Raw genomic sequence first — 44822 nt, 5'->3', positions numbered from 1 at the left:
CGGGTTCTCGGGGGTGAAGCCGCCGTCGATGACGCCGATGATGACGCCTTCACCGGCGTGCTCACCGCCGCCGAACTCGGTCTCCCAGGAGCCGGCGGAACCTTCGAGTCCAAGGAATTCGGCTGAATTGTCCAACTGGGGCTCGCGCAACCGGTCGGGGACGATCGCGGCGACGCGCTCGTCGCGCGCGAGTTCCCTCGCCTCCGCGGCGGTCAGCTCGACCGCCGCGCCGTTGAAGGCGGTGTCGTATTCGGCGGCCGGTTCGACGCCGGGGACGGCGTCGAGGACGTCGTCGCGGACTTCGGCGAGGTGGTCGCGGTAGTCCTGGACCGCGGCCGAGCCGAAGTCGATGCTCTCGTCTTCGTCCGGGGTGGTGGCCGCGAGCCCTGGAACGTCGCCGTCGTAGACGGCGACCGGTTCGTCGGCGAACTGGACGATGTAGCGGCCGTCCTTGAAGGAGGACGGGGGCACCGAGAGTGCCGGGTCACCGGAGGCCACGGGGATGAAGGCGGTGAGGGCCGTGGCGGCCACGGCCGTGACGCCGAGCGCCGCGATGACGCGCCGCCGAGGACCGGCGGCGCGCCGTGTTCGTGCGGATATCACGGGGGACTTCCTTTCGTGCGGAGGTGGGTTCGCCGCGATTGAACGGCGAGGTGGCGGTCCGCCGCCGGGTTGGTGCCGGCGCCCTGGGAGGAAGACGCGCACGGCGGCGGACACGACTGGGTCGCGACTAGGAGGACTCGCGAGGAGATATGAGTGCGGCCGCCCCGACCGACGGCCGCCCGCCTGCCCGGGCCCGCGCGGGCGACTGCGGCTGGTTCATCAGCCGCCCGCGTCCACAGGGACTGGTGAGCGCGGGACTACGGGTGGACTTGGCGCGGAACGCATGCCAGAGGTTTCCTCTCATGCCGGGAGCCATCCCGATCGGAAGTACTTAAAGCTTCAACCTAGAAGACGATGAATGTCAATCCAAGATGACCCGTATCACGAAAAATCATCACACTACCGGCAAGTAACCCAAATCCAGCGTTTCAGCCTGAAATCGACAACAGCCATATCCGGCCCAAGTCAGGCTCAGTCGAAGCGCCGAGGCCTGCCTCCGCGCGCTGAATCCCTCAGTGGCGCAGCGCGGGCACTCCGGCGGCGACCGCGCCGCCGAGAGGCGTTTCATGCTTCGCAGGAACGGCGGTCGGGCGGCGGAGGGCTCGTCGAGGTGCCGCCTCGCGACGCCGAATCGCTTGCGGTGCAGTCCACTGGATGAAACCGGACCGGCCCGACGGTCGAGAGTGCCCTCCGGTCAGCAGGCAGGTCGACCTACCTCCGGCTACTCTCGACCAGAGTCTTCAAATCTCAGAATATTTGCAGAGACACGCCCAGAATCTTTGTATTGACGGAGCCAGAATCTTGGTACCCTTTTTGATATGAGGAGCAAATACGTGCCGCGTATCGCAGACCAGATCATCGAAGAGATCATGCGGGACTTCCCGGCCCTGCTCGTCGTGGGACCTCGCGCCTGCGGCAAGACCACCACAGCCCGTCGTTTCGCGAAGAGCGTGATCCAGCTGGACCACGAACCGGAAGGCGACGTCGTCCGAGCCGATCCTGACGGAGCGCTGAACGAGCCCCGGCCAGTGCTGCTGGACGAATGGCAGGCGGTTCCTCAGATATTCGGAGCGATCAAGCGGTCGGTGGATCGACGCCCCGGCCCAGGTGCCTACCTCATCACCGGTTCGGTCCGCTCTGATCTCGAGGCAATCGGCTGGCCTCTGACCGGAAGAGCGATCCGGATAGAGATGTACGGGCTCATCCAAAGGGAGATCGAAGGTGCGACCGATCTCGAGCCGCTCTTCGACCGATTGCGCACTGAACCGATGCGCTCCCTGCATCGAACCAGCACCGACCTGGTCCTGAACGACTACCTCGACCTCGCGCTCCGCGGCGGGTTCCCGGACGCGGTTCTCGCCTCTTCCGAGACATCCAGGCGCCGCTGGCTGCGCGCCTACGTCGACCAGGTCGCGACCCGCGACGCCGACTTGATCGATGGTGCCCACGACCCGCTCAAACTCCGCCGATACCTGGAGGTCCTGTGCCTCAGCACGGCAGGAGTCCCCACCGCCAAGAGCCTCTATGATGCCGCCGACGTCAACAGCCGGACCGCGCAGGCATACGATCGCCTGCTGGGCAACCTGCTGCTGGTTGACTCGGTCCCCGCCTGGTGGACCAATCGACTCAAGCGACTCGCCAAGGCTCCCAAGCGGTACATCATCGATCCCGGTGTTGCGGGAGCCATCCTCGGCGTCGACCGGGCCGGGCTGCGCCGAGATGGCGACCTGCTGGGAAGAATGCTCGATACTTTCGTGGCGAGCCAGCTCCGAGCCGAAGCCCGTCTGAGCGAATCAGAGCCGACGCTCTACCACCTGCGAACCAACGACCAGTCCCGCGAGGTCGACTTGCTCGCCGAGTACCGCGACGGCTCGGTGTACGGCTTCGAGATCAAGTCCGCAGGCGGCGTGTCGGCCAAGGACGCCCGGCACCTGGCGTGGTTGCGCGATGAGCTCGGCGGCAAGTTCCTCGGCGGGGCAGTACTCCACACCGGGCCGCGCTCCTATCGGCTGGGCGACCGCCTCGTCGCGGCACCGATTGCGGCCCTTTGGACTCGGCCGAGGGTGAACGGCACCGAAGCCGCAGGATAGGAGGACTCTCGTGAGCACCTACGAAGACTACGAGTTCCTGGCCCTGGACCGGGCAATTACCGCGGAGCTACTTCCGTCTCCATCGGCCGAGCATTTGGCCGATGCCCAGTCCGACTATTATGCCGACGATTCCGAGTCCAAGAGATTGGGCTTCAGCACTCGAAATTTCGTTTTGCATGGCAAAGACAAAGAATACGAAGAATGCCGCAACGGGCACGCACGCGAAAACTGTTCCCCAGAAACGGTTAACGAAAACTGAAGCCAGGCCGAATATCAAACCCGCACCGACTCCGATTATGAGAGTCAAAACAATCCTATCCATTCAGGGGTTGAGGATGGGTTGCTCGAGGAGGGCAGCGCGGAGGGCGTCTGCGGCACTGTGGCCCCAGGCGCGGACGGTCGCGATATAGGTGTGGATGGTGGCCCAGCGCTGCGCGGTCCGCAGGCTCTGCCAGCATCCCGAGATCTTCATTTTCGTTTTCGTATGTCGCAGTGAGCGTTCGGCCCGGTTGTTGGTCGGTTCGACCCCAGTGGCGAAGTGCCTGGTGAACAGCAGGACCTGGCCGCGTTTCTCGTCCAAGCGCCTGGCGAGGCGGCGGGCGTCGGAGTCACCGAGATGATCAGTGAGCGCCCGACCCAAAGCGGCTTGATGGGCGTAGTCGACCTCGATCCGGGCCAGTACCTGCGCATCAAGCGATGTCTTTCCCTCGGCCCGAGCGGCTTTGACGGCGCTGATCGCGTCTCGGAGCACACTCTGGTGCTGGGCCGCCCACGCCCCGACCTCGGAGTGCTCGCCACAGGCCTCGACCACCGACTGCAGCTTCCGCAGCAAGTGCGCGCAGCACAACCGGACCCGGTCGGGGCCTGTCTGCGAGTAGTAGGCCGCGTAGTCATCGCGGACCAGGATGCCGCCGAAGCCCTGCAGCACACCGAGGCCCTTGAGCGCTTCGAGCGACCTGGAGGCCGTCACGGCATACCAGCAGGTCCCATCAGGTGCGGTGAACGTCCACAACCAGGCGGTCTTGCCCGCGACCGAGATCGGGGTCTCGTCGGCGAAGAGTACCGGAGCGTCGATGAGGCGGCGTTTGCCCAAGTGGGTCGGCAACGGGCGTATAGCGGGCGGGTCTCCTCCGGAGCCAAACAAGGAACCCTGCTGGTTCTGCGTTGATGCAGGTCAGCAGGGCTCTGATATTGGTGGCCAGGGCCGGGGTCGAACCGGCGACCTTCCGCTTTTCAGGCGGACGCTCGTACCAACTGAGCTACCTGGCCATGCGTGAGCGCTCTGAACACTTTACAGCACCGGAGGAGGGTCCTCGACACGGTATTGGGGTCAGGGGTGATCCGCGTCTTGATAGCGCTTTCCAACCAGCGGTGACGCCCGTCTCCACACACGGGTACGGTACATGGCACGCAACCCCGAGGAGGATTCCGTGACCCGACTCGCCGCCACGCCCCCGATGGGCTGGAACTCATGGGACGTGTTCGGCACCTCGGTGACCGAGGCCGAGACACGGGCCAACGCCGAGTTCATAGCCGAGCACATGGCCGACCACGGCTGGGAATACGTCGTCGTCGACATCCAGTGGTACGAGCCGAACACCCGCGCGGGCGGCTACAACTCAGGTGCCAGACTCTGCCTCGACGAGTACGGGGTCCCCCAGCCCGCGGCGAACCGCTTCCCCTCCGCGGCCAACGGGGCCGGCTTCAAGCCCCTGGCCGACTACGTCCACTCGCTCGGCCTGAAGTTCGGCGTCCACATCCTGCGCGGCGTCCCCCGCCAGGCCGTCGCGGCCGACACTCCGATCAAGGGCACCGAGTACTCGGCCTCGCAGATCCCCGACCGCGAGCGCGTCTCCTCGTGGATCGACGACAACTGGGGCATCGACCACTCCCACCCGGGCGGACAGGCCTACTACGACTCGCTGGTCCGGCAGTTCGCCGACTGGGGCGTCGACTTCATCAAGGCCGACGACATGATCGCCCCCTACTACGAGGACGAGGTCGCCGCGTTCTGGAACGCGGTGCAGAAGGCCGGGCGCGACATCGTCCTGAGCCTCTCTCCGGGCATGAACCTCTCGGTGGCGCACGCCGACCACCTCAAGGCGCACTCGCACCTGTGGCGGATCTCGGCGGACCTGTGGGACCGGTGGCGCGATGTCGACACCCAGTTCGACCTGCTGCGCGACTGGGCTCCGCATTCGGGGCCGGGGCACTGGCCGGACGCCGACATGCTCCCGCTGGGGCGCATGGGCATCCGCGCCGAGGTGGGCGGGCCGCGGGAGTCGCTGCTGACGCCGGACGAGCAGCGCACCATGCTGACGCTGTGGTGCGTGGCGCGCTCGCCGCTCATGGTCGGCGCCGACCTGCCGAACTCGAGCGCCGAGACGATCGCGCTGCTGACCAACGAGGAGGTGCTCGCCGCGCAGCGCAGCGAGGTCGCTTCCAAAGAGGTGTGGCGGGAGGGCAAGAACGTGGCGTGGGCGTCGGCCGACGGCTCCCATGTGGCGGTGTTCAACCGCGGAGGTGAGACGGCCGAGTTCGGCCTGACGTGGGGAGACCTGGGCGTGGCGAGGCCGAAGACGCTGCGGGACTGCTGGTCTCGGACCGACGTGGAAGTCGGCCCGGAGCTGCGGGCCAAACTCCCGGCGCACGGCTCGGCGCTCTACCGCCTGACCTGATCGCACTTACTCCGAGCGCCCCGGACCGCCGTGCGGCGGTCCGGGGCGCTGTTCGCTACTCGACGACGTCCGGTTCGGTCATCCACTGGACGAGTTGGATCACGACGCCGTTCGGGTCGGCGACCTGGAAGTAGCGCTCGCCCCACTCCTCGGTCTCGATCGGCGTGGTCATCTGCACGCCTTCTTTCAAGAGGCGTTCGTACTCGGCGTCGATGTCGTCGACTGCGAAGACCACCAGCAGGCCGTCGGCGCGGCCTTTGGCGCTCTCGGGTTTGAACGTGGCCAGACCGGTGCGCAGGAACACGACGTTGAAGCCCGCGTCCGGGCGGGAAAGTGAGACGAAACCGTCGGCGGACATGTCCTCGCTGAAGCCGTAGTGGCGCTTCAGGAACTCAGCCGAGGCGGTGGGGTCGGCCACGTTGAGCGAGATGGCGGAGGAGGTGATCTTCATGTTGCGGGCCCCTTGGTTTCGTCGTACGCAGTGCACTGTATGTAGTACATTATATATTGTACGATGTACGGCGTACGATCCGACCGGCTAGAATCAGGACGTGACTTCCGGGACATCCGACGCTCCGAGACCGACCCTCCTCGAACTGCTCTGGAGGCAGGCGCCGACCCGCGCCCGGAGGGGGCCCCGCAAAGGCCTCACCGTCGACGCCGTCGTCAACGCCGCCATAGCGGTAGCCGACGCCGACGGGCTCGAAGCGGTCACCATGCGCCGCGTCGCCGAACCCCTCGGCGTCGCCACGATGACGCTCTACACCTACGTGCCCGGCAAGTCCGAACTGATCGTGCTCATGCTCGACGCCCTCTACGGCGCCATCGAACGCACCGAGCCCGCGGGCCGGGACTGGCGCGAGCGGCTCGCGACCGTCGCCCGCGACAACTTCGCGATGTACCGCGCCCACCCCTGGGCGGCCGCCGCGGCCCAGAACAGGCCGCCCCTCGGACCCGGCCAGTGCGCCAAGTACGAGTACGAACTGCGCACGATGGACGGCACCGGCCTGACCGACGCCCAGAAGGACGACGCCCTCGCCTTCCTCCTCGCCTTCGTGCGCAACGCCGCCGCCGAAGCCGAACGGGAGGCCAGCGCGATGAGCGAGAAGGAGTGGTGGGAGGCCAGCGGGCCCCTGCTGGCGAAGGTCCTCGACCCCGAGCGGTTCCCCACCGCCGCGCGGGTCGGGCAGGCGGCCCTCGGCGCGGCCTTCGACCCCGAGCACGCCTTCGAGTTCGGACTCGATCGCGCCCTCGACGGGCTCGCCGCCCTCATCGGACGGTGAGCCGCTCAGAGCTTCAGCGGCGGGTTCAGGGTGTCGGTCCTCCACTTGCGGCGCGTCGCGACCACCGTGCTCGCCAGCGCCAGTGACGCGAGCAGGTAGGCGCCGAGCACGGCGACCGCCCGCGTCAGGTGCGCGGTCTCGCCGCCGGTGATCGTCACGCGGAGGGCGTCGACCACGTAGGTCATCGGCAGCCACGGGTGGATCGCCTGGAAGAACGCGGGCGTGGTCTCCACCGGGTACAGGCCGCCTGCGCTGGTCAGTTGGAGCATGAGCAGCACGACGATCAGGAGGCTCCCGGCCGCTCCGGCGGCGAGCTTGAACAGGTGCGCCATCGCCGAGAACGCCAGGATCGCCAGGACGCACAGCGCGATCGTCGCCGTCACGTGCTCCGGGTCGAGCCCGAGGGCGACGTCGAGGACGAGGTAGAGGACGAGCGCGCCGGCGACGCCGAGGATCGCGCCGGGCATCCATCCGCCGATCGCGATGAGCGGGGAGCTCAGTGGCCCGGCGAGGGCGCGCGGGTTGGCGGGGCGCAGCAGGAGGTAGGCGACGATGCCGAAGACCCACAGGGCGATCGCGATGGACAGCGGCGCCAGGCCGCGTCCGTAGTTGTCGGCGGGGTTGAGGTTGTTCTCGTCGATGGCGACGGGGCTGCCGTAGACCTCGGCGTTGTCGGCGTTGTCGGTCGGGTCGGTCGGGGGGATTCGGGCTACGGCGCTCGCGAGGCCCTCGCCAAGGCCGGCGGCGCCGTCGTGGAGTTCGCCGAGCCCGTCGGCGAGTTCGCCCGCGCCGGTTTCGGCGCTGGAGGCGCTGGTCGCGACCTCTCGGGCTCCGGTGGCGACGTCGGAGGCACCGGTCTGGAGCGTCGCGAGGTCTTCGGAGGCGTTTTCGAGGGTGTCGGTGGAGGTGGCCTGGACTGAGCCGTTGGCGGTCTGGACGTCGGTGTTGACCTCGTCGGCGCGGTCGAGGTGCTCTTTGAGGGCGGTGCAGGCGGCGGGTTCGCCTTCGTCGTCTTCGCACAGGGCGGTGTAGGCGTCGTCGAGGCCGGTGGCGGCGTCGTTGACGAGGTTGGATCCGGCCGCGGAGCCGGCCTGGATCTGGTCCCAGTTCTCGGCGAGGCCGTCGACGACGGGTTGGGCGACGCCGATGACCTGGTCGACGCCGCTGGAGACCTGGTCGGCGGCGTCCGAGACGTCGTGGGCGTCGTCGGAGAGGTCCGATAGTCCTGAGTGGAGTGTCACGAGGCCGGTCTGGGTGTCGCCGATGCCGTCGGCGAGGTCGACAGCGCCGGTCTCGGCGTCGGCCAGGCCGACGCCGAGTTCGGCGAGGTCGCCGAAGAGGGTCTTGGCGAAGGTGACGTAGACGGCGGTGTCGATCTGGTTCTGCAGTTCGCGTTCGACCGTGGAGGCCATGACGCCGGCGACGTGGCCGTTGGCGTCGTTGAGGTCGACCTTGACCTCGGCCTGGTCGGGGTCGGTGCCGGCGAGGCTGGCGAGCTTGGTCGAGAAGTCCTCGGGGACGGTGATGACCATGTAGTAGTCGCCGTCTTCGAGTCCGTGGCGGGCGGCCGCGGCGTCGGTGAAGCGCCAGTCGAAGATCCGGTCGCCCTTCAGCTGGTCGACGAGCTGCTCGCCGCCGTTGACGTCGGTGCTCTCACCGTTCCGTTCGATGGTCGCGCCGGTGTCCGCGTTGACGACGGCGACGGGCATCTCGTCGAGTGAGCCATACGGGTCCCAGGCGAACCAGAGGTAGAGGCCGCCGTAGACCAGCGGGATGAGGATCATCGCTGCGAGGGCGGCGACGCGGACCGAACGGCCGCGGAAGCGGCGCAGTTCGGCGAGCGCGAGTTTGAACGGGCTCAAATCAGGCCTCCGATTCGGTTGCCCCCACGGCGAAGCCTGCGAGCCGTATGCCCGGCTCTGAGTTCCACGACGGCGTCGGCGGGTGCGTCGTGGCTGGTGCAGGCGGCGATGACGAGTTGGCCGGCGTCGGCGACGGTGCGGAGGGTCTCGAAGACGCGTTCGCCCCCGGTGTAGTTGAGGCCGGTGTCGGCGTCGTCGACGACGATCGCGGGGGTGCGGGAGGCGGCGGCGCAGGCGATGGCGAAGCGGACCTGCTCGATGCGGGGCAGGAATCCGAAAGTGTCGCCGGTGTCGACGGTGACGGCGAGGCGGTCGAGCCAGGCGTGGATGTTCGCGCGCGTCGCGGTCCGGCCGGAGACGGTCACCGTCTCCTTGATGCATTCGGCGACGGTGTGGTACTCGTCGAAGCCGATCGCCGGGGGCGCCTCTGCGACGGTGAAGCGGCGGCGGATCTCCCGGAGCCTCGTCTGGCCTTCGACGGTGAGGGCGCCGCCGGTGAGCGCGAAGCGCCCGGCGAGGGCGAGCAGGAGCGAGGTGCGGCCGTCGCCGCCGTCGCCGGTTACGGCGACGACCTGGCCGAGTTCGGCGCTGACGGAGATCTCGGAGAACACCGGGCCCTGATGGCCGGCGGCCGAGATGCGGTCGGCGACGAGGAACGCCGGCGCGGCGGATTCGGCGCGGCCGAGGAAGACGGTGCGGTCGACCGCCGGTACGTCGTCGTAGCCGCCGGGGATGTAGATCGGCGGCTCGTGCTCGTCAGGCCTCTCGTTCATGCGGACCATCCTCACAGGTCGCCTCGCCCCTTCTGGGCGGATTTCCCGGTTTTCGAACCGACGAGGGATCACTCGTGAGCGACATGTGGCGCCTCCGGGGCGCGCGCGCTGTGACCGGCGGTGCAACGCGAAGGCCCTACAGTTGAAGGCATGTCAGATGAGCAAGCTGTCCGGCAGCCGGTCGCGGCCCGCCGCGACCACCCGCGAACCCACCACGGCGACACCGTCAACGACGACTTCGCCTGGCTCAAGAACCCCGAGGACCCCGAGGTCCTCGCCTACCTGCGCGCCGAGAACGCCCACACCGAGGCGCGGACCGCACACCTGGAGGGCCTGCGCAAGACGATCTTCGGCGAGATCAAAGACCGCACCCAGGAGACCGACCTGTCGGTGCCCGTCCGCAACAAGGGCTGGTGGTACTACGGGCGCACCCAGGAGGGCAAGCAGTACGGCATCCGGTGCCGCCTCGCCGCCGAGAGCGACGTCCCGCCGAGCGTCGAGCCCGGCGTGCCGGTGGCCGGCGAGGAGGTCCTGGTCGACGGCAACGAGCTCGCCGAAGGCCACGACTTCTTCGCCCTCGGCACCTGCGACGTCTCCCCCGACGGGAACCTCCTCGCGTTCGGCGTCAACTACACCGGCGACGAGCGGTTCACGCTGCGCTTCAAGGACCTGCGCACCGGCGAGGTCTTCGCCGACGAGATCGAGGGCGTCTTCTACGGCGGCGCCTGGTCGTCCGACGGCTCGGCGTTCTTCTACACCAAGGTCGACGACGCCTGGCGTCCCTACCAGGTGTGGCGCCACGTCCTCGGCGAGAGCGACGACGTCCTCGTCTACCAGGAGGACGACGAGCGGTTCTGGACCGGCATCGAGCTGACCCGCTCCGAGAAGTACCTCATGATCGTGTGCGGATCGAAGATCACCAGCGAGACCCGCTACCTCGACGCCGCCGACCCCACCGGGGAGTTCGCCCTCTTCGGCGGCGGACGCGAGCAGGGCGTCGAAACGCAGGTCGAACACCAGGGCGACCGGTTCCTCGTGCTGCACAACAAGGGCGCCGAGAACTTCACACTCGGATGGACGCCGGTCGAGGACACCTCGCAGTTCAACGAGATCCTCCCCCACGACCCGGCCGTCAGGCTGGAGGCGGTCGACGCGTTCGCCGACCACGCCGTCGTCTCCATGCGCCGGGCCGGCCTGTCGCAGGTGGCCATCCTGGACGAGCAGGGGCGGCTCACCGAGGTCGCCTTCGACGAGCCGCTGTACGCCGTCGGCCTGGGCGAGAACCCCGACTACGCCTCCCGGGCCCTGCGCCTGGGCTACACGTCGATGGTGACCCCCGCGTCGGTTTACGACTACGACATCGACGCCGCGGCCCTGCACCTGCGCAAGCGCACCCCGGTCCTCGGCGGCTTCGACCCGGCCGACTACCGGCAGTACCGGGAGTGGGCCACCGCCGCCGACGGCACCAAGGTGCCGATCTCGATCGTCGCCCGCGCCGATGTCGAGCCCGACGGGACGGCGCCGTGCCTGCTGTACGGCTACGGCTCCTACGAGCACTCCATCGACCCGTACTTCTCCATCGCGCGCCTCAGCCTGCTCGACCGGGGCGTCGTCTTCGCGATCGCGCACGTGCGCGGCGGCGGCGAGATGGGCCGCCGATGGTACGAGGAGGGCAAGCTCCTCCACAAGAAGAACACGTTCACCGACTTCGTCGACGCCGCGGGCCACATGCTCGAATCCGGCTGGGCCGCACCCGACCGGATCGTCGCGCGCGGCGGCTCGGCCGGCGGCCTGCTCATGGGCGCCGTGGCCAACCTCGCGCCCGAGCGCTTCGCCGGGGTCCTCGCCGACGTCCCGTTCGTGGACGCGCTCAACACGATCCTCGACCCGACGATGCCGCTCACCGTCATCGAATGGGAGGAGTGGGGCAACCCGCTTGAATCGGCCGAGGTGTACGAGTACATGAAGTCGTACTCGCCCTATGAGAACGTCACCGACGTCCGCTACCCGTCGATCCTGGCGGTGACCAGCCTCAACGACACCCGGGTCGGCTTCCACGAACCCGCCAAGTGGGTCGCGCGGCTGCGCGAGCGGAGCCCGGAGTCGGACGTGATGCTCAAGACCGAGATGGAGGCCGGCCACGGCGGCCGCTCGGGCCGCTACGACGCCTGGGAGGAAGAGGCGTTCAACCTGGCCTGGGTGCTCGACCGCCTGGGCGCAGCCGACAAGTAGCGACCGGTCCCCGCGCGGCGGTCAGCCCTCGTAGGGCTCGTCATCCTCGACCGGCACCTCCATGGCCTGCTCGGCGGCGTCGGCGTCGTTCGCCTCCTCGGGAACGGCGCCCTCGCCGCCGCCGGGAGCGTAGGTCTCCGGGTCCTGTTCAGCGTCGTCGTCCTCTGCCGAATCGGCCAGATCGAACTCTGATGCCTCGTCGTAGTCGTCGGCCCGTTCCTGCTGATACTCCATGGCTACTACGGTAGAGGCCGAGGCGCCGCGCGACGAGTGAACCACCAGGTAGCCTGGTTGATGCCTTCACATGCTCGTGGGCAATACTTCATCTTGACGCAATACTTCGATGAGGTCATCAGACAGCGGCGTCTGAGTCACGGCCCCCGGTCGGGGAGCAATCAACGACGTTTCAAAGGAGCAGGCAGCATGCCTATCGCAACACCTGAGGTTTACAACGAGATGCTCGACCGGGCGAAGAAGCATTCCTTCGCCTACCCGGCCATCAACGTCACCTCGACCCAGACGCTGAACGCCGCCCTGGCCGCCTTCGCCGAGGCCGAGTCCGACGGCATCGTCCAGGTCTCCACCGGAGGCGCCCAGTACCTCTCGGGCCCGACCGTCAAGAACATGGTCACCGGCGCCACCGCTCTCGCGGCCGCCGCCCACGAGATCGCCAAGAACTACCCGGTGAACATCGCGCTGCACACCGACCACTGCCCGAAGGACAACCTCGACAAGTTCGTCCGCCCGCTGCTGGCCATCAGCGAGGAGCGCGTCGCCCGCGGCGAGAACCCGCTGTTCCAGTCGCACATGTGGGACGGCTCCGCGGTGCCGCTGAAGGAGAACCTGGAGATCGCCCAGGAGCTGCTGGAGCGCACCGCCAAGGCCAAGATCGTCCTCGAGGTCGAGATCGGCGTCGTCGGCGGCGAGGAGGACGGCGTCTCCGCCGCGATCGACGACAAGCTGTACACCACCGTCGCCGACGCCCGCGCCACCGTCGAGGCCCTCGGCTCCGGTGAGAAGGGCCGCTACATGTCCGCGCTGACCTTCGGCAACGTCCACGGCGTCTACAAGCCCGGCAACGTTCGCCTGCGCCCGGAGATCCTCAAGGAGATCCAGGACGAGATCGGCAAGGAACTCGGCAAGGACAAGCCGTTCGACCTGGTCTTCCACGGCGGTTCGGGCTCGACCGAGCAGGAGATCAGCGACGCGGTCGACCACGGCGTGATCAAGATGAACATCGACACCGACACGCAGTACGCGTTCACCCGCCCGGTCGTCGACCACATGTTCCGCAACTACGACGGCGTGCTCAAGGTCGAGGGCGAGGTCGGCGACAAGAAGGCCTACGACCCGCGCGCCTACGGCAAGCTCGCCGAGGCCGGCATGGCGAAGCGCATCGTCGAGGCCTGCCAGCAGCTGCGCAGCGTCGGCAACAAGATCAAGTAAGCAACCGCCGCAAGGCGAACTGAGGGGCCCGGCCGCTACGCGGCCGGGCCCCTCAGTTCGATTCAGGGCCGGAACGGATTGATCAGGGTGACTCCGGTGCCCTCGAAATCCTTCATGTTGTCAGTAGCGAGCACTGCCCCGTGCAGCCGACAGATCGCGGCGATCATGCCGTCTGCCGCATCCATCGGTCTGCCTGCCTTTTCTCGCGATGCGACGATCATGGCGAATTCGGCACTCGCCGCGAGATCGAAATCCAGAATGCGATCTTCAAACGCCGCCACTACGCCTTGCTCGAGGTACTCGTGAAGCGCGGCGCGTTTGCGTCCCTGCGGAAGCCTCGCGACACCGAATCGCAATTCGGCGATGGCCACCGCAGTAGTGAAGCTCTCCCGTTGCGGAACCTGGTCGAGCCAGCGGACTACGGCCGGCTCGGGTTTGGGTCTGGACGCGTTCGACAGGACATTGGTGTCGAGGACGATCATTCTGGCAGATCCCACTCCGAGAAATCGGCGGCCCTCGCCGGCGAGTTTCGCGATGGGAGCTCGATGCCGTCAAGTCCGCCGTAATCCGCTACGAGCGTACGGAAAAGGTCGCCGAGCGACATGTCGTCTCTGGAGCGCCGCTCCTCGGAGTGCTTGGCTTCGGCGAATATCGCGCGCGCCTCAGCCTCCATCGAGCGGTCATGCTCGGCAGCGCGTACCTTGAGCCAGCGGTACAGCTCAGGGTCGATGCCGCGGATGGACATCGCTCGGGTATCTGCCATCATTACCACCCCCTGAGAATATCGATGCTAGCACTCAAACCGTGGCAGGGCACGCTGGAATCCGGTTCGGGCATCCCATGAGGCGGCGCCGACAACGCTCACTGTTTCGGCTGCATCGGCCGGCGTTGCTCCACGGCAGCCGGGTTCAGGCCTCGTCCCAAGGGGCGGGTGGCCTTCAGCCCGCCGCCCCGTCATCACTCGGGTATTACCTCTTGAACCAGACCGTTGAACCGCCCGGGAGGTCGCGGTTCTCCAGCGGGCTGCTCGCCAGGAGGACCTCGCCCTCATATGCGGCCACGGAGACCGGCTCGTCGCTGAAGTTCACCACGCACACCATCGAGCCGTTGTCGAACGCGAAGGCGTCGTCCCCCGGATCGTCCAGCCAAGTCAGGGCGGTCGCCTTGTGCTGCTTGCGGATCGCGATGGCCTTGCGGTAGAACTCCAGCGTCGATCCTTCGGCGCCGTCCTCGGCCTCGACCGACTTCTCTGCCCAGCCCTCCGGCTGCGGCAGCCAGCCTTCGACGTCGCCGAAGCCCAGGCTCGGGCCCGTGGCCTCCCACGGGATCGGCACCCGGCAGCCGTCGCGGCCGATCTGCTCGCCGCCGGTGCGGAAGAACGTCGGGTCCTCGCGGACCTCCTCGGGCAGGTCCAAGACCTCGTTCAGGCCGAGCTCCTCGCCCTGGTAGACGTAGACGACGCCGGGAAGCGAGAACAGCAGCTGCGTCGCCGCCTTCGCCCGCGCCAGACCCTTCTCACCGTCGCCGTAGCGGGTGACGTGCCGCTGCACGTCATGGTTCGAAAGCACCCACGTGCACGGCGCCCCGACGCCGGCGTTTCCGGCGATCTCGGCGTCGATGGCCTTGCGGAAGTCCGCCGCCTGGAACGGCGCCAGCAGCAAGTCGAAGTTGAACGCCTGGTGCAGCTCGCCGGGCCGCAAGTACAGCGCGCGGCGCGCGGCCGAGTCGACCCAGGCCTCGGCGACGAGGATCCGGTCGCCCTCGTACTCCTCGACGATCGGGCGCCAGGTGCGGTAGATGTCGTGGACGCCGTCCTGGTCGAAGAACGGGGCGCGGGTCGTTCCGATCATCTCGATCGAGCCGTCGGCGCCCGAGTCCGGCAGCCCTTCGGCCTTGACCATGCCGTGGGCGACGTCGATGCGGAAGCCGTCGACGCCGCGGTCGAGCCAGAAGCGCAGGATCGAGGCGAACTCGGCGTGGACCTCCGGGTTGTCCCAGTTCAGGTCGGGCTGCGAGGAGTCGAACAGGTGCAGGTACCACTGCTCGCCGTCGGGCGTCCTCGTCCACGCCGGTCCGCCGAAGATCGACTGCCAGTTGTTCGGCGGGGTCTGTGGCCTGGCCGGGTCGACGTCCCGGAAGTGGTAGCGCGCCCGCTCGGCGCTGCCCGGTCCGGCCGCGAGCGCTGCCCTGAACCACTCGTGCTCCGAGGACGAGTGGTTGGGGACCAGGTCGACGATGAGGCGGATGCCCGCCTCGTGTGAGGCCTCCAGCATCGCGTCGAAGTCCTCGAGTGTGCCGAAGCGCGGGTCGATCGCGCGGTAGTCGGCGACGTCGTAGCCCGCGTCCTTCTGAGGCGAGGCGTAGAACGGCGAGATCCAGATCGCGTCGACGCCGAGCTCGGCGAGGTAGGGGATCCGCGAGCGGATGCCCGCCAGATCGCCCATCCCGTCGCCGTTCGCGTCGGCGAAGGAGCGCGGGTACACCTGGTAGATGACCGCGTCGCGCCACCAGTTGTCGCTCATGAGTGATCCTCTCCTACTGGGGTGCGGCACCGGTGGAGCCGCGTACGACGAGTTCGGGCCGGAACAGGTATTCCGACGACGGCGTGAGCTGCCCGGCGATCTCGTCGAGCAGCGCCCGGGCGGCGGCGGTGGCGATGTCGCGCACCGGCTGCCGCACGGTCGTGAGCGGTGGGTTGGTGTGGGCGATGAGCGGCGAGTCGTCGTAGCCGACGACCGAGAAGTCCCGCGGAACCTGCATGCCGCGCTCCCCGGCGGCGCGGACGGCCCCGAGGGCCATCATGTCGGAACCGCAGACGAGGGCGGTGGCGCCGCGGTCGATGAGGCGGGCGGCGGCCGCGTGGCCGCCTTCCTCGCCGAAGAGGGTGAGTTCGATCAGTTCGGGCCCGACGTGCTGCATGGCCGCGCGGTAGCCGAGGATCTTGCGCTGGACGGGCCAGTAGCGGTCGGAGCCGGAGACGAGGCCGATACGGGTGTGGCCGAGGCCGGCGAGGTGTTCGACGGCGATCCGGGCCGCGACGATGTCGTCGCAGGAGAAGGAGGCCGCCTCGACGCCTTCGGGGTGCCCGGTCACGAACGTCACCGGAAGCCGCTTCTCCTTCAGCTCCTGGTACCGCTCGGTGCCGGCGGTGGTGTCGGCGTTGAGGCCGCAGACGAAGATGATGCCGGCGACGCCGCGCTCGCGCAGCATCTCGACGTACTCGTCCTCGGAGACCCCGCCGGGAGTCTGGGCGCACAGCACGGGCGTGTAGCCGGAGCCGGCGAGGACGTTGGAGATCGTCTGCGCGTACACCGGGAAGATGGGGTTCTCCAGTTCGGGCACGACCAGGCCTATGAGCCCGATGGCGTGCTTGCGAAGGGCCTGCGGCCGTTCGTAGCCCAGAACGTCGAGGGCGGTGAGGACGGCTTGCCGGGTCTGAGCCCCGACGCCGGGCTTGTCATTGAGCACCCGAGACACCGTCGCCTCACTGACCCCGGCCTGTCCGGCGACGTCGGAGAGTCGAAGCCGCATGATGACAGCTTAGCCGATTTGAAAGTCGACAACAATCTGATTGCAAGAGTTTCCCACCTCTGGAACCTCTTGCAAATCACCGATGACCAGGGACTGGTCAGCGGGAGCGGCGCACGGTCCGGGTGCGGGCGGCGCCGATGCCGCGGGCGAGCGCATCGAGCCGGGCCCGCCACGACGGCTGGGCCCCGCAAACCGCTCGACACGGCTGCGGGCCTGCGCAATTCTGGGGCGATGGAATCGAACGACATCTGGGACGCCGAAACGGCCCGCAGCTACGACACCCCCGGCGAGGGCATGTTCGCACCGGAGGTCCTCGGCCCGACCATCGACCGGCTCGCCGGGCTCGCCGAAGGCGGCCGCGCCCTCGAATTCGCGATCGGCACCGGCCGCGTGGGCGTGCCTCTCGCCGAGCGCGGCGTGCCGGTGACCGGGATCGAGCTGTCCCCCGACATGATCGCGCAGCTCCGCACCAAAGTAGACGAATCAGCGCTCCCGGTGCTCGAAGGCGACATGGCCACCGCCCGGGCACCCGGCGGGTTCCACCTGGCCTATCTGGTGTTCAACACCATCGCGAACCTGCTCACCCAGGACCAGCAGGTCGAGTGCTTCCGGAACGCGGCCCGGCACCTCGTCCCGGGCGGACGGTTCGTGATCGAGCTGTGGGTGCCCGAATTGCGCGCGCTCCCTCCGGGCCGCAAGGCGACGGTCGGCGTCGTCGAGGACGGCTACATCCTGCTCGACACCTACGACGTCCTCAACCAGCACGTGGTCTCCCACCACTTCACCTTCGACGAGACCCGGCGGGCCCGCCTCGGCCGCAGCCCGCACCGGTACATCTGGCCGTCCGAACTGGACCTCATGGCCCGGCTCGCCGGCTTCGAGCTCGAATCCCGCCACGCCGACTGGCAGGGTGGCGAGTTCACCGCCGGCTCCCCAAACCACGTGTCGGTGTACCGGCTCCCCTTCGACTAAGGCCTCGTGGGTTGCTCCGTGGAGGTCAGCCCATGACCCGTGTCACGGCCCAGCCTCGTCCACGGCGAAGCCCGCGAGCCGTGCATTGCCAGGGCGCCGCCTTCGGGGCCTAGGACCAGTGGGGTGGGCGCTCATCGAGCAGTTGGATGTCACGCGGGGTGAGCCTGCGTTTCGCGTGCGCCCGGGTCGGGGCCGGGGCCTCGCCCCAGCCCAGGTCGGACTCGTCGGAGGTCTGGTCTGGGAGCACCGCGTAGTCGTCGTCGCCCAGTTCGACGGAGCGGTCGTCATCGGAGACTGCCATGACGACGACTCTACGCCAGCGGGGTGAACGTTCGGCAACCCGAAAACGCCGAAAGGGTGTCCAGCGGACCGGACACCCCTTCGGTGCGTTCGCTATCCGGCTACTCCGACGAGTTCGTACCCGGCCTCGTCGACGGCCTCGCGGACGGAGTCGGTCTGGAGCTCGTCGGCGCTGGTGACGGTGACCTTGCCGCTGTCGACGGCGACGTCGACGTTCTCGACGCCGGGGAGGGCCGAGACCTCCTGGGTGACGGCGCCGGCGCAGTGCCCGCAGGTCATGCCCTTGACGAGGTAAGTGGTCTGCATGTTCACTCCTTGGAAATGGGTACGGGTCAGGTCCTGAGCAGCCTGGCGACCGCGTCAGTGGCCTCCTTGACTTTCCCTTCGGCCTCGGCCGCGTCGCCGTTGACTTGCGCTTCGGCTACGCAGTGCGCGATGTGGCCTTCGAGGAGATTCAGCGCCACGGCCTGCAGCCCCTTGGTCGAGGCCGAGATCTGGGTGAGGATGTCGATGCAGTACTCGTCGTCGTCGACCATCCGCTGGAGACCCCGGATCTGGCCCTCGATGCGGCGCAGCCGACGTTGGATCGCGGTCTTGTCGCCGTGGTACCAGTAGCCGGTGCCGTGCCCGTCGTGGTGACCGTTCGGCGAAGCCTGCGACCCATCGGTCGGCCCAGCCTCGTGGGTCGTCTCGTCGCTTGCCATGGTGTGTACCTCCGTAGTGGCAGTCTATACCCCAAGGGGGTATCTCGGCAACTGGTCGTCATTCCCGCGCAGCGGCCCGTAGTATTCCGTGCCATTCCAAGAGAAATTCTCCACCCGCCCTTGTCATCACCGCCCCTTGGCTCTAACGTGAAGCCGTCGCGTCGGAAACTTCGGCCGCACCCCGCGGTCGCCGTGCGACACCGCCGAATCGCCGAGGCGCCCCCAGCGCCCGCGAACCGGGGAACCAGGGCGATCGGCCCGGCGCCAGCGCCAGAGCCGATCGGGGTGAATCTCGCCTCAGGGCGGGTAGGGCGAACCTTCTTCCCGCCCGAATCCGACAGCTAACCCGGTAGGCGGCAGAAGGAAGGAGCGCATCACTGGTGCGTACCCGGCATCTGGTCGCCGCTTTCGCGGCCGCCGTGCTCGTCCCTGCGTCGGCCACCGTGCTGACCGCCGGCCAGGCCACGGCCGAGCCCTCCCCCGAGGAGGTAAAGGCCGACATCGACGAGCGTCACTCCGATCTCGAACTCGTCATCGAGGACTTCAACGCCAAGAACGAGGAACTCGAGGACGCCGCGGATCTCATCGAGGACATCGAGGCGGAGCTGCCCGATCTCGAGGCGGCCGCCGCCGAGTCCACCGATCGGATCGCCGACATCGCCGCCGCGGCCTACACCGGCGGCGAGTTCGCGATGGTGAACTCGATCCTCGGCGGCGACCCCGACGACTTCACCGACCGGCTCACGTTCCTCCAGAGCCTTTCCGACGCAGAGAACTCGGAACTCCAGGCGCACCTGGACCAGGCCGCCGAGCTCCAGACCCGCAAGGAGGAGCTGGAGGCGCTCCGGGAAGACTCCGACGAGATCCTCGCCGATCTGGAGAAGCAGCAGGAGGAGATCGAGTCGGAGATCGCCGAGCTGGAGATCCTGCTCGAGCAGGTCACCCCCGACCCGCCGCCGGCCACGAACCCGAACTACTCGGGCGACTCCGGCGTGGTCGCGTTCGCCTACGACCAGCTGGGAGACCCCTACGAGTACGGCTCCGACGGCCCCAACACGTGGGACTGCTCGGGCCTGGTCCAGGGCGCCTGGGGCAGCGTGGGCGTCAGCCTGTCGCACAACGTCCAGATGCAGTGGAACGAGACCGCGAGGGTCTCCAAGTCCGAATTGAAGCCGGGCGACATCGTCTTCTACGACGGCTTGGGCCACAACGCCCTCTACATCGGCAACGATGAGATCATCCACGCCCCGCGCACCGGCGACGTGGTGAAGATCGCCAGCCTGTACATCATGGACATCCAGGGCTACGGACGGCCGTAGAGGACCACCGAAAACCCACGAATCCTATAGAATATTTCCTATATTCTATAGGATTCGCAATAGACTCCCCGGCGTCGGCGCGGGCGCTCCGGTTGCTGACCCTGCTGCTGATCCGCAATATGCAAGCGCCGCCGCCGGGGACCACCTCATCCTAGAGAACCCGACAAAGCTGCACAAGCCATCCTCGGAGCACGGTGATTGACCGCGGATGCGGAGACGACCTGCCAGCCTCCGCATCCGCTCTACGCCGCAGGCATGGACCTGGACTCGCGGGCCCGCAGATGAATGCACGCACTTGGAAACGGGAGAGGAGCGCCCGGCTCGGAGAGCGAATCGTCCGATCGGCGCCGCGCCGGCCTCTGGGCCGCTCCTCTAACCTCGATTCGCCTGTGGCCATTGTGGTTTGAGTGGCGGCCATCGCGTTGCCATCTACCAGTAGAGTAGGCGGTTCACTCTCACCCCCAAGGACACTGATGTACCCACCAGACCTCCCACAGGCGCAGGGAATTCGCACGAAGCCCGGCCGCGATTCCGGCTTCGCCGCTCTGGTGCGCGCGGTGGCTCCGTTCCTCGTGTTCACGAGCTTCCTTGCCGTGGCCGTCATGCACGTGGCGGGATATGTACTTTTCAAAGGGGTCTTTGCCGAGTTCCTGGCAGTCGCCTTGATCCTTTTCGGGATCGCCTGCTCATTCGCCTGGATATGGAGCCAGCGGCGTGATCGCGAACCCGTCAACGTCACTTATGGATATCAGGGAGGCCTGGACTTCTCGAGTAAGGCATTCCGGCGCAGGGCGTTCCGGGTGAACATGATGATCGTCCTGGGAAACTGCGCAGTCGTCGGGCTCGTCGTCGGCACCGTCGGCGATGATCCGGAATGGCGGGATCTGGTCTCCGGGGACACGACGATCTCGGCAATCGAGATAGTGGAAGTGGGCCACGTCACCAAGAAGCAGAACAAAGGCCCCAGGCGCTACATCTACGAGTTCTCCGGAAACATTCCGACGGAGGACGGGCCATATTTCATCGAGTCCCGAGTCTCAGGCGAAAAGGACCCTCGGGTGCACGATAGGAACGACCTCATCTACGCGCTGTACGACCCTTCGGACTTGGAGAAGGGATACGTCATCGGGGATGACGCGACCTCCCTCGAGACGGCGCGCAGATTCCCGATTCACCCCTTGAACGGCCTGGCCGCATATGTATTCGTCGTCCTCTTCACGATGTTGGTCTGTCAAGACCGGACGGCAAGGTCGAAGGCGCGATACCTGCGCACGCCTCCGTACAGTCCCTGGTTTGGGAGGATCGGACCTCGCGACGCCGTATGGAAGCTGACGACTCTGGTCGTTGGCTTGGTCGGTGCCGTCGTGTACGAGCTCTGCTACTTCAGGGTCACCCCGGACCTTCCCTACGGGCCCGAGCAGGTGCTCAGTGTCAACTCGACCAATGCCTGTCTCTATATGCTGGCGGTGTTGCTCTTCTCGACAATCCTCGGCCTCCGCATCGGCAGCTGGGCTGACGGCAATTGGTTTCCGATCGGCCCGCACACGCCTGCCGCCCAACCAGACCGCAAGGGACGCTTAGCCTCGATTCGTCTGTGTCGTGTGTGGCTTGAGCGTCGGCCCGGGCCGCGGTGTCGTTGCAGTGGACGCCAGGCGGTCTCGCGTACCTGGTGGGCGGCCACGTCTGCGCACCAGGCGGCGAGCGAGTGGTGTCCCCAGGTGCCCTTGAACGTCCCGGCCACGCCTTCTTTGCGGGAGATGCAGGTGATGATCGTGGCGTACATGTCGACCACGATCCATCCGGTGGGCGTCTTGCCCGCCACGCAGATCCAGGGGAACCCCTGCTCAGCGGTGTTCAGCAGCGTCCATACGCGGAAACGGACCCGCGCCCGGCACCGGGCCAGACGCCGATGGGCCTGGTAACTGAGGCTAATGCACGATCGGCAGCTGCTGCGTCGAGTCCATGTCGGAGGGCCCGCGCTGCCGGTTGATCGGAATCGGACCGACCTCGAACGAGGACTTCACATCCTCGTCGCCGGAGACCATGCCGAGCTGGCGGCGCAGATCCCCCAGGTTCGAACCGACGCTGTCGCGCTGGCGCTGCAGCGTCTCGACCTCCTCGGCGAGCGGCTGGACGCGCTCAGCGGCCTGCTCGATCGCGCTGCGGCGCAGCCGCGCCACCTCGGCCTCCGCCTCGGACTTGATCACCCGGGCCCGTTCGCTCGACCGCTGCAGCGTGTCCTTCGCCTGCCGGTCGGCCTCCTCGCACCGCTCGATCGCCCGGTTCTCGGCAGTGCGGCACCGCTCCTCGGCGAGCGCGAGCCGCTCCTCGGCCTCCGCGACGATGCGCTGGGCCATCGCAATGGCCTGCTGGTGCCGGTCGACCTCCTCCTTCTGAGCCCGCTCTCGGCTGTCCGCCTCGGCCAGGGTGAGATCCTGAGTGCGCTTCTTGCGGTGCTCGACCGCCTCGGCTATAAGCCGCTGGGCCGCCGTGCGCTGCTCGTCGGCCTCACGCGAGGCGATGGCCTTGACCTCGGTGACCTCCCGCTCGGCGGTGGCGCGCAGGACCGCGATCTCCCGGTCGGCAGCGGAACGCCGCTTCTCGGCCTCGGCCCGGGCCTGCCCTTGGACCGTCTGGGCCTCGCGCTTCGCGTCGGTGCATGCCAGATCATGGGTGCGGAGCGAGTTCTCCCGCAGCTCGGTCGTCTCGTTGACGGCGCGGGCGCGGATCTCCACGATGTCCTGCTCGGTGGCGGCGGTGGTCGCGGCGGCCTCGACGTGGGCCGAGCGCACCATCGACTCGGCGTCGCTGCGGGCCTCGGTGACCATGACCGCGGTCTGGCGCTTGGCGTCTTCACGCTGGACGGCGGCGTCCTTCTCGGCGGCGCGCAGGATCCTCTCGACGCGGGTGCCGAGCCCGGCGAGGGTCGGCTGCTCCTGCTCGGCTATCTGCGAGGCTCGGTCGCTGACGTTCCGCTCCAAGGCGGCGATGCGTTCCTCGGCTCTGCGCAGTCGGCCCTCGGCGGCTTCCAGGACGGTTTGGGCATCGGCGAACTGTTTCTCGCTCGTCTTGATGTTCCGGTACAGCCGGGTGGCGAACTCGTCGACCTGGTGGCGGTCGTAACCGCGCATGCAGACGGCGAATTCGGGCCCGGATTCCTCGAAGAATTTCGACATGGTCTTCCAGAGTTGACGTGATCACAGGAAACGGTTGATGAATCATGATCACGCCTCCTATGGCCGAAATCGGCGACGAACACGCCCGTCAGGCGTGTCGCCCCGATTCCGTCCAGCAATAGAAAGGCCAGGTGGCAGCTGTGTTCGGATCGTTAAGCCGTGTCGGTCTCATCCTCGAAGTCGCCCATGATCTCCTCCAGGAGGTCTTCCATGGCGATCAGCCCGGTGACCTGGCGGGTCGGGCCGGTCACGAGCGCGAGCTGGGCGCGCTGGCGCCGCATGAGCGCCACCGCGCCCGACACGGTCGTGTCGGCGGCGACCAGGAGCGGCGCTGCGGACAGCTCGGTGACCGCCCGGTCCGGCGCGGACTGGACGGCCTCGCGCACATGCATCAGGCCGACCGGCCGCGACTCGGTGTCGACGACGACCAAGCGCGAGCGCCCGGTCCGGCGCGAGCGGTCCTCTGCGTCGACGGCGTTCGCTTCGGCTTCGATCGTGACCACTTCGGACCAGGGGACGGCGACCTCGCCGACCGGGCGGCGCTGCACCTCGATGGCGTGCGCGAGGATCCGGTGCTCCGGTTCGCGCAGCAGCCCGGCCTCGGCCGAAGACCGCAGCAGGTACCGCAGCTCCTCGGGCGAATGCGCCTGCGCCTTCTCGTCCGCCGGCTCGACCTTGAACATCCGCAAGATCACGTTGGCGCCGTGGTTGAGCCCGAGCAGGATCGGCTTCGTCAGCACCACGAACCCGGTGAACGGCCAGATCATCGCCATCGCCGAGGACTCGGGATGGCTGATCGCCCACGACTTCGGCATCATCTCGCCGACCACCATGTGCAGGAACACGACGATGAGCAGCGCGATCGTGAACGCGATCGGGTGTGAGGCCGCTCCGAGGCCGACCGCCTCGAGCGGCACCTCGATGGTGTGCGCCAGCGCCGGCTCGGCGAGCGCGCCGAGGCCGACGGTGCAGGCCGTGATGCCCAGCTGCGCTCCGGCGAGCATGAGCGACAGGTTCTTGGTGCCCCTGAGCGCGGCGCGGGCCGCGCGGGAGCCGTCCTGTTCGAGCCGGTGCTGCCTCGAGGCGACGAGCGCGAACTCAGCGGCCACGAAGAACGCGTTGGCGCCCAGGAGGATCACGGAGATCAGCAGTGCGGGACCGGTGCTCATCGGACCTCCTCCGCGGCGGGGACCTCTTGCGGCTGCAGCTCGATCGCCTGTGGCACATGGCGGGTGCAGGAGACGACGACCATCCGCACCTGCCGGGGCGTTCCGTCGGTGTCGGCGGCGGCCACCTCCACGGCGTCGCCGGGGTGCGCGATGCGCCCAAGCTCGGCCATGACCAGGCCCGAGATGGTCTCGTAGTGCTCGCCTTCGGGCAGGTCGATGCCGGTGGCGTCGGCGACCTCGTCGATGCGCCAGCGCCCGGGGATGAGCCAGGCGCCGCCGGTGAGCGAGACCGGGACGGCCTCGAAGCGGTCCTGCTCGTCGCGGATCTCCCCGACGAGCTCCTCGGCGATGTCCTCAAGCGTGACGATGCCGGCGAAGCCGCCGAACTCGTCGACGACGCACGCGAGCTGCCGGTGCTCGATGCGCATCTGCTCCAGCAGGGTCGGCAGCGGCAGGGAGGCCGGCACGAGCAGGGCGCGGTCGGCGATGTCGCTGACCGGGACGCGTTCGCGCTCCTCGCGGGGCACCCCGATGAGCTGCCCGATGCCGACCACTCCGCGCAGGTCGTCGACGTCGTCGCCGACGACCGGGAAGCGCGAGTGGCCGCCGGCGAGCGCCTCGACGGCGTCGGCGACGGTGGCGTCGGCCGGGAGGGTGTGGACGTTGACGCGCGGGGTCATGGCCTGCTCGGCGACGATCTCGGAGAAGTCCAGGCCGCGGTCGAGCAGTTCGGACAGGCCGCGGTCGAGCGCGCCTTCGTCGCGGGAGACGTCGATGATGCGGTGCAGGTCCTCGGGGGTCGCGTTGTGGTCGAGCTCTTCGACGGCGTGGATGCCGAGGAGTTTCAGCAGCTTGATCGACGCGGTGTCGAAGAAGCGGATGAGCGGCCCGGCCACTGTCATGTAGACGTGCGTGGGAGTGGCCAGCGCGAGGGCGAGCGCCTCGGTGCGGGCGATCGCGAGGTTCTTGGGTCCGAGCTCGCCGATGATCATCTGGACGACGTTGACGATCAGGAATGCGAAGCCGACGCCGATCGTGATGGACAATCCGGCGGGGACGCCGGCGACGCCGAGCAGGTCGGCGAGGCCTTGGCCGAGGTACGGCTCGGCGAAGAAGCCGACGAACAGTGCGGTGACGGTGATGCCGAGTTGGGCGCCCGAGAGGGCGAACGAGAGCCGCGAGCAGATGTGCAGAGCGCGGCGGGCGCGTTGGGCACGCCGTCCGGACGATGCGGCGACGATGTCTTCGAGCCGGGAGCGGTCGACGGCGGTGTAGGCGAATTCGAGGGCCACGCAGAAGCCGGTGGCGGCCGTGACGGCCAGGGTGATGGCGAGACCGAGTGCTATGAGCACCGCTCACGCTCCCCGGGGAGCCCCAGAGAATGGGGCCCGATATCGGCGGAGGGCGAGCTCTTGGGCCGTCTTCGTTTACGTCTTTCTCGTGGCATTGGAAAATCCTAGCCGCTTTCGGCCGGAGATTGAAGTGTCATTGTCGCTTGCCCTGCCACAGCACGATGTCGGTGCTGCGGCGCTGGAAGGGACCGGCCATGGCGCGCAGCTCGGCGAGCTGGTAGCGGGCTCTGCGCAGCTCGTCCATGACGGCGCCGAGCTCGGCGCGTGCGACGGCGACCTCGCGTTCGAGGTCCATGATGCGTTTGATGCCGGCGAGGTTGACGCCCTCGTCCTGGCTGAGTCGTTGGATCTCGCGCAACTGGGCGACGTCGCGCGCGGAGTAGCGACGGCCGCCGCCGGGCGTGCGGGCGGGCTCGACGAGGCCGAGCCGGTCGTACTGGCGCAGTGTCTGGGGGTGCATTCCGGCCATCTGGGCGGCGGCCGAGATCGCGAGGATCTTCGCGTCGAAGTCGACTTCGTCTTCAGCGGGACCGTGATGCCGGTAGGTGACCTCGACGACGGTCCGCACCTGCGGTCGGGTCATATCGGTCCGGCCGGTCCTGTGGCGGTCGCCGCTCCCGGCGTTCTCGGAGGCGGTCACGGTTCACTCCAATCGCGTTGGAAACTGGGGCATGAGGCCCGCTCGGGCCGGTGTCAACGCTCGTAGCCGCGACATCATTGGCCCGTCAGCTGTTCCAGCTTGGACCGGTCGGCGCCCGGTGCCATGGCGGCGTACTTCTCCAGGGCTTCTCGGGCCTCGGGGCTCAGCGAGGAGGGGACTTCGACGTCGACGGTGACGAGCAGGTCTCCCTTGCCGGGGACGCCGCGGCCTGCGACGCGCAGGACGCGCCCGGTGGGGGTCCCGGCGGGGATCTTCAGGGTGACCGGCCCGTCGAGGGTGGGCACCTTGACCTTCGTGCCGGCGGCGGCCTCGGGGAAGGACACCGGGAGGCGCAGGGTGAGGCTGTCGCCGTCGCGGGCGAACAGCGGGTGGCTGCGCACGGTGACGCGGACGAGCAGGTCGCCGGGGGGTCCGCCCTGCTCGCCGGGGGCGCCGCGCCCGGCGAGGCGGATGGACTGGCCGTCGGCGATGCCGGCGGGGACGCGGACGGTGATGACGCGGTCCTTGGTGGTGGCCCCGGTGCCGCCGCAGTCGGGGCACGGATCGGAGACGAGCGAGCCGGTGCCGTCGCAGTCGGGACACGGCTGCGCGAAGCTGAACGCGCCCTGGTTCTCGGTTACCAGTCCGCTGCCGTTGCAGCGCAGGCAGCGCGACGGGCTGGTGCCGGGCTTGGCGCCGGAGCCGTGGCAGGTCTCGCATTCGCCGGGGGCCCGCATGCGCAGCTCGGTGGTGGTGCCCTTGACGGCGTCGGCGAAGTCGAGGGTGACGTGGGTGCGCAGGTCGTTGCCGCGCTGGGCGCCGCGCCGCCGGGCGGTGCCCGAGGCGCGGCCGAAGAGGTCGCCGAACAAGTCGGTGAAGCCGCCGGCGCCGGTGCTCGCGCCGGCGCCGAACAGGTCGTCGAGGTTGATGTTGGATCCGCCGCCGCCCATGTGGCCGAAGCCGCCGCGACCGGACTTCATCAGTTGGATCTGGTCGTACTCGGCGCGCAGCTTGTCGTCGTGGAGGACCGAGTAGGCCTCGGAGACGCCCTTGAAGCGGTCCTCTGCGTCGGGATCGGGATTGTGGTCGGGGTGGAGTTCGCGCGCGAGTTTGCGGTAGGCGCGCTCGATGTCCTTCTTGGAGGCGTCCTGCGGCACGCCGAGCTCGGCGTAGAAGTCCTTCTCAAGCCATTCCTGCGATGCCACCGGACGCCTCCTTCAATCCTGATCGAATACCGCCGCGAGCGGACTCAAGAGTCCTGCTCGCCCTTTCCAGTGTCCTTTGCGGATGAGGATCCGTCGCTCCCGCCCTCGGCTTCGGCCTCGTCAGGGCCCTCGGCGGCCTGCTCGGGCTCGTCCTCGACGGGCTCGACGGACCCTTCCGGCTCGGGTTCGACCAGCGGTTCCTCGGAGGTTCCGGCCTCATCGGTCTCGGCGGTCTCCGGCTCCACGGGAGCCTCGGGTTCCTCGTCGAGCGGCTCGGCGACGGCCACGAGCGCCGGGCGAAGCAGCCGCTCGCCCAGGCGGTAGCCGTGGCGCATCACGTCGATGCACGTCGGGCCGTCCACATCGCCCATCTGCATGTGGGCGACCGCCTCGTGGATCGTCGGGTCGAAGGGGTCGCCCTTCTCGCCGAACGACTCCAGGCCCTGCTTGGCGAGCGCGCCCGCCAATTGCTCGGCGACCGAGCCGAACGGCCCGTTGAGGTCGCCGTGGTCCCGCGCCCGGTCGAGGTCGTCGAGGATCGGCAGGAGACTGGACAGCACTGCCGCCGTCGCCATCTCCCCGACCCGCGACTTGTCGCGCTCGACGCGCTTGCGGTAGTTCTGGAACTCCGCGTTGAGCCGCTGGAGGTCGCGGGTGCGTTCCTCCAGCGTCGACTGGAGGACTGCGACGGTGTCCTCGGCGGCCTGACCGTCGTCAGGGGCCTCGGCGAGGATGTCGTCGACCGTCAGCTCGTCTTCGGTCTCGGCGGCGTCGTCGCCGCCGGCGTCCGGGGCCGCCTCCTCGGCTTCCCCCGACTCATCGGCTTTGCGCTTGTCCTCGTCGCTCACTTCTTGTCCTGTTCGTCGTCGACGATTTCGGCGTCAACAACGTCATCGGCTCCGCCCGCGGCCTCGGCGCCGGGCGCCGCACCCCCCGCGGCCTGCTGCTCGGCCTGCGCGGCGGCGTACATCGCGGCGCCGGCCTCCTGGCTGACCTTGGAGAGCTCATCGGTGGCCTTCTTGATGGCCTCGATGTCCGACCCGGCCAGCGAGGACTTCAGCGTGGCGGTGGCGTCGTTGATCTTGCCCTTGGTCTCCTCGGGGATCTTGTCTCCCGACTCGGCGAGCAGCTTCTCGGTCTGGTAGACGAGCCCCTCGCCGGTGTTGCGGGCCTCGGCCTCCTCCTTGCGGAGCCGGTCCTCCTCGGCGTGCTCCTGGGCCTCGGCCATCATCCGGTCGATGTCGTCCTTGCCCAGGCTGGAGCCGCCGGTGATCGTCATCGACTGGGCTTTGCCGGTTGCGGTGTCCTTGGCCGAGACGTTCACGATGCCGTTGGCGTCGATGTCGAAGGTGACCTCGATCTGCGGCATGCCGCGCGGCGCGGGGGGCAGGCCGGTGAGTTCGAAGGTGCCGAGCTTCTTGTTGTAGGCCGCGATCTCCCTCTCGCCCTGGAAGACCTGGATGAGCACGGACGGCTGGTTGTCGTCGGCGGTGGTGAACACCTCCGAGCGCTTGGTCGGGATCGTGGTGTTGCGCTCGATGAGCTTGGTGAAGATCCCGCCCTTGGTCTCGATGCCGAGGCTCAGCGGGGTGACGTCGAGGAGCAGCACGTCCTTGACCTCGCCCTTGAGGACGCCGGCCTGGAGGGTCGCGCCGATGGCGACGACCTCGTCGGGGTTGACGCCCTTGTGCGCGTCGCGGCCGATGAGGCGCTTGACCAGCTCCCAGACGGCGGGCATGCGGGTCGAGCCGCCCACGAGAATGACGTGGTCGATCTCGGCGACGTTGATCCCGGCGTCCTTGACGGCCTGCTCGAACGGCTTCTTGCAGCGGTCGAGGAGGTCGGAGGTCATCTGCTCGAACTCGGCGCGGGTGAGGTTGACGTCCAGGTGCAGCGGGCCGTCGGGGCCGGCGGTGATGTACGGCAGGTTGATCGAGGTCTGCGTGGCGCTGGAGAGCTCGATCTTGGCCTTCTCGGCGGCCTCCTTGAGGCGCTGCATGGCCATCTTGTCCTTGGACAGGTCCACGCCGTACTGGCCGTTGAAGGTCTTGACCAGGTGCTGGATGATTCGGTCGTCCCAGTCGTCGCCGCCGAGATGGTTGTCGCCGCTGGTGGCCTTGACCTGGATGACGCCGTCGGCGATCTCCAGCAGCGAGACGTCGAAGGTGCCGCCGCCGAGGTCGAAGACGAGGATGGTCTGCTCCTCCTCGCCCTTGTCGAGGCCGTAGGCGAGCGCGGCGGAGGTGGGCTCGTTGATGATGCGCAGGACGTTGAGCCCGGCGATCTCGCCCGCTTCCTTGGTGGCGGTGCGCTGGGCGTCGGAGAAGTAGGCCGGGACGGTGACGACCGCGTCGGTGACGTTCTCGCCCAGGTAGGCCTCGGCGTCGCGCTTGAGCTTCATGAGGATGCGCGCGCTGATCTCCTGCGCGGTGTACGACTTGCCGTCGATGTCGACCGACCAGTCGGTGCCCATGTGGCGTTTGACCGAGCGGATCGTCCGGTCGGGGTTGGTGACTGCCTGGCGCTTGGCGACCTCTCCGACCAGGACTTCGCCGTTCTTGGCGAAGGCGACGATGGACGGGGTGGTCCTGGCTCCCTCGGCATTGGTGATGACCGTGGCCTCGCCGCCTTCGAGGACGCTGACCACGGAGTTCGTGGTGCCGAGGTCGATGCCGACCGCACGTGCCATGTTGATCTCCCGGATTCGTGGAACAGATGTCTAGGTGTCTCAAGCGGCGCGGGCGGGACCCGAAGCCAAGTTGAGTCAGCTAGGCTCAATGTTCGACCTGGAGATATCGACTGTCAAGTCGAAGACGGCGATTGTGATGAAATACACGAAAGTTGAGTCTGCCTGACTCAACTTTGCCCTCAGACGTGGTCGGCGGGCCGCTGGGCGGCTTCGCAGCACTGCGCGAGGAGGCCGTCGGCCATCTCCCAGGCGTCGCAGGGCCAGGCTTGGCCGCATGAGGCGCAGTCGACGCCGAGGAGCTGCTCGGGAAGGTGGTCGCGCCACATTGCGGCGGCGAGCTCCCATCCGGTGATCTCGGGGATGCCGGGAGGGGCTTCGAGCGGCGGGGGCTTCTCGACAGAGAAGAAGCTGTCGGCCGGCTCGCGCCGGGAGCGCCTGCCGCGAGCGGCCGCCTCGTCCGTGGCCGTCCCGGCCTCGGTTTCGGGGTCGACCTCGTCGGCGATGTGGCGGGAGGAGCGGCGGGGCGAGGCGGCGCGGTCCTGGCGCGGGACCGCGCGGGAGGCCTCCGAGGAGTCGGGAGTGAGCGACACCGATCTCACTGAATGCTGCATGCTCACGCTTATCTCCTCATTCGCCTTCGCTTCCGTGCCCTTCGTACTCCTACACTCCGAATAACGGTCGAAGCGCCCGAGAGGACACGGGTATGAGCCGGATTCGACACTCTAATCGGCTTTTGAACGCCGCGCGCACGTGCGACCACTCGGTCAATCTCAGATCACACACCTCTTTGGCGATCAATGGCGACGCACGATTGCCAAAGGGGCGCAGGCACGTTACGATGCACGTGCAGCATCACCGGACGTTTCACGGAGCATTCTTCGATGCGAAGAAGCGCTTTCCAATTATCGTAACCGAGGCCGCACTGAGTGCATCAGACCACTGTTGACCTGGGATTTCAGGGACGTGAAGGATGCGAAGTCTCGATTAACTTTGCGTTACACCGCCCGTTTTGCCCGAATCTGTCCTCTTCACATGTGGCATGATTGGAACATGCAATCTCCTTCAGAAGAAGTACAGTGGACTGTTGATGGTGGATTGATCAGTCCCTACTTCGAGACCAGGACCACGTTCAGGCGCCGCGCCGGCGACGAGCACCAGCGGGACCACGCATACCTCTACGGCCTCAAGCTTGAAGGGGACGGCGAGGTCGCGATGCGTTTCCGCCCCGAGCATCGGCACCAGCACGCGGAGGCGTCACTGACCATTCGCGTCGATGAGACCAACTGGGTCAAAACCGGGGCCGAATACCTTGGGGGGCAGCACCTCGTCAGCACGGTCACCACAAGGGACCACACCGATTGGTCATTGTCGCCGGTGGACTCCGCGTCCGACGAGATCTGGCTTCGCCTGATACGCAACGGCGGCACCGTGACGGTGGCCCACGCCGACGACGGGGTCGACTACACCACCATCGCCTCGACCTACCTTCCAGGCGGCACACCGGCGCTGGCCGGGATCGCCAGCGCGCGCCCCGTCGCCGAAGGTTTCTGGGACGCCCCACAGGATCTCGACATCGAGGTCTTCTGACGGGCCCGCGCTCAAGGCGACAGCGCTCTGAGCATAGAGGTCGGGTCCGGCTGCGCAGCCGGACCCGACCTGTGTGCTCAGCGATCCCTCCCGAAAGCGCTGAGAGGCGCCCTGCGCGTACGCGCAGGGCGCCTCGTCACTCACTTCTCCGTCACTCGAAGAGGTCGGCGTAGGTCGAGAACGCCGTGGCGACCTCGACCTGGTGCCAGTACCGGTGGTACTCGAACTCCGGCGCCTGCCCGCTGCAGCCGCCGTCGATGTAGGCCTGCACCTGGTCCCAGCCCTCGAACTCGGTCATGAACGACCGGATGTCGATGAAGCTGACGCCCGGCTCGATCACGTCGCCGTTCGGCATCGTGCCCGACCAGCCCGACGGGATGTAGACCTCGTCGCCGAAGCGGCAGTAGTCCCCCCGCTCCTCGGTCCGTGCGACGCCGACGCCGTCGTTGAACGACCACAGCGCGTCCAGCAGGTCGGAGACCGTCTGCTGGAGCTCGGCGTCGCCGGTGGCGGCGGCGTAGTACGCCAGCACCTTCGCGGTCGCACCGGCCACGCCCGGGTCCTGGGACTGGCTGGTCACCGTCGCCGACAGGCCCTGTCCCGGCTCGCCCGACCACTCGAGGTCGCCGGGGAAGCTCCAGTCGGTGCTGGTGATGGTGCTGTTGGCGAGCACCCAGTCGACCCACGAGTCGAGCAGGTCCCCGGCGCGCTGGTCGCCGGTGTGGTAGTGGTACGTCGCCACGTCGTCCATGCCCCACGCCTGGAAGCCGAACCAGTTGTTCGACGGCGGGTCGTTCCAGACCGGCTGCCAGTCGTAGGCCATGCCGTCGAACTCGGCGCTGGAGGTCGGCTGGCCGTAGTTGCCCTGCCAGTTGTTGGTGGCGCCGCCGGCGATCGCGCCGGCGCCGGTCGCACCGTCCGGGACCTGGAGCCATTCCAGGAACTCCAGCTGGGTGTCGAGGCTGGTCGACCAGTCGCCCGCGGCCGTCGGCGAGGCCGGGGCCAGGTCGTCGGTCAGCGCGTAGGCTGCCAGGACGTTCTGGTAGCCCTGGTGGACGCCGGAGCCGCCGATGCGGTAGGACCAGTCGCCGTTGATGCCGGCGCCCCACGAGTAGTACCAGCTCAGCAGGTAGTGGAAGGACTCCTTGCCGCTCGCGCCCGGGCAGGAGTCCGCCCCGACGCAGTCGCCGATCTGCTTGAAGTACTTGTCGGCGAAGGCGTAGCGCAGGTAGTCGCCCATCTTGGAGGCGTTGTCGAGCGAGCCGGAGATGGCGCCCTCCTGGCCCTGCTCGGCGGCCCACTGCTGCGCCAGCCACGCGACCTGGACGGCGCGCGCGTCGGCGTCGGGGGCGTTGGTGTAACGCTCCTGCTGCGAGTACTGCTCGTCGCCGATGAACAGGTCGAGGAAGCCGTTCTCCCCGCCGAAGTCGAACGTCTCGCACGACGGGTGGGTCACGGTCTCCCACGTGGACTCCTGGAGTCCGCGCTGGAAGGTGTTGACGTACGCGGGCTCTGTGGTGCCGTCACCGCATTCGCCGAAGCCGTAGGCGTTGTCGACGTCGAGCAGCCAGTGCATTCCGTAGATCGAGTTGTCTCCGTATGTGGAGCGCAGCTCGTTCGCGAGCGGGTCCTGGCCGACCGGGGTGTCGAAGTCCAGCTGCGTCGGGTACTGGTCCGGGCTGTCGGCCTCGGGCGCGTACGACGCGGGGCTGCTCGGGTCGTAGTTGGTGGGGTTGAGGTCCGGGATCATGTAGGTCTCGGCGGTGTCCCAGGACTGGTTGTAGCCGCTCCAGTCGCCGGTGATCTGGCCGTAGGCGGCTTCCAGCCACATCAGGTAGCTCATGGACTCAGAGGTCGTCTGGTGCCCGTAGTCGGGTGCTTCGACGATGAGCTCTTCGACCGAGTGGTACGGCACCCCGGTCTCGTGCAGGTACGGTGAGTCCGATCCGGTGAGCTGGTCGTACAGCTCCAGGAACCGGTCCTCGTTCTGGGTGACCTCGCCGAGGTCGGCGACGGTGGCGGTGACCTGTACCGGGTCGAAGCCCTCGCCCGCGACGGTGAAGGTCGCCGAGCCTTCGGCGTCGTCGGCGGCGGCGATGGTGACCGGCTGCGCGGTCTCCCAGTCGCCGGGGCCGAAGGAGAGCGAGGCGCCCTCGGCGACGCTCAGGCCGGCGGAGCCGTCGGAGTGCTCGGTGGTGACGGTGACGTCGTTCTCGAGCGCGGCGCTGAAGCCGACGTCGAAGCTGGCGGTGGAGCCGGCGTCGAGGACGACGTTCGCGCGAGAGACGGTGATCTCGGGCTCGGTCGTCTGGCCGTCGCCGTCGCAGGACTCGCCGTTGACGGAGAACGCGGTCGGCACGGTGGCCGAGCCCGAGCCGATGAACCCGAACACCTCGCTGCTCTGTCCGGAGGCTATGGTGCCGTTCCAGCCGACGTCGCTGCCGGTGAAGTGGGACCCGCTCTGGCTCCAGTCGACGTTCCAGGCCGTGGAGACCTGGGAGGACTCGGGGAAGTCCCATTCGAGGTCCCAGCCGTTGATGCCGGCGTCGCCCGCGGTGATGGACACGGCGGCCTGGAAGCCACCGTCCCAGCTGGAGACGACGCGGTAGTCGACGGAACAGTGCTCGGAGGCGAAGGCCTGAGGCGCGGCTATGACGGCGCCTGAGGCGGCCATGGCGACCGGCAGGGCGATCGCTGCGCCGCGACGCCATCGGCGGCGCCTGGGCGGTGCCGGATTGTCGAGTTCCATTGGATACTCCTGAGAGCTGGTCTGAATGTCCGGTTCTGATGGGAGCGCTTGTGTCACTCCAAGGGCCCCATACGACGCGGGTGGAACGAAACGGACCTAAGGAAGGAAGCGCTCCCAAGCCATCCTCGCAGGGCTTCGGTCAAGATGTCAATACATTGACATCCCTGAATTTATTTTGCGCACATTGTCCTTCACCGTCGATGAGCGGCGAATCTGCTGGTCGACAACGGGGCAGCGTCCGACCGTAGCGATATATCTGAGAATCTCGATTCATTCGACTCGATCAACGACGTAACAACTGAGTAACTCCTCCCACACCCGGGCTTGCGTCGTGCGTCACGCTCCCGTACGCTACTGGTATCGCTCCCAAAGCGTCCTTCATCCCCAAGCCGGGCGTGCGCGTCCGTCTCCGACCCGTGTGGTCGACCCCCCGTAAACGACGACTACGAGAACCCCTTACGAATCGGCGCCGCCCCGGCGCCTGGAAGGAACCACAACTCATGCGTATGTTCAACCGACACCGCGGCAAGGCCGCCCTCGCAGCGGTCGCCGCGAGCGCCCTCGCGCTCAGCGCCTGCTCCGGCGACGGCGACGACCAGGAGGCCGCGACCAATGAGGACGGCAAGAAGGTCCTCACGCTCCGCATCTTCCAAGACTTCGGCTACGAAGCACTTGTCGCGGAATACAACGACATGCAGGACGACGTCGAGGTCGTCATGGAGGGCCAGGGCACGAACTTCGACGCGGAGCACCGCCCCGCCGTCGAGACCGCGCTCGAGGCCGGCACCAGCCCCGGCGACGTCATCGGCATGGACGAGCAGGCCATGGCCCAGATGATGGTCCGCTCCGACTGGTGGGCCGACTTGGCCGAGCACGGCTACGACTCGCGCGCCTCCGAGTACCCGGACTGGAAGTGGGAGCTCGGGCACACCGTCGACGGCGGCCTCGCCGGCTTCGGCACCGACGTCGGCGGCATGGGTCTCTGCTACCGCGCCGACCTGTTCGAAGAGGCCGGACTGCCGACCGACCGCGCCGAACTGGCCGCGGCCTGGTCGGACTGGGACGGTTTCACCGACCTCGCCCAGCAGTTCGTCGACTCCGATGTGGATGCCGACTTCGTCGACAGCCCGACCCAGTTGCAGAACATGATCCTCGGCCAGACCGCCGGCCAGGGCGACGGCCAGATGTACGTCGACGCCGACGGCAACCTGACCCTCGAGTCCGCTGCGGTGCAGAACGCGGTCGAGACCATCCTGGAGCTCAACGAGATCGGCGCCATCGGCCAGTGGGCCGCCTGGAGCGAGGAGTGGACGGCCGCGCACGCCGAGGGCGGATTCGCCGTCGCCTCCTGCCCCTCGTGGATGGTCGGCCTTGTCGAGGACTGGGCCGGCGAGGACAACGCCGGCAACTGGGACTTCGCCGCAGCGCCCGGCGTCTCGGGCAACTGGGGCGGCTCCTGGCTGCTCGTCCCGGCCAACACCCCCTACCCGGAGGAGGCCGCCGAGCTGGCCGCTTGGCTCACCGCCCCCGAGCAGCAGGTGAAGGCCTTCGAGGCCGTCGGGGCGTTCCCCTCGACGCTCGAAGGCGCGGCCGAGGCCTCATCGCTGACGAACCCCTACTTCAACGACGCCCCGGTCGGCGAGATCATCGCCGGCTCGGTCGCGGAGTTCCCGGCCCTGGAATACGCCGAGCTGCACCACCCGGTGAAGCAGGCCGTCGAAGGCGTCCTCAACGGACTCCTCGACGGAACCTACTCGTCTGACGAGGTGTGGGACGCGATCCAGACCGAAGCCGAGAACGCCGCCGCACTCGGCGGAATGTAGGGCCTAGGGACCGCCCAGCGCCGCCACGGTCGGAGCCGCCCCACCCCAGGGGCGGCTCCCCTCCCTCCCGTGACGGCGCCGTGTCGGCCCGCCGCGCCCCAACCCGCGGCGGGCCGGCTCCCCCGGCGGCCCGAAGTCTCCGTCGATGGAAGGAATCATGACCACCACAGCGAAACCCCGCTCCCGGATGAGCCTCCGCGACCGGATCCACGTGTTCGACGCCAAAGGCTCCCCCTATCTGCTCGTAGCCCCGTTCTTCCTGCTGTTCGCCGTCTTCGGCCTCTTCCCGATGATCTTCACCCTGTACGCGTCCATGCAGGACTGGAGCGTGCGCCGTCCCGAGCGTTCCTTCATCGGACTGGACAACTACAGCTTCCTGCTGTTCGAGTACGACCGCTTCGGCTGGTCGATCTTCAACACCCTCGGCATGTTCGTCATCGCCACCATCCCGCAGCTGATCGTGGCGCTGATGGTCGCCAACGCCCTCAACAAGCGCCTTCGCGGGCAACTGATGTGGCGCATGCTCGTACTCGCCCCGATCGTCACCTCGGTGATGGCCGTCGGCATCGTCTTCGCCCGCATCTGGGGCCAGGAGTACGGCATGGTCAACGGCTTCCTGGGCCTGTTCGGCGTCGACAACATCAACTGGCATTCCGGCCGGCTCTCCTCCTGGGTCGCCATCGCCAGCATGGTCGACTGGCGATGGATGGGCTACAACGCCCTGATCTACCTGGCCGCCATGCAGGTCATCCCCCGCAACCTCTACGAGGCGGCCGCCCTCGACGGCGCCTCGGCCAGCCAGCAGTTCTGGAAGATCACCATCCCCCAGCTCAAACCGGTCATCATCTTCACCGTCTTCATCTCCTCGGTCGGCGGCATGATGCTCTTCGTCGAACCGATGATGTTCGGATCCGGGCAGCTCAGCGGCGGCACCGCCGGTCAGTTCCAGACCACCTCGATGGTCCTGGTCGACATGCTGCGCACCCACGGCAACTACGGGCTGTCCTCCGCCGCCGGCTGGATCCTGTTCGTGGTCATCGGCCTGGTCGCCGGGCTGAACTTCCTCATCATCAACCGCCTCCAGGGGGACAAGTGAGCACCGCCCTCAAACAGCCCCAAGCGCGCCCGGCCGCCGGTGCGCCCAAGCGCCGCAATCGCGGCAGGCACCTGGTCTCCATCGGCGGGGCGGCCGGGACCCCCAGCCTCCTCACCAAGATCACCCTCGGCGTGGTCATCGCGCTGTCGATCTTCCCGCTGTACTGGATGATCGTCATCGCCTCGCGCACCTCCAGGGACGCGATCTCGTTCCCGCCGGCGCTGCTGCCCGGCGGCAACCTCGGTGAGCACGTCGAGCGGGCTTTGAGCGACCCGCAGGCGAACCTCCTGCTGGGACTGCAGAACTCGTTCATCATCACCGGCACCGTCACCGTCTCGGTCGTGCTCATCTCCACCCTCGCCGGCTTCGCCTTCGCCAAGCTCCAGTTCAAGGGCTCCAGGCTCCTCATGGGCGTGGTGCTGGCGACCATGATGGTGCCCCTCCAGCACCTCGGCCTGGTTCCGCTCTACCTGCTCATGGTGGAACTGGGCTGGCTCGACACCCTCCAGGCCGCGATCCTTCCCTTCCTGGTCAACGGATTCGGCATCTTCCTGATGCGGCAGTACACCATCCAGTCGGTGCCGGACGAGCTCATCGAGGCCGCCCGCATGGACGGGGCCAGCACCATCGGGATCTGGTGGCGGATCGTGCTTCCCGCGCTGCGCCCAGGCATGGTCGTGCTGGGACTGCTCACCTTCATGCTCAACTGGAACGAGTTCCTGTGGCCGTTCATGGTGCTCTCGAACAACAACCCCACGATCCAGTTGGCCATTCGACAGATCTCCATCGGGCTCTACAGCACCGACCTGTCGATGGTGTTCACCGGCACCCTGATCTCCATCATCCCGATCACGGTGATCTTCATCGTCTTCGGGCGCCAGATCGTCAGCGGCATCATGGAAGGTTCGAACAAGTAATGAGCAACGACTTCGAGGTCGCCGCACTCGCGGCGCGGTTTCCATCCGGTTTCGCCTGGGGTGCGGCCACCTCGTCCTACCAGGTCGAGGGCTCGACCACCGCGGATGGACGAGGCCAGTCCATCTGGGACACGTTCGTGTCCGAGCCCGGCCGGGTGGTCGACGGGTCCAACGGCGACAAGGCCATCGACTCCTACCACAACATCGAGGGCGACGTCGCCCTGGTCGGCGAGCTCGGCCTGAACAGCTACCGATTCTCACTGTCGTGGCCGAGGATCTGCCCCGACGGCGACGGCAAGGTCAACCGCGCCGGACTCGACTACTACTCCGCGCTGGTAGACGCGCTGCTGGAGCAGGGCATCACGCCATGGGTGACGCTCTACCACTGGGACCTGCCCCAAGCGCTGGAGAACGGCGGGGGCTGGCCCAAACGCGACACCGCCGAGCGGTTCGGGGAGTTCGCCCAGATCGCGCACCAGGCCCTGGGAGACCGGGTCAAACGATGGATCACCGTCAACGAGCCGTGGTGCGCGGCGTTCCTCGGATACTCCTCGGGCGAGCACGCGCCGGGACGCCGCGAGCCGGCCGCCTCGATCGCCGCCGCCCACCACCTCATGCTCGGCCACGGGCTCGCGGCACGCGCGATCAAGGAGGCCGAACCGGACGCGACGGTGAGCATCGGGCTCAACTTCTACCCCGTCTACGCCGCCTCGGACGCGCCCGTCGACGTGGACGCGGCCCGCCGCATCGACGGCGTCCAGAACCGGTGGTTCACCGACGCCGCGCTCAAGGGCGCCTACCCCGAGGACATCGTCGACGACTTCACGGCCGTCACCGACTTCTCCTTCGTCGAGGTCGGCGATATGGAGGTCATCAACGCGCCCTTGGACTGCCTGTCGGTGAACTACTACAGTCAGTACACTGTCACCGGCCGCGAGGGCGGGGCCGTCTCGGCCTCGGCGGCGCCGACCGGCGCGGGCTCGCCGTGGCCGGCGAACGAACACGTCGGATTCATGACCACCGGGCTCCCGCAGACGGACATGGGCTGGGAGATCGCACCGGAAGGGCTCAGCGAAACATTGCGACGCCTCCACGCGAACTACCCGGACGTGACGCTCGCGGTCACCGAGAACGGCGCGGCCTTCCCCGACAAACTCGTCGAAGACCAGGTAGCCGACTCCGAACGGCTCGACTACGTCCGCGAACACCTGGGAGCGTGCGCCGACGCCGTCGAGGCGGGCGTGCCGCTCATCGGATACTTCGCATGGAGCCTGGCGGACAACTTCGAATGGGCGTGGGGCTACACCAAGCGCTTCGGTCTGGTGTACGTCGACTTCGAAACCGGACAACGGGTCGTGAAGGACTCGGGAAAATGGTACTGCGACCTAGTGCGGACCGCTCGATCGAATGGTGAGGCAAAATAAGATCATGCAACGGAGCCCGAGGTGATGCACGATGACCGACACCCGACCTGACGAACCGAGCGCGGGCGACGCGACCGCGGCCCGGTCGTCCAACGGACAGACCAAGCGCAAGCGCAGCGCCGGACGGCCCACGCTCGACACCGTCGCGCGTCACGCCGGGGTCGGGAGGGGCACGGTCTCACGCGTCATCAACGGCTCCCCGAAGGTCGCCGACGACACCCGGGCGGCGGTGCTCGCCGCGATCAAAGAGCTCGGGTACGTGCCCAACCAGGCGGCGCGGACACTCGTGACGCAGCGGACCGACACGGTCGCGCTGGTCGTGACCGAGTCCCAGGAGTGGCTGTGGGGCGAGCCTTTCTTCGCGGGCATCCTGCGGGGCGCCTCGGACCAGCTCGCCGAGGAGAACATGCGGCTGATGCTGACGTTCGCCCCGAAGGACGGCGACCGGAGCCGCCTGGAGTCGTACCTGATGAGCGGCCACGTCGACGGCGTCATGATGGTCTCAAGCCACTCCGGGGACCCGCTTCCCGAGCGGCTGGAGACCGCCGGCATACCGATCGTGCTGTGCGGTACGCCGGCGGGGCACCATCCCCTGGCGTACGTCGACTGCGATAACCGGTCCGGGGCGCGTCAGGCCGTGGAGTACCTGGCTGGGAAAGGCCACAAGCGGATCGGCATCATCGCCGGGCCGCAGGACATGTCCGTCGGCGTGGACCGCCTCAACGGTTACCGCGACGGGCTGCGAGGGCACCGGCTGCCGGTGGAGGACCGACTGGTGGCGCTGGCCGAGGGATTCGACGAGGCCAGCGGCGTCAAGGCGGCGAGGCACCTGTTCGACGCGGCAGGGGACGTCGACGCGGTGTTCGCGTCGTCTGACCCGCTGGCGATCGCGGCCCTGCGGGTGGCGCGGGACCGGGGAATCTCGGTGCCGGAGGACTTGGCGCTCATCGGCTTCGACGACTCGCCGCTGGCGGAGTTGGCGGAGCCGGCGCTGACGACGGTGCATCAGCCGACCGAGACGATGGGCCGAGAAATGGCGAGGCTGCTGTGCGGCCGCATTCACGGCGAGGAGGACGGCCCGCTGGTGACGATTCTCGGGACGCGAATGGTCTACCGAGAGTCCGCCTGAATAGAGACTGCAGACCGGAATGGCCCTCATTTTTGAGGACCATTCCGGTCGTTTTGTTTTTAGACGCTTGATCGCGTGGTGGGGTTGACATCGCCGCGGTCATCGCTCAACATGCAATGAGCAAGCCTAGATCAGCGTTTTGCATCAGCAAGCCACGCAGGAGTTTACGGCTAGAACAAATCACCTTACGATCCATACCGGATCAACCGAGCAAATCAAATAAGGCAAAATGCAAGCAGCCGCCCGGTGGTCACCGATCACCAAACCTGTTTCCACCGGGCGGCACCGAACACAGGAAGGAAACCTTCTGTGCCGTCTACGACAATACGCTATTCCAGCGTGCCTGAAAACAGCCACTCGTTCGCGCGAGCCTTTCCCCCGGGCTTCGCCCCCGGAGAACCGGACTACGAGCCGGACCATCTGCGCCACAGGCCGGGCGACACTTGGGAGATCGGCGGCAGACCCGCCGACCCCGACGACACGGGCGCGTTCGGGACGCCCGGATGGCGGCCCGACACCCGCATCGGGCGCCACCGCAGGGGCGAACTGCCGGACCCGCTCCCAGCGTCGCCGGAACCGTCGATCGAACCCGACCGGCCCTCGCCAAGACCCCGCCCAAGGTCCTGGCCCGATGAGCCGTACCGGTTCTCGAAGCTCCGCGAAGACGCCTGGGACCGGTTCCTGGTCGACTCAGAACCGCTCGCCAACGCCCACACCACCGGCTCGGCCGCGGAACGCGAATGCGGCCGGACCATCGGGACCCTCATCCGAGTCGTCCGCTGGATCATCAGCGTCCTCAAAGGATCAGATCCTGCTCTCGAACCGGACGACGAAGACCCGGCGAGCCTGCGGAGGGTCCCGCCGAACCCCCGCCCGCAGACTGATCCGTCCTACATCGGTGCCTGGGAGGCGCGGTTCGACGACCTCTACCCGGTGACGGGAGGTGCGTCGCTGTGAGCAGGTTTTCCCCACCGAGGGTCCGTGCCGCGTACGCCAAAGCGCTCGCGCAGGTTCCGATCCCCGCTCAGACCGTGGCCGCTCCCGACCCGTCCGCGCTCACCGTGCTCGGCTCCGCGACGATCGACGGTCGAGCCGTGGAGTTCGGCGTCTGCGCCGACGCCCCGAGGCTGTGGGTGGCGTTCGCCGACGCCGAACCTGCCCTGCTCGGCTTCCTGTCGGGGCTGGTTGTCGGCGAGCCGGACCTGTGGGTCTGCGAGACCACGCATCTGTCCTGGATCAGGGCGGGAACCAACGCGCCGGAGGTCAAACGGGCCGCCGCGAAGGTCTGGTTCGACTGCCAGAAGTTCTGCGAGGGATAGCCGGTGAACAAGCTCGAGCGAGAATCCTTCTTCCGTGACCACGCCAAGGCGAAGCTCACCGGAGACGAGGAGGAGGCGGGCCGCATCCACGCTCTGCTCTACCCCGCACAGATGTTCCGGCATTACCTCTTCGTCTTCTCGCTGTTCGGCGCGTTCGTAGTGGACCGCTTCGGCGACGAACCAGACCGACACGAGCTCCTGCACTTCATGGAAGGCTTCCGAGAGGCGATCCGACGCAACGGGTCTAGGTTGCGCGCACTTCGAGCCGAAGCCCTGACCCGAGTCGTCTACGGCGAAACCCAACTGCTGGTGGAGATCCCACAGGCGGAGCACACCAGCTACATGTGGGCGGTGATGCGGCAACTGGTCGATGAAGGCGAAGCCGAAGAGGCGCTTGACGAACGACTGCGGGACGCGAACCGGATGGCGAAGGAGTGGATCACCGAGATGATCGACTCCCCGGCACTGTCCGACCTGCGCGAGGCGTCCGCCTCCGCAGGAGAGGGCGAGAACACGTGACCCCCGAGCAAATGCACAGGGCCTCGATCAAGGCGCTCGCGCTCGGAGAGCGCGACACTGCGGACGAGCTGCGGAAGCGGTTCAGCGAGTCCGACCATCGGTTGTCAGTCCTGTACATGTACGGCGTCACCTGTGTCGTACTGCGATACCGCTTCGGCGAGGAGGAAGACGGGCTCGATTTCACCGAGCTGCAACGCTTCATAGCCGAGATGCGCCACGACTACCGGAATGCCGAGCCACCACTGGAGTACCTGAACATCGAAGCGGTCATCCGCGCGCCGTATGGGGAGGAATACCTGCTCGACGAGATGAACTGGCGCGAGAAGTACTTCAGCTTCTACCGCGTGCTCCGCCAGTTGGTGGAACGGCGACCCGACATCAAGGAAGACCTCGACCAGATCATCACCCGAACCCAGAAGCTGATCGAGCACTGGATCTGCACCCCAGGCTCAAACCTGTAGATCGCATATCCCATAAGAGCAGAGCCGCCGGGCCGAAGGCCCGGCGGCTCGAACTTCAGATCAGCTAGACGTTTCCGGCACCTTCAGCAATCCACCGTTCAGCAAGCTCCTCGGCTTCTCCGAAGAGCTGTTCCAAGTGCCGACCGAGCACCGTCTGATCCGTGATCTTCCGCATCACGGCCCACATCACGACCGACTGCTCACCGGCCGGGACCTCTTGAAGGAACTGGTCCTCACCGTAGATTGAACGGATCATGCCTTCGACATGAAGCGAGTTGAGCGGAGGATTGGCGGTCTGGAAGTCCTGCCGGACGCCGCTCATGAACCGCTGCAGTTCTTCCGCATGAAGTTCCGTTCCGAAATGCCGGAGCACGATCCGGGTGAACAACGCACCTATGAAGATGAAATGCGCTCCGTGATCGTCCCTGGTAAACTGGTCAGCGATCCGCTGAGCTTCCTGCCCTTCGCCATTCAGCAATGCACGCGCGTGCTGGCGAAACCTCTCATCACGATCCATCGCGCCTCCTTCTTCCTCTCGAGTCTATGGCCCAACCAATGCCGTGCAACAGGGCACCGACTGCGAACAGCGCATTCCCAAAAACGTCTCCCGCTTGGATATTCGGGCTTTCATTATCGGCAGCGGCCGGAGGAAGGCTCGAACTGACCGATGATTCGGTCGATGTTTGCGCCTGGCTGCCGCGGAACGGCTGGTAACCGTCGGTCAGCAGCGATTGAGCCGTCTGCCCAGCCTCTTTGGCTGCGTCCTGGTGGTCACCGATGTTCTTCAAGAAGCTGCGGCCAACTCGCCCGACCTTGCTTCCTCGGTCTTCATCGAGGTCGAGTTCAGGCAGCGGTTCAAGCGGCTTGCCGATATCGTCGCGCAGGCGGTCCGGATCTTCGCCATCGAGACCTCCGGCAATCGGCGGGTTCGGCGGCTCGGTGGGGCCGCCTACTCCTGCGGCCGACGGCGGTTCCTTCTCGTCCTCCTTGGACTGCCCGCCAGCGGGGGTGAGGGCGATTTCAGTCTCGCCTCCTGCTGGTACTCCTCCGCCGGCCCCGCTCTGTAAGCCCCTGAGCGCCTCCGCCTGCGCCTGCGCCGTTTCAACCGCCTGCGCCGCGCTCGCCAATGCCTGCTGGGCCTGCTCCATGCTCTGCTTCACCTGCTCGACGCCGGCGACCTTGTCGTCCGCACCGAGTCCTTGGAACTGGCCCGACAACTCATCCGCGCTGCTCATGCTCGCGGCGAGACCGACATTCGCCTGCTCGACCGCTTCCTTGTTCGCGCTGATCGCGCTCGACAGCTCATCGATGCTTGCCATATGGGGTGACCCTTCTCCATCGCTACGTTCGGGGGGGAACTCGGCCGCATTCGCCTGAAACACAACACGACTGGGTCTCACATTACCGAATTCCTCACACCCTGTCATGGCGCGCTACACGCCTACCGCCTCGCTTCCGGTTGGCTTGTTGACATGGGCGGTTCGGGGCGCGGGCGGCTGGTGGCTGGTGGAACGCCCGGGGAGCCCGGAAATGGCCCTTGGGGCGCTGGCGGGATGTCTCGTGTGGATGGTCGATCTGCGCCAAGGGCGGCAGCGACGAAGAGGTGGAGGGTTTCCCGGGGTGCGCTGCGGGGGTCGGGTGCCCGTGGGGCGGCGTTGGTGGGTGAGTTTTGCTCGTGTTGTGTTGCGCGGCAGGCGGTCCGGGGTCTGAACATGAGGGGTTTCTCCCCCTAGTGGGTGATGATTTCCGCTGGTCAGGCCCGTATCATTGAAGT

The 44822-nt window shown here is 67.5% G+C and carries 41 protein-coding genes, 1 tRNA gene, 2 pseudogenes and 1 riboswitch; of the genes and pseudogenes, 19 read left to right on the top strand and 25 right to left on the bottom strand.

The genetic code is table 11. The annotated features are described in order from the left end of the window. A partial coding sequence (locus L0U85_RS13590) for a S8 family serine peptidase (RefSeq protein ID WP_241378301.1) occupies nt 1-603 on the bottom strand: 603 nt, incomplete at its 3' end. Between the two features lie 818 nt (nt 604-1421). On the opposite strand from L0U85_RS13590, the gene L0U85_RS13585 reads away from it, so the two are divergent. Further along, a complete protein-coding gene (locus L0U85_RS13585) occupies nt 1422-2693 on the top strand; it encodes a DUF4143 domain-containing protein (RefSeq protein ID WP_241378300.1) in 1272 nt (423 codons plus the stop codon). A gap of 10 nt (nt 2694-2703) precedes the next feature. After that, nucleotides 2704-2952 (top strand): hypothetical protein, encoded by a 249-nt coding sequence (locus L0U85_RS13580; RefSeq protein WP_241378299.1) that lies wholly within the window; start codon nt 2704-2706, stop codon nt 2950-2952. Nucleotides 2953-3015: 63 nt separating this feature from the next. Here the strand turns inward: L0U85_RS13580 and L0U85_RS13575 are convergent, their stop codons facing one another. Further along, on the bottom strand, nt 3016-3798 hold the full coding sequence (locus tag L0U85_RS13575; protein ID WP_241378298.1) for a transposase: 783 nt from the start codon (nt 3796-3798) through the stop codon (nt 3016-3018). A gap of 87 nt (nt 3799-3885) precedes the next feature. Next, nucleotides 3886-3962: transfer RNA gene (locus L0U85_RS13570), tRNA-Phe, on the bottom strand. Between the two features lie 161 nt (nt 3963-4123). Here L0U85_RS13570 and L0U85_RS13565 point away from each other — a divergent pair. After that, entirely contained in the window at nt 4124-5371 is a 1248-nt protein-coding gene (locus tag L0U85_RS13565) for a glycoside hydrolase family 27 protein (RefSeq protein WP_241378297.1), read from the top strand. Between the two features lie 55 nt (nt 5372-5426). Here L0U85_RS13565 and L0U85_RS13560 read toward each other — a convergent pair whose 3' ends face one another. Then, nucleotides 5427-5822 carry a VOC family protein gene (locus tag L0U85_RS13560; RefSeq protein ID WP_241378296.1) on the bottom strand — a complete coding sequence of 132 codons (396 nt, stop codon included), beginning with the start codon at nt 5820-5822 and terminating at the stop codon, nt 5427-5429. 100 nt (nt 5823-5922) lie between these two features. On the opposite strand from L0U85_RS13560, the pseudogene L0U85_RS13555 reads away from it, so the two are divergent. Further along, nucleotides 5923-6651 (top strand): annotated as a pseudogene (locus tag L0U85_RS13555) (TetR/AcrR family transcriptional regulator C-terminal domain-containing protein); the annotation flags it as partial. Nucleotides 6652-6659: 8 nt separating this feature from the next. Here L0U85_RS13555 and L0U85_RS13550 read toward each other — a convergent pair. Together L0U85_RS13550 and L0U85_RS13545 are read right to left on the bottom strand one after the other, a co-directional pair. Next, a complete protein-coding gene (locus tag L0U85_RS13550) occupies nt 6660-8516 on the bottom strand; it encodes a YhgE/Pip domain-containing protein (RefSeq protein ID WP_241378294.1) in 1857 nt (618 codons plus the stop codon). Continuing rightward, nucleotides 8513-9289, bottom strand: coding sequence for an ABC transporter ATP-binding protein (locus L0U85_RS13545; protein WP_241378293.1), 777 nt, complete (start codon nt 9287-9289; stop codon nt 8513-8515). The genes L0U85_RS13550 and L0U85_RS13545 overlap by 4 nt, the downstream gene beginning before the upstream one ends. A gap of 150 nt (nt 9290-9439) precedes the next feature. Here L0U85_RS13545 and L0U85_RS13540 point away from each other — a divergent pair, with 150 nt between their 5' ends. Continuing rightward, a complete protein-coding gene (locus L0U85_RS13540; protein WP_241378292.1) occupies nt 9440-11521 on the top strand; it encodes a S9 family peptidase in 2082 nt (693 codons plus the stop codon). A gap of 21 nt (nt 11522-11542) precedes the next feature. Here L0U85_RS13540 and L0U85_RS13535 read toward each other — a convergent pair whose 3' ends face one another. Beyond that, on the bottom strand, nt 11543-11755 hold the full coding sequence (locus L0U85_RS13535; protein ID WP_241378291.1) for a hypothetical protein: 213 nt from the start codon (nt 11753-11755) through the stop codon (nt 11543-11545). Nucleotides 11756-11944: 189 nt separating this feature from the next. Here L0U85_RS13535 and fbaA point away from each other — a divergent pair, with 189 nt between their 5' ends. Beyond that, nucleotides 11945-12967: a class II fructose-bisphosphate aldolase gene (fbaA, locus tag L0U85_RS13530; protein WP_241378290.1), complete on the top strand. Its 1023-nt coding sequence runs from the start codon at nt 11945-11947 to the stop codon at nt 12965-12967. 62 nt (nt 12968-13029) lie between these two features. Here fbaA and L0U85_RS13525 read toward each other — a convergent pair whose 3' ends face one another. The 4 genes from L0U85_RS13525 to L0U85_RS13510 all read right to left on the bottom strand — a co-directional run bounded on the left by L0U85_RS13525 (nt 13030) and on the right by L0U85_RS13510 (nt 16498). After that, a complete protein-coding gene (locus L0U85_RS13525) occupies nt 13030-13449 on the bottom strand; it encodes a type II toxin-antitoxin system VapC family toxin (RefSeq protein ID WP_241378289.1) in 420 nt (139 codons plus the stop codon). Continuing rightward, nucleotides 13446-13712, bottom strand: coding sequence for a hypothetical protein (locus L0U85_RS13520; protein WP_241378288.1), 267 nt, complete (start codon nt 13710-13712; stop codon nt 13446-13448). The genes L0U85_RS13525 and L0U85_RS13520 overlap by 4 nt, the downstream gene beginning before the upstream one ends. 223 nt (nt 13713-13935) lie before the next feature. Further along, nucleotides 13936-15489, bottom strand: a complete 1554-nt coding sequence (locus tag L0U85_RS13515; RefSeq protein ID WP_241378287.1) for a glycoside hydrolase family 13 protein — start codon at nt 15487-15489, stop codon at nt 13936-13938. Nucleotides 15490-15502: 13 nt separating this feature from the next. Continuing rightward, the gene (locus L0U85_RS13510) at nt 15503-16498 is read right to left on the bottom strand and encodes a LacI family DNA-binding transcriptional regulator (RefSeq protein ID WP_241378286.1); all 996 of its coding nucleotides are present in this window, start codon (nt 16496-16498) and stop codon (nt 15503-15505) included. A 231-nt stretch (nt 16499-16729) separates the two neighbouring features. Between L0U85_RS13510 and L0U85_RS13505 the strand changes: the two genes are divergently transcribed. Then, nucleotides 16730-17470, top strand: coding sequence for a class I SAM-dependent methyltransferase (locus L0U85_RS13505; RefSeq protein WP_241378285.1), 741 nt, complete (start codon nt 16730-16732; stop codon nt 17468-17470). 109 nt (nt 17471-17579) lie between these two features. Here the strand turns inward: L0U85_RS13505 and L0U85_RS13500 are convergent, their stop codons facing one another. From L0U85_RS13500 to L0U85_RS13490, 3 genes are all read right to left on the bottom strand, one after another. Further along, on the bottom strand, nt 17580-17771 hold the full coding sequence (locus tag L0U85_RS13500; protein WP_241378284.1) for a hypothetical protein: 192 nt from the start codon (nt 17769-17771) through the stop codon (nt 17580-17582). Nucleotides 17772-17863: 92 nt separating this feature from the next. Beyond that, the gene (locus L0U85_RS13495) at nt 17864-18076 is read right to left on the bottom strand and encodes a cation transporter (protein WP_241378283.1); all 213 of its coding nucleotides are present in this window, start codon (nt 18074-18076) and stop codon (nt 17864-17866) included. Nucleotides 18077-18102: 26 nt separating this feature from the next. After that, complete coding sequence (locus L0U85_RS13490; RefSeq protein ID WP_241378282.1) at nt 18103-18474, bottom strand: metal-sensitive transcriptional regulator; 372 nt, start codon at nt 18472-18474, stop codon at nt 18103-18105. Between the two features lie 191 nt (nt 18475-18665). Continuing rightward, a riboswitch (cyclic di-AMP (ydaO/yuaA leader) is annotated at nt 18666-18846 on the top strand. Nucleotides 18847-18854: 8 nt separating this feature from the next. On the opposite strand from L0U85_RS13490, the gene L0U85_RS13485 reads away from it, so the two are divergent. Together L0U85_RS13485 and L0U85_RS13480 are read left to right on the top strand one after the other, a co-directional pair. Next, a complete protein-coding gene (locus tag L0U85_RS13485; RefSeq protein ID WP_241378281.1) occupies nt 18855-19793 on the top strand; it encodes an NlpC/P60 family protein in 939 nt (312 codons plus the stop codon). Nucleotides 19794-20266: 473 nt separating this feature from the next. Continuing rightward, complete coding sequence (locus L0U85_RS13480) at nt 20267-21715, top strand: hypothetical protein (protein ID WP_241378280.1); 1449 nt, start codon at nt 20267-20269, stop codon at nt 21713-21715. A gap of 6 nt (nt 21716-21721) precedes the next feature. Here the strand turns inward: L0U85_RS13480 and L0U85_RS13475 are convergent, their stop codons facing one another. The 8 genes and pseudogenes from L0U85_RS13475 to L0U85_RS13440 form a co-directional block, all read right to left on the bottom strand. Further along, entirely contained in the window at nt 21722-22969 is a 1248-nt protein-coding gene (locus tag L0U85_RS13475) for a hypothetical protein (RefSeq protein ID WP_241378279.1), read from the bottom strand. A gap of 152 nt (nt 22970-23121) precedes the next feature. Continuing rightward, nucleotides 23122-24138, bottom strand: coding sequence for a hemolysin family protein (locus tag L0U85_RS13470; RefSeq protein ID WP_241378278.1), 1017 nt, complete (start codon nt 24136-24138; stop codon nt 23122-23124). Next, the gene (locus L0U85_RS13465; protein ID WP_241378277.1) at nt 24135-25490 is read right to left on the bottom strand and encodes a hemolysin family protein; all 1356 of its coding nucleotides are present in this window, start codon (nt 25488-25490) and stop codon (nt 24135-24137) included. Before L0U85_RS13465 ends, L0U85_RS13470 begins: the two co-directional genes overlap by 4 nt. Nucleotides 25491-25623: 133 nt before the next feature. Continuing rightward, nucleotides 25624-26130, bottom strand: a complete 507-nt coding sequence (locus L0U85_RS13460; RefSeq protein ID WP_241378276.1) for a helix-turn-helix transcriptional regulator — start codon at nt 26128-26130, stop codon at nt 25624-25626. A gap of 74 nt (nt 26131-26204) precedes the next feature. Next, nucleotides 26205-27335 (bottom strand): molecular chaperone DnaJ, encoded by a 1131-nt coding sequence (gene dnaJ / locus L0U85_RS13455; RefSeq protein WP_241378275.1) that lies wholly within the window; start codon nt 27333-27335, stop codon nt 26205-26207. 269 nt (nt 27336-27604) lie between these two features. Further along, nucleotides 27605-28183: pseudogene (grpE, locus tag L0U85_RS13450) on the bottom strand (nucleotide exchange factor GrpE); the annotation flags it as partial. After that, entirely contained in the window at nt 28180-30024 is a 1845-nt protein-coding gene (gene dnaK / locus L0U85_RS13445; protein ID WP_241378273.1) for a molecular chaperone DnaK, read from the bottom strand. The pseudogene grpE and the gene dnaK, both read right to left, overlap by 4 nt. Before the next feature lie 179 nt (nt 30025-30203). After that, nucleotides 30204-30641 (bottom strand): hypothetical protein, encoded by a 438-nt coding sequence (locus L0U85_RS13440; RefSeq protein WP_241378272.1) that lies wholly within the window; start codon nt 30639-30641, stop codon nt 30204-30206. 478 nt (nt 30642-31119) lie between these two features. Here L0U85_RS13440 and L0U85_RS13435 point away from each other — a divergent pair, with 478 nt between their 5' ends. Further along, a complete protein-coding gene (locus L0U85_RS13435) occupies nt 31120-31611 on the top strand; it encodes a DUF1349 domain-containing protein (protein WP_241378271.1) in 492 nt (163 codons plus the stop codon). 151 nt (nt 31612-31762) lie between these two features. Here L0U85_RS13435 and L0U85_RS13430 read toward each other — a convergent pair whose 3' ends face one another. Continuing rightward, the gene (locus L0U85_RS13430; protein WP_241378270.1) at nt 31763-34360 is read right to left on the bottom strand and encodes a glycoside hydrolase family 48 protein; all 2598 of its coding nucleotides are present in this window, start codon (nt 34358-34360) and stop codon (nt 31763-31765) included. Between the two features lie 500 nt (nt 34361-34860). On the opposite strand from L0U85_RS13430, the gene L0U85_RS13425 reads away from it, so the two are divergent. From L0U85_RS13425 to L0U85_RS13385, 9 genes are all read left to right on the top strand, one after another. Then, nucleotides 34861-36183 (top strand): extracellular solute-binding protein, encoded by a 1323-nt coding sequence (locus tag L0U85_RS13425; protein WP_241378269.1) that lies wholly within the window; start codon nt 34861-34863, stop codon nt 36181-36183. A gap of 157 nt (nt 36184-36340) precedes the next feature. Continuing rightward, the gene (locus L0U85_RS13420) at nt 36341-37279 is read left to right on the top strand and encodes a sugar ABC transporter permease (RefSeq protein ID WP_241378268.1); all 939 of its coding nucleotides are present in this window, start codon (nt 36341-36343) and stop codon (nt 37277-37279) included. Then, entirely contained in the window at nt 37276-38196 is a 921-nt protein-coding gene (locus L0U85_RS13415) for a carbohydrate ABC transporter permease (protein ID WP_241378267.1), read from the top strand. The genes L0U85_RS13420 and L0U85_RS13415 overlap by 4 nt, the downstream gene beginning before the upstream one ends. Continuing rightward, on the top strand, nt 38196-39620 hold the full coding sequence (locus L0U85_RS13410) for a GH1 family beta-glucosidase (protein WP_241378266.1): 1425 nt from the start codon (nt 38196-38198) through the stop codon (nt 39618-39620). The genes L0U85_RS13415 and L0U85_RS13410 overlap by 1 nt, the downstream gene beginning before the upstream one ends. Before the next feature lie 31 nt (nt 39621-39651). Continuing rightward, the gene (locus L0U85_RS13405; protein WP_241378265.1) at nt 39652-40749 is read left to right on the top strand and encodes a LacI family DNA-binding transcriptional regulator; all 1098 of its coding nucleotides are present in this window, start codon (nt 39652-39654) and stop codon (nt 40747-40749) included. 339 nt (nt 40750-41088) lie between these two features. Then, nucleotides 41089-41706 carry a hypothetical protein gene (locus L0U85_RS13400; RefSeq protein WP_241378264.1) on the top strand — a complete coding sequence of 206 codons (618 nt, stop codon included), beginning with the start codon at nt 41089-41091 and terminating at the stop codon, nt 41704-41706. Continuing rightward, entirely contained in the window at nt 41703-42068 is a 366-nt protein-coding gene (locus L0U85_RS13395; protein WP_241378263.1) for a hypothetical protein, read from the top strand. The genes L0U85_RS13400 and L0U85_RS13395 overlap by 4 nt, the downstream gene beginning before the upstream one ends. A gap of 3 nt (nt 42069-42071) precedes the next feature. Continuing rightward, nucleotides 42072-42587 (top strand): hypothetical protein, encoded by a 516-nt coding sequence (locus tag L0U85_RS13390; protein ID WP_241378262.1) that lies wholly within the window; start codon nt 42072-42074, stop codon nt 42585-42587. Further along, on the top strand, nt 42584-43048 hold the full coding sequence (locus tag L0U85_RS13385; RefSeq protein ID WP_241378261.1) for a hypothetical protein: 465 nt from the start codon (nt 42584-42586) through the stop codon (nt 43046-43048). Before L0U85_RS13390 ends, L0U85_RS13385 begins: the two co-directional genes overlap by 4 nt. Nucleotides 43049-43112: 64 nt before the next feature. On the opposite strand, the gene L0U85_RS13380 is transcribed toward L0U85_RS13385, so the two are convergent. Together L0U85_RS13380 and L0U85_RS13375 are read right to left on the bottom strand one after the other, a co-directional pair. Then, complete coding sequence (locus L0U85_RS13380; RefSeq protein WP_241378260.1) at nt 43113-43565, bottom strand: hypothetical protein; 453 nt, start codon at nt 43563-43565, stop codon at nt 43113-43115. Then, on the bottom strand, nt 43555-44367 hold the full coding sequence (locus tag L0U85_RS13375; protein WP_241378259.1) for a hypothetical protein: 813 nt from the start codon (nt 44365-44367) through the stop codon (nt 43555-43557). The genes L0U85_RS13380 and L0U85_RS13375 overlap by 11 nt, the downstream gene beginning before the upstream one ends. Nucleotides 44368-44822 lie beyond the last annotated feature (455 nt).

This window comes from Glycomyces sp. L485 (assembly GCF_022548875.1).
Taxonomy (GTDB): domain Bacteria; phylum Actinomycetota; class Actinomycetes; order Mycobacteriales; family Micromonosporaceae; genus Glycomyces.
The sequence above is the reverse complement of the archived record's forward strand: the minus strand, read 5'-3'. Positions and strand labels throughout refer to the sequence as shown.

Coding starts and splice junctions, on each gene's coding strand:
- L0U85_RS13535 (WP_241378291.1), bottom strand. CDS start 11,755: ATGGAGTATCAGCAGGAACGGGCCGACGACTACGACGAGGCATCAGAG.
- L0U85_RS13420 (WP_241378268.1), top strand. CDS start 36,341: ATGACCACCACAGCGAAACCCCGCTCCCGGATGAGCCTCCGCGACCGG.
- L0U85_RS13480 (WP_241378280.1), top strand. CDS start 20,267: ATGTACCCACCAGACCTCCCACAGGCGCAGGGAATTCGCACGAAGCCC.
- L0U85_RS13475 (WP_241378279.1), bottom strand. CDS start 22,969: ATGTCGAAATTCTTCGAGGAATCCGGGCCCGAATTCGCCGTCTGCATG.
- L0U85_RS13505 (WP_241378285.1), top strand. CDS start 16,730: ATGGAATCGAACGACATCTGGGACGCCGAAACGGCCCGCAGCTACGAC.
- L0U85_RS13510 (WP_241378286.1), bottom strand. CDS start 16,498: ATGCGGCTTCGACTCTCCGACGTCGCCGGACAGGCCGGGGTCAGTGAG.
- L0U85_RS13410 (WP_241378266.1), top strand. CDS start 38,196: ATGAGCAACGACTTCGAGGTCGCCGCACTCGCGGCGCGGTTTCCATCC.
- L0U85_RS13375 (WP_241378259.1), bottom strand. CDS start 44,367: ATGGCAAGCATCGATGAGCTGTCGAGCGCGATCAGCGCGAACAAGGAA.
- L0U85_RS13430 (WP_241378270.1), bottom strand. CDS start 34,360: ATGGAACTCGACAATCCGGCACCGCCCAGGCGCCGCCGATGGCGTCGC.
- fbaA (WP_241378290.1), top strand. CDS start 11,945: ATGCCTATCGCAACACCTGAGGTTTACAACGAGATGCTCGACCGGGCG.
- L0U85_RS13470 (WP_241378278.1), bottom strand. CDS start 24,138: ATGAGCACCGGTCCCGCACTGCTGATCTCCGTGATCCTCCTGGGCGCC.
- L0U85_RS13545 (WP_241378293.1), bottom strand. CDS start 9,289: ATGAACGAGAGGCCTGACGAGCACGAGCCGCCGATCTACATCCCCGGC.
- L0U85_RS13490 (WP_241378282.1), bottom strand. CDS start 18,474: ATGGCAAGCGACGAGACGACCCACGAGGCTGGGCCGACCGATGGGTCG.
- L0U85_RS13495 (WP_241378283.1), bottom strand. CDS start 18,076: ATGCAGACCACTTACCTCGTCAAGGGCATGACCTGCGGGCACTGCGCC.
- L0U85_RS13405 (WP_241378265.1), top strand. CDS start 39,652: ATGACCGACACCCGACCTGACGAACCGAGCGCGGGCGACGCGACCGCG.
- L0U85_RS13585 (WP_241378300.1), top strand. CDS start 1,422: ATGAGGAGCAAATACGTGCCGCGTATCGCAGACCAGATCATCGAAGAG.
- L0U85_RS13500 (WP_241378284.1), bottom strand. CDS start 17,771: ATGGCAGTCTCCGATGACGACCGCTCCGTCGAACTGGGCGACGACGAC.
- L0U85_RS13525 (WP_241378289.1), bottom strand. CDS start 13,449: ATGATCGTCCTCGACACCAATGTCCTGTCGAACGCGTCCAGACCCAAA.
- L0U85_RS13380 (WP_241378260.1), bottom strand. CDS start 43,565: ATGGATCGTGATGAGAGGTTTCGCCAGCACGCGCGTGCATTGCTGAAT.
- L0U85_RS13425 (WP_241378269.1), top strand. CDS start 34,861: ATGCGTATGTTCAACCGACACCGCGGCAAGGCCGCCCTCGCAGCGGTC.
- dnaK (WP_241378273.1), bottom strand. CDS start 30,024: ATGGCACGTGCGGTCGGCATCGACCTCGGCACCACGAACTCCGTGGTC.
- L0U85_RS13515 (WP_241378287.1), bottom strand. CDS start 15,489: ATGAGCGACAACTGGTGGCGCGACGCGGTCATCTACCAGGTGTACCCG.
- L0U85_RS13520 (WP_241378288.1), bottom strand. CDS start 13,712: ATGTCCATCCGCGGCATCGACCCTGAGCTGTACCGCTGGCTCAAGGTA.
- L0U85_RS13540 (WP_241378292.1), top strand. CDS start 9,440: ATGTCAGATGAGCAAGCTGTCCGGCAGCCGGTCGCGGCCCGCCGCGAC.
- L0U85_RS13560 (WP_241378296.1), bottom strand. CDS start 5,822: ATGAAGATCACCTCCTCCGCCATCTCGCTCAACGTGGCCGACCCCACC.